Origin of the sequence: Brevundimonas sp., assembly GCF_050729455.1 — a bacterium.
In the GTDB taxonomy this organism is placed as follows: Bacteria; Pseudomonadota; Alphaproteobacteria; order Caulobacterales; family Caulobacteraceae; genus Brevundimonas.
The window spans coordinates 1-55463 of record NZ_JBOHLI010000006.1; the positions used below are offsets into that span (position 1 = coordinate 1).

At 68.3% G+C, this 55463-nt stretch carries 55 protein-coding genes and 1 pseudogene (1 of these 56 running past the window's edge); 28 read left to right on the top strand and 28 right to left on the bottom strand.

What is annotated here, in order from left to right:
* The 9 genes from ytpR to ACREEF_RS02925 all read right to left on the bottom strand — a co-directional run.
* Positions 1-437 (bottom strand): YtpR family tRNA-binding protein (gene ytpR / locus ACREEF_RS02885; protein WP_431564108.1); only part of this gene is annotated, 437 nt, incomplete at its 3' end.
* A complete protein-coding gene (locus ACREEF_RS02890) occupies positions 434-832 on the bottom strand; it encodes a hypothetical protein (protein WP_431564109.1) in 399 nt (132 codons plus the stop codon). The genes ACREEF_RS02890 and ytpR, both read right to left, overlap by 4 nt.
* Complete coding sequence (locus tag ACREEF_RS02895) at positions 829-1248, bottom strand: hypothetical protein (RefSeq protein ID WP_431564110.1); 420 nt, start codon at positions 1246-1248, stop codon at positions 829-831. Before ACREEF_RS02895 ends, ACREEF_RS02890 begins: the two co-directional genes overlap by 4 nt.
* Before the next feature lie 17 nt (positions 1249-1265).
* Positions 1266-2342 carry a phenylalanine--tRNA ligase subunit alpha gene (gene pheS, locus ACREEF_RS02900; RefSeq protein ID WP_431564111.1) on the bottom strand — a complete coding sequence of 359 codons (1077 nt, stop codon included), beginning with the start codon at positions 2340-2342 and terminating at the stop codon, positions 1266-1268.
* Between the two features lie 77 nt (positions 2343-2419).
* Positions 2420-2623: a dodecin family protein gene (locus ACREEF_RS02905; RefSeq protein ID WP_431564112.1), complete on the bottom strand. Its 204-nt coding sequence runs from the start codon at positions 2621-2623 to the stop codon at positions 2420-2422.
* Positions 2624-2766: 143 nt separating this feature from the next.
* Positions 2767-3123, bottom strand: coding sequence for a 50S ribosomal protein L20 (rplT, locus tag ACREEF_RS02910; protein ID WP_431564113.1), 357 nt, complete (start codon positions 3121-3123; stop codon positions 2767-2769).
* A 111-nt stretch (positions 3124-3234) separates the two neighbouring features.
* Positions 3235-3432 carry a 50S ribosomal protein L35 gene (gene rpmI / locus ACREEF_RS02915; RefSeq protein ID WP_003166435.1) on the bottom strand — a complete coding sequence of 66 codons (198 nt, stop codon included), beginning with the start codon at positions 3430-3432 and terminating at the stop codon, positions 3235-3237.
* Between the two features lie 276 nt (positions 3433-3708).
* On the bottom strand, positions 3709-4230 hold the full coding sequence (gene infC / locus ACREEF_RS02920; RefSeq protein ID WP_431564114.1) for a translation initiation factor IF-3: 522 nt from the start codon (positions 4228-4230) through the stop codon (positions 3709-3711).
* A 125-nt stretch (positions 4231-4355) separates the two neighbouring features.
* On the bottom strand, positions 4356-5321 hold the full coding sequence (locus tag ACREEF_RS02925; protein ID WP_431564115.1) for a glycosyltransferase family 9 protein: 966 nt from the start codon (positions 5319-5321) through the stop codon (positions 4356-4358).
* Positions 5322-5401: 80 nt separating this feature from the next.
* Between ACREEF_RS02925 and ACREEF_RS02930 the strand changes: the two genes are divergently transcribed.
* Positions 5402-6154: an alpha/beta fold hydrolase gene (locus ACREEF_RS02930; protein WP_431564116.1), complete on the top strand. Its 753-nt coding sequence runs from the start codon at positions 5402-5404 to the stop codon at positions 6152-6154.
* A 45-nt stretch (positions 6155-6199) separates the two neighbouring features.
* Here the strand turns inward: ACREEF_RS02930 and hslU are convergent, their stop codons facing one another.
* The gene (hslU, locus tag ACREEF_RS02935; RefSeq protein WP_431564117.1) at positions 6200-7504 is read right to left on the bottom strand and encodes an ATP-dependent protease ATPase subunit HslU; all 1305 of its coding nucleotides are present in this window, start codon (positions 7502-7504) and stop codon (positions 6200-6202) included.
* A gap of 71 nt (positions 7505-7575) precedes the next feature.
* Complete coding sequence (gene hslV / locus ACREEF_RS02940) at positions 7576-8133, bottom strand: ATP-dependent protease subunit HslV (protein WP_431564118.1); 558 nt, start codon at positions 8131-8133, stop codon at positions 7576-7578.
* Between the two features lie 144 nt (positions 8134-8277).
* Between hslV and ACREEF_RS02945 the strand changes: the two genes are divergently transcribed.
* Positions 8278-8688: a BLUF domain-containing protein gene (locus ACREEF_RS02945; protein ID WP_431564119.1), complete on the top strand. Its 411-nt coding sequence runs from the start codon at positions 8278-8280 to the stop codon at positions 8686-8688.
* Between the two features lie 56 nt (positions 8689-8744).
* Positions 8745-9512, top strand: a complete 768-nt coding sequence (locus tag ACREEF_RS02950) for a HesA/MoeB/ThiF family protein (protein ID WP_431564120.1) — start codon at positions 8745-8747, stop codon at positions 9510-9512.
* On the opposite strand, the gene ACREEF_RS02955 is transcribed toward ACREEF_RS02950, so the two are convergent.
* Both ACREEF_RS02955 and ACREEF_RS02960 read right to left on the bottom strand, forming a co-directional pair.
* Positions 9509-11575 (bottom strand): alpha/beta hydrolase family protein, encoded by a 2067-nt coding sequence (locus tag ACREEF_RS02955; protein WP_431564121.1) that lies wholly within the window; start codon positions 11573-11575, stop codon positions 9509-9511. The two genes, ACREEF_RS02950 and ACREEF_RS02955, sit on opposite strands and share 4 nt — an antisense overlap.
* 83 nt (positions 11576-11658) lie before the next feature.
* Positions 11659-12645 carry a 2-hydroxyacid dehydrogenase gene (locus tag ACREEF_RS02960; protein WP_431564122.1) on the bottom strand — a complete coding sequence of 329 codons (987 nt, stop codon included), beginning with the start codon at positions 12643-12645 and terminating at the stop codon, positions 11659-11661.
* 53 nt (positions 12646-12698) lie between these two features.
* Here ACREEF_RS02960 and ACREEF_RS02965 point away from each other — a divergent pair, with 53 nt between their 5' ends.
* The 3 genes from ACREEF_RS02965 (at position 12699) to fabB (ending at position 15160) form a co-directional block, all read left to right on the top strand.
* Positions 12699-13268: an SH3 domain-containing protein gene (locus ACREEF_RS02965; RefSeq protein ID WP_431564123.1), complete on the top strand. Its 570-nt coding sequence runs from the start codon at positions 12699-12701 to the stop codon at positions 13266-13268.
* A 68-nt stretch (positions 13269-13336) separates the two neighbouring features.
* Entirely contained in the window at positions 13337-13870 is a 534-nt protein-coding gene (gene fabA, locus ACREEF_RS02970) for a 3-hydroxyacyl-[acyl-carrier-protein] dehydratase FabA (protein WP_331034087.1), read from the top strand.
* Between the two features lie 60 nt (positions 13871-13930).
* Entirely contained in the window at positions 13931-15160 is a 1230-nt protein-coding gene (fabB, locus tag ACREEF_RS02975; protein WP_431564124.1) for a beta-ketoacyl-ACP synthase I, read from the top strand.
* Here fabB and ACREEF_RS02980 read toward each other — a convergent pair.
* The 6 genes from ACREEF_RS02980 to glmS form a co-directional block, all read right to left on the bottom strand.
* Entirely contained in the window at positions 15157-16035 is an 879-nt protein-coding gene (locus tag ACREEF_RS02980; RefSeq protein ID WP_431564125.1) for an SDR family NAD(P)-dependent oxidoreductase, read from the bottom strand. The two genes, fabB and ACREEF_RS02980, sit on opposite strands and share 4 nt — an antisense overlap.
* 23 nt (positions 16036-16058) lie before the next feature.
* A complete protein-coding gene (locus ACREEF_RS02985; RefSeq protein ID WP_431564126.1) occupies positions 16059-17282 on the bottom strand; it encodes an NAD-dependent epimerase/dehydratase family protein in 1224 nt (407 codons plus the stop codon).
* A 104-nt stretch (positions 17283-17386) separates the two neighbouring features.
* Positions 17387-17740, bottom strand: a complete 354-nt coding sequence (locus tag ACREEF_RS02990) for a UrcA family protein (RefSeq protein ID WP_431564127.1) — start codon at positions 17738-17740, stop codon at positions 17387-17389.
* Positions 17741-17896: 156 nt separating this feature from the next.
* Positions 17897-18250 (bottom strand): UrcA family protein, encoded by a 354-nt coding sequence (locus tag ACREEF_RS02995; RefSeq protein ID WP_431564128.1) that lies wholly within the window; start codon positions 18248-18250, stop codon positions 17897-17899.
* Positions 18251-18504: 254 nt separating this feature from the next.
* Positions 18505-19383 (bottom strand): UTP--glucose-1-phosphate uridylyltransferase GalU, encoded by an 879-nt coding sequence (galU, locus tag ACREEF_RS03000; protein ID WP_431564129.1) that lies wholly within the window; start codon positions 19381-19383, stop codon positions 18505-18507.
* Positions 19384-19465: 82 nt separating this feature from the next.
* On the bottom strand, positions 19466-21280 hold the full coding sequence (gene glmS, locus ACREEF_RS03005; RefSeq protein ID WP_431564130.1) for a glutamine--fructose-6-phosphate transaminase (isomerizing): 1815 nt from the start codon (positions 21278-21280) through the stop codon (positions 19466-19468).
* A gap of 191 nt (positions 21281-21471) precedes the next feature.
* Here glmS and glmM point away from each other — a divergent pair, with 191 nt between their 5' ends.
* Positions 21472-22821: a phosphoglucosamine mutase gene (gene glmM, locus ACREEF_RS03010; RefSeq protein ID WP_431564131.1), complete on the top strand. Its 1350-nt coding sequence runs from the start codon at positions 21472-21474 to the stop codon at positions 22819-22821.
* Here glmM and ACREEF_RS03015 read toward each other — a convergent pair.
* Positions 22818-24125 carry an FAD/NAD(P)-binding protein gene (locus ACREEF_RS03015; protein ID WP_431564132.1) on the bottom strand — a complete coding sequence of 436 codons (1308 nt, stop codon included), beginning with the start codon at positions 24123-24125 and terminating at the stop codon, positions 22818-22820. The genes glmM and ACREEF_RS03015 overlap by 4 nt on opposite strands.
* Before the next feature lie 42 nt (positions 24126-24167).
* Entirely contained in the window at positions 24168-25667 is a 1500-nt protein-coding gene (locus tag ACREEF_RS03020) for a phosphomannomutase/phosphoglucomutase (protein WP_431564133.1), read from the bottom strand.
* A gap of 193 nt (positions 25668-25860) precedes the next feature.
* Between ACREEF_RS03020 and ACREEF_RS03025 the strand changes: the two genes are divergently transcribed.
* From ACREEF_RS03025 to ACREEF_RS03035, 3 genes are all read left to right on the top strand, one after another.
* The gene (locus ACREEF_RS03025) at positions 25861-26574 is read left to right on the top strand and encodes a 2,3-bisphosphoglycerate-dependent phosphoglycerate mutase (protein WP_431564134.1); all 714 of its coding nucleotides are present in this window, start codon (positions 25861-25863) and stop codon (positions 26572-26574) included.
* Positions 26571-27203: a bifunctional diaminohydroxyphosphoribosylaminopyrimidine deaminase/5-amino-6-(5-phosphoribosylamino)uracil reductase RibD gene (locus ACREEF_RS03030; protein WP_431564135.1), complete on the top strand. Its 633-nt coding sequence runs from the start codon at positions 26571-26573 to the stop codon at positions 27201-27203. Before ACREEF_RS03025 ends, ACREEF_RS03030 begins: the two co-directional genes overlap by 4 nt.
* Before the next feature lie 68 nt (positions 27204-27271).
* Positions 27272-28549 (top strand): pentapeptide repeat-containing protein, encoded by a 1278-nt coding sequence (locus ACREEF_RS03035; RefSeq protein ID WP_431564136.1) that lies wholly within the window; start codon positions 27272-27274, stop codon positions 28547-28549.
* 62 nt (positions 28550-28611) lie between these two features.
* Here the strand turns inward: ACREEF_RS03035 and ACREEF_RS03040 are convergent, their stop codons facing one another.
* Positions 28612-29085 (bottom strand): Hsp20 family protein, encoded by a 474-nt coding sequence (locus ACREEF_RS03040; RefSeq protein ID WP_431564137.1) that lies wholly within the window; start codon positions 29083-29085, stop codon positions 28612-28614.
* Positions 29086-29372: 287 nt separating this feature from the next.
* Here ACREEF_RS03040 and ACREEF_RS03045 point away from each other — a divergent pair, with 287 nt between their 5' ends.
* The 3 genes from ACREEF_RS03045 (at position 29373) to ACREEF_RS03055 (ending at position 32182) form a co-directional block, all read left to right on the top strand.
* Positions 29373-30182 (top strand): class I SAM-dependent methyltransferase, encoded by an 810-nt coding sequence (locus tag ACREEF_RS03045; protein ID WP_431564138.1) that lies wholly within the window; start codon positions 29373-29375, stop codon positions 30180-30182.
* Positions 30183-30260: 78 nt separating this feature from the next.
* Positions 30261-31160 (top strand): class I SAM-dependent methyltransferase, encoded by a 900-nt coding sequence (locus tag ACREEF_RS03050; protein ID WP_431564139.1) that lies wholly within the window; start codon positions 30261-30263, stop codon positions 31158-31160.
* Entirely contained in the window at positions 31157-32182 is a 1026-nt protein-coding gene (locus ACREEF_RS03055) for an alpha/beta fold hydrolase (protein WP_431564140.1), read from the top strand. Before ACREEF_RS03050 ends, ACREEF_RS03055 begins: the two co-directional genes overlap by 4 nt.
* On the opposite strand, the gene hisN is transcribed toward ACREEF_RS03055, so the two are convergent.
* Both hisN and ACREEF_RS03065 read right to left on the bottom strand, forming a co-directional pair.
* Entirely contained in the window at positions 32179-32961 is a 783-nt protein-coding gene (hisN, locus tag ACREEF_RS03060) for a histidinol-phosphatase (protein WP_431564172.1), read from the bottom strand. The two genes, ACREEF_RS03055 and hisN, sit on opposite strands and share 4 nt — an antisense overlap.
* A 140-nt stretch (positions 32962-33101) precedes the next feature.
* A pseudogene (locus tag ACREEF_RS03065) lies at positions 33102-33320 on the bottom strand (helix-turn-helix domain-containing protein); the annotation flags it as partial.
* Positions 33321-33505: 185 nt separating this feature from the next.
* Between ACREEF_RS03065 and ACREEF_RS03070 the strand changes: the two are divergent.
* Positions 33506-33763, top strand: a complete 258-nt coding sequence (locus ACREEF_RS03070; RefSeq protein ID WP_292085068.1) for a GlsB/YeaQ/YmgE family stress response membrane protein — start codon at positions 33506-33508, stop codon at positions 33761-33763.
* A 74-nt stretch (positions 33764-33837) separates the two neighbouring features.
* On the opposite strand, the gene ACREEF_RS03075 is transcribed toward ACREEF_RS03070, so the two are convergent.
* On the bottom strand, positions 33838-34248 hold the full coding sequence (locus ACREEF_RS03075) for a superoxide dismutase (RefSeq protein ID WP_431564141.1): 411 nt from the start codon (positions 34246-34248) through the stop codon (positions 33838-33840).
* Positions 34249-34391: 143 nt separating this feature from the next.
* On the opposite strand from ACREEF_RS03075, the gene ACREEF_RS03080 reads away from it, so the two are divergent.
* On the top strand, positions 34392-36056 hold the full coding sequence (locus ACREEF_RS03080; protein WP_431564142.1) for a phosphatidylglycerol lysyltransferase domain-containing protein: 1665 nt from the start codon (positions 34392-34394) through the stop codon (positions 36054-36056).
* 210 nt (positions 36057-36266) lie between these two features.
* Here the strand turns inward: ACREEF_RS03080 and typA are convergent, their stop codons facing one another.
* Both typA and ACREEF_RS03090 read right to left on the bottom strand, forming a co-directional pair.
* The gene (gene typA, locus ACREEF_RS03085) at positions 36267-38099 is read right to left on the bottom strand and encodes a translational GTPase TypA (RefSeq protein ID WP_431564143.1); all 1833 of its coding nucleotides are present in this window, start codon (positions 38097-38099) and stop codon (positions 36267-36269) included.
* A 128-nt stretch (positions 38100-38227) separates the two neighbouring features.
* Positions 38228-39298, bottom strand: coding sequence for a YeiH family protein (locus ACREEF_RS03090; RefSeq protein WP_431564144.1), 1071 nt, complete (start codon positions 39296-39298; stop codon positions 38228-38230).
* Positions 39299-39381: 83 nt separating this feature from the next.
* Here ACREEF_RS03090 and ACREEF_RS03095 point away from each other — a divergent pair, with 83 nt between their 5' ends.
* Complete coding sequence (locus ACREEF_RS03095) at positions 39382-40251, top strand: LysR family transcriptional regulator (protein ID WP_431564145.1); 870 nt, start codon at positions 39382-39384, stop codon at positions 40249-40251.
* 34 nt (positions 40252-40285) lie between these two features.
* Here ACREEF_RS03095 and ACREEF_RS03100 read toward each other — a convergent pair whose 3' ends face one another.
* The gene (locus ACREEF_RS03100; RefSeq protein WP_431564146.1) at positions 40286-42334 is read right to left on the bottom strand and encodes an OPT family oligopeptide transporter; all 2049 of its coding nucleotides are present in this window, start codon (positions 42332-42334) and stop codon (positions 40286-40288) included.
* A 148-nt stretch (positions 42335-42482) separates the two neighbouring features.
* On the opposite strand from ACREEF_RS03100, the gene mutM reads away from it, so the two are divergent.
* The 12 genes from mutM to ACREEF_RS03160 form a co-directional block, all read left to right on the top strand.
* Positions 42483-43316 carry a bifunctional DNA-formamidopyrimidine glycosylase/DNA-(apurinic or apyrimidinic site) lyase gene (gene mutM, locus ACREEF_RS03105; RefSeq protein WP_431564147.1) on the top strand — a complete coding sequence of 278 codons (834 nt, stop codon included), beginning with the start codon at positions 42483-42485 and terminating at the stop codon, positions 43314-43316.
* A 93-nt stretch (positions 43317-43409) separates the two neighbouring features.
* Positions 43410-43898 (top strand): hypothetical protein, encoded by a 489-nt coding sequence (locus ACREEF_RS03110; RefSeq protein ID WP_431564148.1) that lies wholly within the window; start codon positions 43410-43412, stop codon positions 43896-43898.
* A complete protein-coding gene (locus ACREEF_RS03115; RefSeq protein ID WP_431564149.1) occupies positions 43868-44116 on the top strand; it encodes a helix-turn-helix transcriptional regulator in 249 nt (82 codons plus the stop codon). Before ACREEF_RS03110 ends, ACREEF_RS03115 begins: the two co-directional genes overlap by 31 nt.
* Before the next feature lie 42 nt (positions 44117-44158).
* On the top strand, positions 44159-44944 hold the full coding sequence (locus tag ACREEF_RS03120; RefSeq protein ID WP_431564150.1) for an enoyl-CoA hydratase: 786 nt from the start codon (positions 44159-44161) through the stop codon (positions 44942-44944).
* Positions 44945-44949: 5 nt separating this feature from the next.
* Positions 44950-45258: a hypothetical protein gene (locus tag ACREEF_RS03125; RefSeq protein WP_431564151.1), complete on the top strand. Its 309-nt coding sequence runs from the start codon at positions 44950-44952 to the stop codon at positions 45256-45258.
* Positions 45259-45351: 93 nt separating this feature from the next.
* Positions 45352-45621, top strand: a complete 270-nt coding sequence (gene rpsT, locus ACREEF_RS03130) for a 30S ribosomal protein S20 (RefSeq protein WP_114817932.1) — start codon at positions 45352-45354, stop codon at positions 45619-45621.
* 492 nt (positions 45622-46113) lie between these two features.
* On the top strand, positions 46114-47577 hold the full coding sequence (gene dnaA, locus ACREEF_RS03135; RefSeq protein ID WP_431564152.1) for a chromosomal replication initiator protein DnaA: 1464 nt from the start codon (positions 46114-46116) through the stop codon (positions 47575-47577).
* A 314-nt stretch (positions 47578-47891) separates the two neighbouring features.
* Positions 47892-49010 (top strand): DNA polymerase III subunit beta, encoded by a 1119-nt coding sequence (gene dnaN / locus ACREEF_RS03140; protein ID WP_431564153.1) that lies wholly within the window; start codon positions 47892-47894, stop codon positions 49008-49010.
* A 517-nt stretch (positions 49011-49527) separates the two neighbouring features.
* Positions 49528-50718, top strand: a complete 1191-nt coding sequence (recF, locus tag ACREEF_RS03145; protein ID WP_431564154.1) for a DNA replication/repair protein RecF — start codon at positions 49528-49530, stop codon at positions 50716-50718.
* A gap of 245 nt (positions 50719-50963) precedes the next feature.
* Complete coding sequence (gene gyrB, locus ACREEF_RS03150; RefSeq protein WP_431564155.1) at positions 50964-53393, top strand: DNA topoisomerase (ATP-hydrolyzing) subunit B; 2430 nt, start codon at positions 50964-50966, stop codon at positions 53391-53393.
* Between the two features lie 114 nt (positions 53394-53507).
* Entirely contained in the window at positions 53508-54713 is a 1206-nt protein-coding gene (locus ACREEF_RS03155) for a saccharopine dehydrogenase C-terminal domain-containing protein (protein WP_431564156.1), read from the top strand.
* A gap of 17 nt (positions 54714-54730) precedes the next feature.
* Positions 54731-55463: the 5' portion of a carboxynorspermidine decarboxylase gene (locus ACREEF_RS03160; protein WP_431564157.1), read on the top strand. 455 nt of this gene lie beyond the right edge of the window; only the first 733 of its 1188 coding nucleotides appear in the window; it begins with the start codon at positions 54731-54733; its stop codon lies off the right edge, out of view.

A 55463-nucleotide genomic window follows, 5' to 3' on the forward strand; every position in this document is an offset into this window, starting at 1 on the left:
GGCGCGCCGACCTGCAGGTCGTCGCTCAGCTCCAGAATGCCGTCGCTGTCGTCAGCCAGCTCCAGCTCGGCGCCCGAGCACAACATCCCGTGAGACACCACGCCGCGCACCGGCTTTTCGACCAGGGTCACGCCCAGGCCGGGCACATAGGCGCCGATGGGGGCGTAGATGGTGGTCAGGCCCGGCCGCGCGTTCGGCGCGCCGCAGACGATCTCCTTGCGGCCGTCCACCGTGTCGACCTGACAGACCTGCAGCCGGTCGGCGTTGGGGTGGCGCGCGGTCGAGACGATCCGGGCCACCGTAAAGGGGGCCAGCGCCGCGATGGGATCGTGGACCTCCTCGACCTCCAGGCCCGCCATGGTCATGGCGGCGGCGACCTGTTCGACCTCGGCGGTCGTGTCGAGGTGTTCCTTCAGCCAGGAAAGGGTGAACTTCATTGCGAAGCTCCTGCGAGCGCCGTCGCCATATTGTCCAGGAAGGCGGGCGCGCCGGTGAAGCCGACGCCGAGGAAGCGGCAGTTCACGAAGTGGCAGTTTCTGAGCGGGATGGGGCCGGCCACCCGCTGCGGGCTGCCGGGCTGCAGCATCAGGGTGCGGGGATCGCCATGAGCTTCGCCCATGTTGCAGCCGTCGAAGGTGCAGCCCTCCAGGGGCAGAAGGACGGCGGGCCCCTCGATCAGGCAGCCGACGAATTTGCGGTTCTCGATGACGAGGGCGCCGGTGGCGCGGCTGGTTTCGAGGAACAGCTGAGGCAGCCAGACATTGATGTCGGCGTATTCAGGCCCGGCGCCGAGAGGCTCCAGCACGATGGGGGCGAGACTGGCGTCGGTCATGCCTGAGCCGCCTGTGCGCGAGCGCCGACAAGGTCGTTTTCGATCTGCTGCAATACATCTTCGGCGCCGGTGAAGCCCACCTGGACGAAACGGCAGCGCACGAAGCGGCAGTTGGCCATGCCGACAGCCCCGGCGATCTTGTCGCCAAGGGGTTGCAGCAGCAGGGTGCGGGGATTCTCGGCCAGTCCCATGTTGCAGCTGTCGAAGCTGGTTCCGTTCATGACGGCCATCACCGCCGGGCCTTCGATCAGGCATTCGGTGAAGGTCTTGCCGTCGATGACGGTCTGACCGGCGTTCATGTGGTGGACGGCCAGGGAAGGCAGCCAGACGGCTTCCTTCTCGAAGGTCGTGCGGGCTACCAGTTCGCGGCCGAACTTCTCTTCGGCGGACATCGGCGCTTGGGCTTGGTCGGTCATGGGTAAAACTCTCGAGATCAGCTGAGGCCCGACGCCGGGTTGGGCGCGGCGAAGGCGGAGAAGCCGTAGTGCGCCAGCCAGCGCGTATCGGCGTCGAACATCGGGCGCAGGTCGGAGACGCCGTATTTCAGCATGGCCAGGCGATCGACGCCCATGCCGAAGGCGAAGCCCTGATACTCGTCCGGGTCGATGCCGCAGTTGCGCAGCACGTTCGGGTGGACCATGCCGCAGCCGAGGATCTCCAGCCAGTCGTCGCCTTCGTTCAGGGTCAGCTTGCCGCCCGAGCGGTCGCAACGGATGTCCATCTCCGCCGAGGGCTCGGTGAAGGGGAAGTGGTGCGGGCGGAAGCGGGCGTTGACGTCGTCCAGCTCGAAGAAGCGGGCGATGAAGGTCTCCAGCGTCGTCTTCAGATGCCCCATGTGGATGTCGCGATCGATCACCAGACCTTCGATCTGGTGGAACATCGGCGTGTGGGTGGCGTCGGAATCCTTACGGAAGGTGCGGCCCGGCGCGATGATGCGGATCGGCGGCTTCTGCGACATCATGGTCCGCACCTGCACCGGGCTGGTGTGGGTGCGCAGGACCTTGCGCTCGCCGGTTTCCGGGTCGGGCTTGAGGAAGAAGGTGTCGTGCATTTCCCGCGCCGGATGCTTGGGCGGGAAGTTCAGGGCGGTGAAGTTGTGGAAGTCGTCCTCGATGTCCGGGCCCTCGGCCACGGCGAAGCCCATCTCGGCGAACAGGGCGATCATCTCGTCCATCACCTGCATGGTCGGGTGCACCCCGCCCTTGCGGCGCGGGCGGCTGGGCAGGGTCAGATCAACGCGCTCGGCCAGCAGGCGGGCGTCTAGCTCGGCGGCCTCCAGCTCGGCCTTTCTGGCGACGAGCGCGGCGCTCACGCGGTCGCGTAGGCCGTTGATGAGCGGCCCCTGCTCGCGGCGCTCGTCGGGGCTGAGCGCGCCCATGCCCTTCAAGAGGGCCGAGACGGTTCCCGTCTTGCCGAGGGCGGCGACGCGCACCTCTTCGATCGCAGCGACGCTAGGCGCCGCTCCGATGGCGTTGATCAGGTCGAGTTCTAGCTGGGCGAGATCGGTCATGGTCCGCAGCGTCTAGCCCGACATGGCCGTCACGCAAAGCCTTCAGCGTCGTTCCAGGGCGTCCCGGATGGCGCGCCTCAGTCCTTGAGGATGAAGGTGATCTTCATGCCGACCCGGTATTCCGCGATCTTGCCGTCCCGGACCACGACCTTCTGGTCCTGAATCCAGGCCCCTTCGACGCCCTGAAGCGTCTTGTCGGCGCGGGCGATCCCCTGGGTGACGGCGTCTTCGAAGCTGACTGTCGAGGAGGATGTGACCTCGGTTACGCGGGCGATGGACATGAGACTGTCTCCTGAACCGGCCGGTACGCCAGTCGAACCGGCCCGGCCAACCTGCACCCATCCCCGGCGGGTGTCACCCGCAAACGAAAACGCCCGCCCCGGAGACCGGGACGGGCGCTTCAGCATCAATGATGCAAGATCGCTTAGGCGGCCAGAGCGGCGCGGACCTTGTCGGCGACGGCCTTGAAACTGGCTTCATCGGCGGCGATCGTCGACAGGACCTTGCGGTCCAGCACGATGCCGGCCTTGTCCAGGCCGTGGATGAACTGCGAGTAGGTGAAGCCTTCCAGACGGGCGGCGGCGTTGATGCGCTGGATCCACAGGGCGCGGAACGAGCGCTTCTTGTTGCGGCGGTCGCGGTAGGCGTACTGGCCGGCACGATCGACGGCGGCCTTGGCGGCGCGGATCGTGTTCTTGCGGCGGCCGTAGAAGCCCTTGGCTTGACCCAGAACCTTCTTGTGCTTGGCGTGGGACGTTACGCCCCGTTTGACGCGAGCCATTCTATTTTTCCCTTCGGGAAGCCTCTAACGTTCGCCGCGCGGCGGCTCACTGCTTCAGAGGCTTGTGTTCAAATTCAGTGTGACAGGATGATCAGGTATGCGGCGCGCCGATCAGGCGTACGGCATGTAGGACTTGATCTTCTTGGCGTCGGCGTCGGCCATGACCGAAGTGCCGCGGTTTTGGCGGATGTACTTCGAGTTGTGGCTGATCAGACGGTGGCGCTTACCGGCGACGCCGGCCTTCACCTTGCCCGTGGCCGTGAATTTGAAGCGCTTCTTGGCGCCAGACTTCGTCTTCAGTTTCGGCATTTTCACTCTCTCTTTTTTAGTGGGCTACCGCTCTTCGAGCTGCTTGAGCCCGTAGTGCGGAGCTGAAACGAACTGCCCAGGCATGCCTGTTAGCCCGGCGGTTCGGTACGCGAAGGGGCGGCTTTTACGGCGCCGCCCCCCCAAAAGCAAGACGCCCGGCGCCAGACATCTGTCCGGAACCGGGCGTCTGAACTGGATCCAGAGTCCTCGCTCAGGTCGCAAGCCGCCGCGCGGCGAGCATGGCGACCCAAAAGCCTCGCTCAGAGGCTCCGCCTCTTAGCGCGGCGCCAGGATCATGATCATCTGGCGGCCTTCCATACGCGGGGCGTATTCGACCTTGGCGACATCGTCGAAGTCGGCCTGCACCTTGTTGAGCAGCTTCATGCCCAATTCCGGGTGCGCCATTTCACGACCGCGGAAGCGCAGGGTCACCTTGACCTTGTCGCCGTCCTCGAAGAAGCGGTGCATCGACTTGGCCTTCACGTCATAGTCGTGGGTGTCGATGTTCGGTCGGAGCTTGATTTCCTTGAGCTCGACGACCTTCTGACGCTTGCGCGCCTCGGCCTTCTTTTTCTGCTCCTGGAAACGATGCTTGCCGTAATCCAGGATCTTGCAGACCGGCGTCTCGGCGTTGCCGACGATCTGGACCAGATCCAGACCGGCCTCTTCGGCGGCTTCCAGAGCGGCGGACAGCGGCATGACGCCCTGTTTTTCACCGTTCTGATCGATCAGCAGAACGCGGGTGGCGCGGATTTCCTGGTTGATGGGCGGCCCATCCTTGACGGGCGGCGCTTGCATGGGACGGCGAATGGGCGTCGTTTCCTTATGTGGTCAGAAAGGCAGTGATAGATCTCGCAGGGATCAGCGCGCGACGGAGCGGCGCGTTCCCGGCGGGCGGAATATGACGACAGAAGCCCTGTAATTCAAGGCTGGTCGGGGTTTGCGCCGCCGATGAAGGCGTCGTGCAGCGCCAGCACCCCCTCGAAGACGTGGTCGACCGTCAGGTCCTCGATCGGCGCGAACTGGCCGCGCGTCTCGTTGGAGGCGACCGTGCGCGTCTTCGCCCCCCAGGGTCCATAGAGCCACCACTCGGTCGGCCCGAACAGGCCCAGGGTCGGTCGGCCCAGCGCCGCCGAGACGTGCATCAGGCCGGAGTCATTGCCGACGAACAGGGCCGCCCGGTCGATGACGGCGGCCGAGCACAGGATGTCGCCCTTGCCCACGCAGTCGATGGCGCGGTCGCCGGCGGTTTCCAGAGCCGGGGTCGCGGGCGGCCGGTCGCCGGGGCCGCCGACGGGCATGAAGCGCCAGCCGTTGAAACGGGGTTCGGCCTTCAGCTTCTCGACCAGTTGACCCCAGCGGTCGGCGGGCCAGGACTTGCCCGGCTGATGGGCGATGGGCGCAAGCGCGATGATCGGCCCCGCGCCCGGCCCTGTCGCCAGCTGCGGATCGATGACGGCGGCGGCTTCGGCGCGGGCCTGGGCGTCGAGGAAGATCTCGGGGTCCAGCGGCGTGGCCGAGCCCATCAGGCGCGACACCATCTCGACCTTGCGCAGGCCGGTCTCCCAGCGGCGGTTGTAGACGATGCGGCGTTTCGCCGGGATCAGATAGGCCAGGGCCGAGCCGCGGATGTCCACGACCAGATCCCATTTCGTCCCGCGCACCTGCTTCCACAGATCGATCCAGTGTCCCGCGGCCTTCTTCTTGTCGAGGACAATCACGCGCTCGACATTGGGGGCCGAGCGGAAGAAGGGCGCGGGCGGACGGCCGCAGGCGACGGTGATCTGCACCCCCGGCAGCTGGCGCGCGATCTCGCGGATCACGCCCGAAGAGATGACGCAGTCGCCGATCCGGTTCGAGCTGACAAAAAGGGCTTTGGGTGCGGACAAGCGGGGGCTCTCGCGGCCTGTGAAGAAACCCGGTCTCTGCTAAAGCCATTCCGCGAGGAATGACAGTCCGAGGAGTTTTCATGTCCGACGTCCAGACCCCGACCCAGACCTTGATCCGCCCCGACGGCGAGACCCTGGCCTTCAAGACGGTCGCGGGCGACGGCCCGACCGTGGTCTGGATCGGCGGCTTCCGCTCGGACATGGAAGGGACCAAGGCCCTGGCGCTGGAGGAGGCGGCGCGTGAGCGCGGCTGGAACTATGTCCGCTACGACCACTTCGCCCACGGCCAGTCCTCGGGCGACTGGAAACAGGCCACCATCGGCCGCTGGCGCGAGGACGCCATCGCCCTGATCGACAGCCTCGAAGAGCCGGTCATTCCGGTGGGTTCGTCGATGGGCGGATGGGTCGCCCTGCTGGCGACGCTGGCGCGCCCGGAACGGATCAAGGGCCTGGTGCTGGTCAATCCGGCCCAGGACTTCACCGAAAGGCTGATGTGGCCCGGCCTGGCCGACCACGAGCGTCAGGCCATCCTGCGCGAAGGCGAGACGGTCATCACCGAGGAGGGGCTGGGCGCCTACGTCCTGACCCGGCGGATGTTCGAGGAGGCGCGCGACTGGCTGCTGCTGGACGGCGTGATCGAGATCAAAGCCCCGATCCATGTGCTGCAAGGTCGCGCCGACGACGTGGTGCCGTGGCGCCACCAGGTCGAACTGGCCGAACGCCTGAGCGGCGGCGACCTGCGTCTGGACCTGATCGCGGGCGGCGATCACCGGCTGTCGACGCCGAGCGATCTGGAGCGTCTGGTCGCAGCGGTGGAGGCGATGCGGGGCTGACTGCTGCTTTCCTCCCCATTTCATGGGGAGGCAAGGCTCAGGCCCTCACAGGATGAAGCGGCTCAGGTCGATGTTCTTGGCCAGTTCGCCGACCTTGTCGCGCACCATGTCGCCGTCGAAGGTCAGGGTCTGGCCCGACAGGTCCGAGGCCTTGAAGCTGGTCTCCTCCAGCACCCGCTCCAGCACGGTCTGCAACCGCCGCGCGCCGATGTTCTCGACAGTGTTGTTGGCGGCCACGGCGGCGTCGGCCATGGCTTCGACGGCATCATCGGTGAAGACCAGAGTGACCCCTTCGGTCTCCAGCAGGGCCTGGTTCTGGCGGATCAGGTTGGCTTCCGGTTCGGTCAGGATGCGCTTGAAGTCGTCGCGGGTCAGGGCCTTCAGCTCGACCCGGATCGGCAGGCGGCCCTGCAGTTCCGGCAGCAGGTCGCTGGGCTTGGCCACGTGGAAGGCGCCCGAGGCGATGAAAAGGACGTGGTCAGTCTTCACCGGCCCGTACTTGGTCGACACCGTGGTGCCTTCGATCAGGGGCAGCAGGTCGCGTTGCACGCCTTCACGTGAAACATCGGCCCCGGAGGCGCCCTGTCGCGCCGCCACCTTGTCGATCTCGTCGAGGAAGACGATGCCCTCGTTCTCGGCCAGCAGCAGGGCTTCCTTGGTCAGGCTTTCCTGATCCAGCAGCTTGTCGCTTTCCTCGGTGACGAGCGGGGGGACGGCCTCGGCGACGGTCAGCTTGACCGTCTTGGTGCGTCCGCCGCCCATCTTGCCCAGCAGGTCCGACAGGTTCAGCAGGCCGACGTTGCCGCCGCCGCCCGGCATGTCCAGCCCCTGCAGCGGCGAGGCCGTGTCGGCCAGGGCGATCTCGATCTCCTTGTCGTCCAGTTCCCCGGCGCGCAGCTTCTTCCTGAACGCATCGCGCGTGGCGGGTTGCGAGCCCGGTCCGACCAGGGCGTCCAGAATCCGCTCCTCGGCCTGGCCTTCGGCGCGCGCCTTGACGCCCGAGCGGCGCTTCTCACGCACCATGACCAGAGCGCTTTCGACCAGATCGCGCATGATCTGATCGACGTCGCGGCCGACGTAGCCGACCTCGGTGAACTTGGTCGCCTCGACCTTGAGGAAGGGCGAGCCGGCCAGCTTGGCCAGGCGCCGGGCGATCTCGGTCTTGCCCACGCCCGTCGGGCCGATCATCAGGATGTTCTTGGGCGTGACCTCGTCGCGCAGATCCTCGGGCACGCGCTTGCGGCGCCAGCGGTTCCTCAGGGCCACGGCCACGGCGCGCTTGGCGTCGTCCTGGCCGACGATGAAGCGATCCAGTTCGGAGACGATTTCGCGGGGGGAAAGGTCAGTCATGGGGCAGACGGTCCAGAAATACTCAGATAGGCGCTCAAGCAGCGAGCCGCCGCGCGGCGAGCGATAGCGCCCTACAAACTCTCGATGGTCAGATTGCCATTGGTGTAGACGCAGATGTCGGCGGCGATCTTCATGGCCTTGCGGGCGATCTGCTCGGCGTCCAGCTCGGAGTTCTCGTCGATCAGGGCGCGAGCGGCGGCCAGCGCATAATTGCCGCCCGAGCCGACGGCGGCCACGCCGTATTCCGGCTCCAGCACGTCGCCGACGCCCGTCACCGTCAGAATGGTGTCCTTGTCGGCGACCAGCAGCATGGCCTCCAGCCGCCGCAGATAGCGGTCGGTGCGCCAGTCCTTGGCCAGTTCGACGCAGGCGCGGGCCAGCTGGTCAGGATACTGCTCCAGCTTGGCTTCCAGCCGCTCGATCAGGGTCAGGGCGTCGGCCGTGGCCCCGGCGAAGCCCGCCAGCACCTTGCCGCCCGCCAAGGTGCGCACCTTGCGCGCCGCGCCCTTGACGATGGTCGGCCCCATCGAGACCTGGCCGTCGCCGGCGATGACGGTGCGGCCGTTCTTGCGCACCGCCAGAATGGTGGTGCCGTGCCAGTCGGGGAAGTTGCTGGGTGTCTGAGTCATGGAGTTGAGATGGAGGATCGCGCTGCGCGCCGCAAGATGACCGACACGCGCACCGTGGGCTGCGCGGTTTCCCTTTGTTAACCTCGCCCGTGACAGGGAGGCTTCCCCCGTCGCGTCGTGTCCGCGTTCAGTTCGAGTATCGCCTTGCTGCTTCATCGCGCCATCTATGTCAGCGACGCCGTCGGCGACGCTGCGACAAGCCTGCTGGTTCTGGTCGAGATCCTCGGCGGGGCGGAGCGCAACAATCGTCGCGACGGGCTGACCGGGGTGCTGATGCGTCATGACGGCCGCTTCCTTCAGGCCATCGAGGGGCGCCGCGACGACGTGGACCGGTTGATGGGCCGGCTTCGGGCTGATCCGCGTCACGAGAACCTTCGTCTGCTTTCGGATACGGACGTCTCCTGCCGCCTCTTCGGCGACTGGCCGATGACCCTGGCCGAGCTGACGCCGGCCGCCGGTCGCCTGCTGAACGGCGGCGGTCTGGACCAGCTGGGACCGGATCGCGCCGAGGCGGTTCTGATCGCGGCCGCTGAGGCCCTGCCCGTCCCCGCCTGACAGACCGCCTGACAGGCGGACTGACGGGCCCGCCCGACTGCGCTAGACAGTCACACGTGACCCAGTTCTTCGCCCCCGCCGCGCCCGTTCGTTTCTCCGACGAGGAGGTCGACCGCTACGCCCGCCAGCTGGTGCTGTCCGAGATCGGCGGCCCCGGCCAGCAGGCGTTGAAGCGCGCGCGGGTCCTGATCGTCGGTCTGGGCGGGGTCGGCGCGCCCGCCGCCCTCTATCTGGCCGCCGCAGGGGTCGGAACCCTGGGCCTGATCGACCATGACGCGGTGGCCCTGTCGAACCTGCAGCGCCAGATCATCTTCACCACCAACGACGCCGAACGCCCCAAGGTCGCGGCGGGCGCGGCGCATCTGGCCGCGCTCAATCCTCATGTCGCGGTAGAGCCCTTGGTCGAGCGGCTGGCGCCTGACAACGCCCGCGCCCTGATCGAACGGTTCGACCTGGTGCTGGACGGCACCGACGACTTCGAGACCCGCTTCGCCGTCAACGCCGCCTGCGTCGCGGCGGGCAAGCCTCTGGTGTCCGGCGCCCTGGGCCGCTGGAACGGTCAGGTCGGCGTCTTCGCCGGCAAGCCCTGCTATCAATGCCTGGTGCCGGAAACCCCGCCCGAGGCCGAGACCTGCGCCCGCGTCGGCGTGGTTGGCGCCCTGGCCGGCGTCATCGGCGCCATGGCGGCGCTGGAGGCGATCAAGCTGATCACCGGCGCGGGCCGACCGCTGAGCGGCCGCCTCATGCTCTACGACGGCCTGGCCGGAACCAGCCGGACGGCCCGGATCACGGCCGATCCCGACTGTCCGGTCTGCGGCGGCTAGGCGAAGGCCTGGCGCAGCAGGGCCGTATAGCGCCGCATCAGGCTGCGGTCGATTTCGTCCTCCCAGTCGGCGTGTCCGGCGCCGGTCACCTCGACATAGTCGACCGTCTTTCCGGCGGCGCGCAGGGCGTCGTGCATCCGCCGGGATTGATGCACAGGCACCACGGCGTCGTCCTCGCCGTGCACCAGCAGGACCGGGCAGGCGATCTCGTCAGCCCTTCGACGCGGCGAGGCGGCCTCGATCATGGCGGCGTCCGACTGAGGGTCGCCGATCCGATCGGCCCACAGGCGATAGACGTAGCCGTCCGGACTGTCGTCGTCGCGCCGTTCGTGGTCCAGCATATCGCCCAGGTCGCCGACGCCGCAGATGGAGATCGCCGTCTTGTAGAGGTCGGGGCGACGAACGGCCCCCATCAGGGCGGCGTAACCGCCGTAGCTGGTCCCCATGATGGCGACGCGGTCGGCGTCCAGGCCGCGAGTCCGCACGGCGTGGGCGACGGCGTCCTCGACGTCCTCCTGCATCCGCTCGCCCCAGCGGCGGTATCCCTCGCGGGCGAAGGCCTTGCCGAACCCGCCCGAGCCACGGAAATTCGGCTGGACCACCCACCAGCCCTGGGCCGCCAGGGCTTGGGCCTCGCGATCCCAGTCGTAGGTGTCGCGAACCTCCGGGCCGCCGTGGACCAGGGCGATCAGGGGGCCGGGCTTGCGCGACGGCGGCGCCGTCAGGAAGGCCTCGATGGTCGCACCGTCCCGGGTCGGCACGGCCAGGGTCTCGGTCGGCCCCAGCCGGTCGGTCTCCATCTGCGTCCGTGAACCGAGATATTCGAAATTCCGCGCCGCCTTGTCATAGAGATACCAGGCGCCCGGCTCGCGCGGGCCTGTGGCGTAAACCACGAAACGGTTGCGTGCGGCGTCGGCGGTTCCCAGCACTACATTGCATTCGTCGTCGAAGAACCGATTCATCGCCAGGTGGTGGGGGGCCATGTCGGCGTCGACGAAATCGTACTGGGCGCGCGGGGCGAAGAAGAGCGCGCCCATGAAGTCGCCCTTGGCGTCCAGCATATAGTCGCTGATGTCGAGGCCGGGGCGCGACGCCTTGGGCGGTCCGAACTCGAGCGTCTCCAGATCGAGATCGCGGATGGACATGACGTCCTCGCCGTCCAGCCGGGCGGCCACCAGGGCGACGCCGGGCCGGTCCGTCGCGGCGATCCAGAAGAAGCTTCGCGCCTGTTCGATCGACTGGCGCCACACCCGCTTCCACGAGCCCTGCGCCCCGGCGCGCACGAAGATGTTGAACATCGAACCGCGCGCGTTCGTGTCGATGCGCATCACCGGCACGCCGTCGCGGGTCGCCCAGGTCAGGGTGTTGGTGTTGCCGGCGTCAACCAGGCTGGCCCGCCCCGTGTAGACGCTGACCCGATGCAGAGCCAACCGCCCGCTGTATTCCCGCGCCGCCATCAGCACATGATCGGGATCATTCGGCAGATAGTCGACGACCGCGCCAAGGTTGAGGGATTCACGCTGCCGGTTCCGCTCGTTGCCGAACAGGACAACGGCCCCGCCGGTGTCGAGATCGACCGAGATCATCCGGCGGCTGTGCAGATCGACCGTTCGCGACGCCAGCTTGCTGCCGATGGACACGGTTCCGCCCGCGGTCACGGGAATGGCCAGGCGCATCAGGACGCGTCGGTCATTGGCCCAGGCCAGGGTCTCGACCTCCTGATCGCCGATCGGCACGACCCGGCGCGGCCCCGTCGGATCGGCGGCGTCGACCACCTCGACCGCCAGTCGGCGCGCGCCGTTCTCGCCGATGTTACGCAGAACGGCCACCCGGTCACCGGCCGGAGACAGGGCCGCCGCCACCACCACGTCGGGGGTGAAGAAGGCGTCGAGGGAATGGGGTTTGGCTTCCTCCCGCGCATGGGATACGCCGACGCCGAAGGCGCCGCTCGCCGCCAGTCCGGCGCCGAAGCCCAGCAGGCCTCGACGGCTCAGGGTCGCCAGCAGGCGGTCATGGCGCGCCTGCGCGCTTCGCCAACGTTGGGCTGAAGAAGTGGATGTCATGGGCCCCCCGGCTCTGGCGACCTCTCGTCGCCGGGCGATTGAGCCGATAACGGTGTTCGTCGTCAATCCGGGAAAGACATTCCCTAGAGCATCGCCGGGATCACCCGGTCGGGCGGGCGGTGGCCGTTCTGGTAGGTCATGATGTTGGCGATGACCCGGTCGCCCATGTCCTGCCGGGCCTCGATCGTGGCCGAGCCGAGGTGGGGCAACAGCACCACGTTCGGACGCCCCACTAGACCAGGATGCACCGCCGGTTCGTGCTCGAACACGTCCAGGCCGACGCCGAACAGGGCGCGACGGTCCAGGGCCTCGACCAGGGCGGCCTCGTCGATCAGTTCGCCGCGCGCGGTGTTGACCACGATAGCGTGGGGCTGCAGCCGGGCGATGCGCTCGGCCGACAGCAGGTGGTGGGTGTCCTTGGTCGCCGGGCAGTTCAGCGAGACGACGTCCATCCGCGCCAGCATCTGGTCCAGGTCGTCCCACCAGGTCGCGCCCAGCTCCTCGGCGATCATGTCCGAGACGGGTTTGCGGTTGTGATAGTGGACCTGCATGCCGAAGGCCCTGGCCCGGCGCGCCAGGGCCTGGCCGATGCGGCCCATGCCGACGATGCCGAGGCGCTTGCCCCACAGCTTGCGGCCGCACATCCAGGTCGGGCTCCAGCCCTCGAACTGGCCCGCCGCCACGACATTGGCGCCTTCGACGATGCGGCGGCTGACGCCCAGGATCAGGCTCATGGCCAGGTCGGCGGTGTCTTCGGTCAGGACGCCGGGGGTGTTGGTGACGATGATCCCGCGCCCCACGGCGGCGTCGATGTCGATATGGTCCACGCCCGCGCCGAAGTTGGCGATCATCTTCAACTGCTCGCCCGCGCCCTTGATGAGGTCCGCGTCCAGATGATCGGTGATGGTCGGGACCAGGACCTCGGCGCGCTGCAAGACGGCGGCCAGATCGTCGCGCGACATCGGCCGGTCGGTCAGGTTCAGCTCGGCGTCGAAAAGCTCGCGCAGGCGCGTTTCCACCGCGTCCGGCAGGCGTCTGGTTAATACGACCTTAAGCTTGCGAGCGGACATAGGGAGCCTGGGTTTCGACGGGCGGAAGCGCCCGTGCGGGACGGGTCGATCCGGTGTCTAGCAAAGCTGTGGTCAGGTTCAAAAGTTTCCGGCGTATCGCCGTCATCGCCGCCGTTCTGGGATCGGGCGTCTTCGCGGGCGCCGGCGCCCTCATGCCTGACGGTCGGCCGACGCCGACCGGGCTGGAAGTGCCGCGCTGGGTCACGCTGAAATCCTCTCAGGTGCGCGCCCGCCAGGGACCGGGCCTCGATTACGAGATCCTGTGGGAGTATCGCGCCGCCGGCCTGCCGGTCCAAGTGATCGCCGAGACCAGGGAATGGCGCAAGATCTGCGATCCCGACGGCTCGGTCGCCTGGATCCACCGCACCGTCGCCTCGGGCCGCCGCAGCGTGTTCAACCGCTCGGCCGAAGAGATCTTGATCCACTCGGGCCGGTCCGCCACTTCTTCGGTGCGCGCCCGCCTGTCGCCGCGCTCCATCGTCTCGCTGGACGAGTGCGAAGACGGCTGGTGCCGGGTGCGCGCCCGCAAGATCAGGGGCTGGTTGCCCGAGCGCGCCGTGTTCGGAACCCAGGACCGCGCCCTGTGCAGCGCCGCCCGGCCTGCCGGCGCTGGAAGAAGCTAGACTTCACAACAGTTGAGCGGGCGCGCAGGGTCGTGTAACCCGCCCGCAACACTTCCGGAGCGTCAGCCTTGAGCCAGTCCCAATATCCGTCGTCGTTCGATCACGAAGGCCTGCTGGCCTCGGGCCGCGGCGAGCTGTTCGGTCCGGGCAACGCCCAGCTGCCGGCCCCGCCGATGCTGATGTTCGACCGCATCAAGACCATCACCGCCGACGGCGGCGACTACGGCAAGGGCTATGTCGAGGCGGAACTCGACATCAACCCCGACCTCTGGTTCTTCCAGTGCCACTTCATCGGCGATCCGGTCATGCCGGGCTGCCTGGGCCTGGACGCCATGTGGCAGCTGGTCGGCTTCTACCTCGGCTGGATCGGCGGCCCCGGCAAGGGCCGTGCGCTCGGCGTCGGCGAGGTCAAGTTCACCGGCCAGGTGACCCCGGACGTCAAGAAGGTGGTCTACAAGGTCCACCTGAAGCGCGTCATCAACCGCAAGCTGGTCATGGGCATCGCCGACGGCGTGCTCGAGGCCGACGGCGAGGTCATCTACACCTGCGCCGACATGCGCGTCGGCCTGTTCGGCGGCGTGGTGGCGCCGACCGAAGCCTGACCCCATTTAACGCAGACCGCGGTCAACGCGGCGCCTGAAGACTGAACGTTAGGAAACACCATGCGGCGTGTCGTCGTCACCGGATTGGGCATCGTCTCCTCCATCGGCACCGGCCAGGACGAGGTCGCGGCCTCCCTGCGCGAAGCCAAGTCGGGCGTCCAGCACGCCGCCGACCACGCCAAATACGGCTTCCGCTCGCAGGTCTGGGCCCCGCCCGCCCTGGGCGTGACGGCCGAGGACTGGGCGCCGCTGGTGGACCGTCGCGCCGCCCGCTTCCTGGCCAATGGCACGGCCTGGGGTCACATCGCCTTTGAAGAGGCGCTGAAGGACAGCGGCCTGAGCGCCGAAGAAATCCAGGACGAGCGCATCGGCCTGATCGTCGGCGAGGGCGGCCCCTCCACCCAGGTCATCCTGCAGGCGGCCCAGACCACGATCGAAAAAGGCTCGCCCAAGCGCGTGGGCCCCTTCGCCGTGCCCAAGGCCATGGCGTCCGGCCCCTCGGCGGTCCTGGCCACCTGGTTCCAGCTGAAGGGCATCAACTATTCGATCTCCTCGGCCTGCGCGACCTCGGCCCACTGCATCGGCGCGGCCGCCGAGCAGATCGCCTGGGGCAAGCAGGACGTGGTCTTCGCCGGCGGCTGCGAGGACATCGACTGGTCCATGTCGAACATGTTCGACGCCATGGGCGCCATGTCCTCCAACTTCAACGAGACGCCCTCGGTCGCCAGCCGCGCCTATGACAAGGACCGCGACGGCTTCGTCATCGCCGGCGGCGCCGGCATCGTGGTGCTGGAAGAATACGAGCGCGCCGTGGCGCGCGGCGCGACCATCTACGCCGAAGTCACCGGCTACGCCGCCAACTCGGACGGCTACGACATGGTGGCCCCCTCGGGCGAGGGCGCCGAGCGCTGCATGAAGCTGGCCCTCAAGATGGCCGGCGACCCGAAGATCGACTACCTCAACCCCCACGGCACCTCGACCCCGGTCGGCGACGCCAAGGAGATGGGCGCGGTGCGCAACGTCTTCGGCGACGACCTGCCGATGATCTCCTCGACCAAGTCGCTGACGGGCCACTCGCTCGGCGCGGCGGGCGCTCAGGAAGCCATCTACTGCCTGCTGATGATGAAGCACGGCTTCGCCGCCGAAAGCGCCCACATCGAGAACCTGGACCCCGAGTTCGAGGGCATGCCGATCCTGCGCGAGCGCCACGACGGTGAACTGAAGCACGTCATGTCCAACAGCTTCGGCTTCGGCGGCACCAACGGCACCCTGATCCTGTCGAAGATCTAGGACGCGAGAATGGCCTCTACGCCCTCGCGCCAACTGGGGTAGCGGGGGCGCCAGCCCAGTTCGGCCTTGGCGCGGGCGTTCGAGAGGCGTTTGGAGTCGTTGTAGAAGCGCCGCATGGCGTCCGACACCGACGGGTCGTCCAGGCTGACTTCGGGCGGCAGAGGCATGCCCAGCCGCGCCGCCGTCCATTCCATCACCATGTCCGCCGGGGCCGGTTCATCGTCGGCCAGAGTATAGGCCCGACCAGGGTGCGGTCGCGCCATCGAGGCGAAGAAGGCCGAGACCGCGTCCTCGACATGGATGCGGTTGAACACCTGGCCGGGCTTCTTCACCAGCCGGGCGGTTCCGTTACGCAGGCGATCGACCGGCGAGCGGTCGGGGCCGTAGATGGCGGGCAGGCGGAAGATCTGCACCGTCAGACCCATGCCGCGTCCGGCGTCCAGCCAATCCTGCTCGGCCCGCACGCGGCGGGCCCCTTCGACGCTGGCGGCGTTCAACTCGTCGTCTTCAAAGGCCCAGCCGCCGGCTCGATCGCCATAGACGGCGGTCAGGGAGACGTAGCCGATCCAGTCGGGATAGGCGCCTGAGGCGGAGATCGCCGGGATCAGGGCCTTCAGTCCGGGGCAGCCGCCGCCGTCGGGTTGGGCGGTGATCAGGATGGCCGAGGCCTGGGCCACGGCGCTCTGCAAGGCGCCGGCGTCCGTGGGGTCGATGGCGACCACGCCAGCCGCCGTCAACACGGCTCGCCGGTCAGGGTCGCGCGAGGTGGCGAAGGCCCGCCCGCCGCGCCGGACGGCCTCGCGCGCCGCCTTAAGCCCCAGATAGCCGCCGCCGAAGACCAGCAAGGAAAGGGCGGCGGGGGCAGGCTGGGTCATGGCGGTCCGGTCAGGCGATGCCGTCAGGCGATTTTGGCGGCGGCGGGCGCAGCGACCGCCTCCTGAGACTGCAGCGCTTGGGCGCGCTTGCCGTTCCAACTGGAGACGCAAGGAATCTTGGCCCGGTCGGCGCGGTCGGCGTAGCGGCGGGCGATGTCGGTCACGTCGGCCATCAGCCCCTCGGCCAGGGTGATCGGCTTCAGCCCCAGGTCGTGGAACTGGTCGTTGGCGACGACCAGTTCGTTCTCGTCGGCCTCCTGACGCGGGTTGGCGACGTAGTGAACCTCGGCGCCGGTCATCTCGGCCACCATCTGCGCCAGGTCGCGGACGCGACGGCTCTCGGTCATCTGGTTGAGGATCTTGACCCGGTCGCCCGACGTCGGCGGGTTCTTCAGCGCCAGTTCGACGCAGCGCACCGTGTCCTGGATATGGATGAAGGCCCGCGTCTGGCCGCCCGAGCCGTGGACCGTCAGCGGGTAGCCGACCGCCGCCTGCATCAGGAAGCGGTTCAGCACCGTGCCGTAGTCGCCGTCATAGTCGAAGCGGTTGATCAGGCGCTCGTCCTGCTTCGTCTCCTCGGTCTGGGCGCCCCAGACGATGCCCTGATGCAGATCGGTGATCCTCAGGCCGTCGTTCCGGGCGTAGAATTGGAACAGCAGGGCGTCCTGCGTCTTGGTCATGTGATAGATGCTGCCCGGGTTCGGCGGGAACAGGATTTCCTGCTCGGTCGGGCCGTGGTCGGTGTCGACCGTGACCTTCAGATAACCCTCGGGGATGCGCAGGCCCGCGGTGGTGTAACCATAGACCCCCATGGTCCCGAGGTGGGCCAGATGCACGTCCAGCCCGCTTTCGACGATGGCCGCCAGCAGATGGTGGGTGGCGTTCAGGTTGTTGTCGACGGTGTAGAGCTTGTGCCGCGCCGACTTCATCGAATAGGGGGCGGCGCGCTGTTCGGCGAAGTGGACGACGCTGTCGGGCTTCCAGTCGCGGATCAGGGCGACCAGGCGGTCGAACTCCTTGCCGACCGTCATGTTGACGAAGTCGATGGTGCGGCCCGACACCTCTTTCCACGCAGCGATGCGTTCGCCCATGGTGCGGATGGGGGTCAGGGACTGGACCTCCAGCTCGTTGTCGATGTTGCGGCGACTGAGGTTGTCGACAATCAGCACGTCCCAGCCGCGCGCCGACAGATGCAGGGCCGTGGGCCAGCCGCAGAAGCCGTCGCCGCCCAAGATCATCACGCGCATCGGTCGACCCTTGTGTCGTCTCTCTCTCCTTTCTGCCTAGCCGATGGCGAAGGCGGACGGCAAGGCGCGCCGCGCTCCACGGCTGTAGGAGCGCGCGGCCGTTCCTAGGGCTGGGCCTGCGCGCGGAGGGCCGCCAGCGTGACCGTGCGGCTCTCGACGGATCGAGCCGAGCGGTGGGCGGCGACCTGCGCCCAGCCGTCCTCCAAGGTCGCCTTGATGCAGGCGTGGCGGACCAGATAGTGGCTCATCGGCAGATTGGCGTCGCTGCAGGTGCGGCGGGCCGCCACTCTGAGCCGGTGCTCAAGAATTCTTGATCCCGCCGGTTGGTTGAGGTCGAGGTCGGCATAGGAAACGATGACGGTTTCCGCCTCTTCCACAGGCCGCGTGGCTTGCGACTGGGCGCCGTCCGGCGCCGCAATGGCGAGCAGCAAGGCTGCTCCTATGATCGTCGATTGCATCTTGCGATCTCCTGATCGCCCTTCCGCTGCGCTTGTCCCTCTTCAAGAAGACCAGCGACCGACTGATGCCTGACAACCGGCCAGCGCGGTCTTTGTTCTGGATGAGATGCGTCGTCCCGCCGTTGGAACTTCACAAAGGCGTTCCTTGAGGCAGCTCTAGGGCTGCGGTCGGGTTCGCAGCGCGCCGAGCACGATGGAGCGGTTCTCGGCCAGGCGGGTCGAGCGGCTGGCCGAGACCTGACCCCAGCCGTCCGCCACGGCGTCCTTGACGCACCAGTGACGGGCTCGAGGTGCGCTCGTGACCAGATTGGTGTCGCCGCACACGCGCTGCGCCGCCGCTCTCAGGCGATTGTTCAGAATCCGAGATCCCGCCGGTTGGGTCAGGTCGAGATCGGCATACGAAACGGCGATGACTTCGGCGGGCGCCGGCGCGTCGGCGGTTTGCGCCTGTGCGCTGCAAGGCAGGGCGATGGCGAGCAGCAGGGCTGCGCCTGTAACCAAGGCTTTCATGGTGCATCTCCAGGTCGCCCTTTCTTCTTGCGGCTTCAACGCAGAAGAACAGGGCTCGACTGGAGGTCGACGTTAGGTGAAAAGCGCCTGAGTTGTCGCGGCAAAAACGCAGCGTTTAATCGGCAAAATTACACAAAATTGTTCATGCAAACTTGCGGTATGCATGGAAACCATTCTGTTTTTCGCGCGATCGTGAGATTTTGTCTCACTCGGCCATGTCTATGGCGCGTTTCGTCTCATCATTGCTGTAGTGCTCAAAGCAGAGCGGTGATCGCCGCCCGCGTGGCCTCGCCCAGGTCGGGGCGTTTCAGGGCCAGGGCGACGTTGGCGCGCAGCAGGCCGATCTTGTCGCCGCAGTCGTGGGTCACGCCCTCGTATTCGTAGGCGGTGAAGGTCTGGCTCTTCATCAGCCGGTCCATGGCGTCGGTCAGCTGGATCTCGCCGCCGGCGCCGCGCTCCTGGGTCTCCAGCAGGTCGAAGATTTCCGGCTGCAGGATGTAGCGGCCCGAGATCGACATATTGGACGGGGCCGTGCCCTTGGCGGGCTTTTCGACCATGCCCTTCATCGCCAGGCGGCGGCCGTCGCGGCTGGAGGGATCGACGATGCCGTACTTGTGGGTCTCGGATTCCGGCACGGCTTCGACGCCGATGACGTTGCCGCCGACCTCGGCGTAGAGGTCCGCCAGCTGCTTCAGGGCGCCGGGCTGCGAGTCCACGATCACGTCGGGCAGGATGACGGCGAAGGGCTCGTGACCGATGATGTCGCGCGCGCACCAGACCGCGTGGCCCAGGCCCTTGGGCTGCATCTGGCGGGTGAAGCTCATCTCGCCGGCCCGGGCCAGCTCGGCGTTCATGGCCGCCAGGATCTCGGTCTTGCCCTTGGCCGCCAGCTGGGCCTCCAGCTCGATCTGGTGATCGAAATAGTCCTCGATCGCCTGCTTGGCGCGGCCGGTGACGAAGACGATGTGATCTATCCCCGCCTCGCGCGCCTCTTCGACGATGTAGGACAGGATCGGCCGGTCGACGACGTTCAGCAGCTCCTTCGGCGTGGTCTTGGTGCCGGGCAGGACGCGGGTGCCCAGGCCGGCCACGGGAAGGACCGCCTTGCGAAGGCGCGCGGGGGAAGTCGTCATCAGTCGTCCTGAAAGCCGTTGGCCGGCTTTCATAGGCGTAAATCGTGACGGTTCCAAACGCGCGTCCCCCGCGCGGGTTGGCTCACTCCACCGTCACCGACTTGGCCAGGTTGCGCGGCTGATCGACGTCGGTGCCCTTCTGGACCGCGGTGTAATAGGCCAGCAGCTGCACGGGCACGGCATAGACCAGGGGGGCGATCAGCGGGTGGCAGTCGGGGGCGTCGACGCGACGGATGCCGGCGCCGTGCGGGGCGGGGGCGTTGGCCGGGGCGATCATGACCACCGGGCCGCCGCGCGCGGCGACCTCCTGCAGATTGGAGGCGGTCTTTTCATAGACCTCGTCCAGCGGGGCCAGGGCGATGATCGGGGTCTTTTCGTCCACCAGGGCGATGGGGCCGTGCTTCAGCTCGCCGGCGGCGTAGCCCTCGGCGTGAATGTAGCTGATCTCCTTCAGCTTCAGCGCGCCCTCCATGGCCAGGGGGAACATGGCGCCCCGGCCGAGGAAGAGGACGTCGGTCGCCTTGGCCAGATCGTGGGCGACGGCGCGGATCTGGCCGTCCATCTGCAGGGCCTCGGCGATCAGGCGCGGGGCCTCGAACAGGGCCTTGACCAGTTCGGCCTCGCGGGCGGCGTCGATGCGGCCGCGCGCCACGCCCGCGGCGACGGCGAGGGCCAGCAGGGCCGAGACCTGGGCGGTGAAGGCCTTGGTCGAGGCGACGCCGATTTCCGGCCCGGCGTGGGTCGGCCACAGGACCTCGGCCTCGCGCGCCATGGACGAGGTGTGGACGTTGACGACGGCGGCGGTCTTCAGCCCCTGCGCCTTGCACCAGGTCAGGCCGGCCAGGGTGTCGGCGGTCTCGCCCGACTGGCTGACGGCCACGGCCACCGTGCCCGGGGTCAGGGCCGGCGAGCGGTAGCGGAACTCCGAGGCGATCTCGACATCGCAGGGCAGGCCCGCATATTTCTCGAAGGCGTACTTGCCGATCTGGCCGGCGTAGAAGGCGGTGCCGCAGGCGATGATCTGGATGCGGTCGACGGCGGCGAAGTCCACGGCCTGCGTCTTGGCCGTGCCGGTCACTAGGTCGAGGTATTCCGACAGGGTGTGCTGGACGCTGTCGGGCTGTTCGTGGACTTCCTTCTCCATGAAGTGGCGATAGGCGCCCTTTTCGACCATGGCCGAGGAGGCCGAGACCTGGACCACGGCGCGGTCGGCAGGGTGGCCCGAGGCGTCGAACATACGCGCGCCCGAGCGGGTCATGGCGACGTAGTCGCCTTCCTCCAGATAGGAGATCTTCTGGGTGAAGGGGCCGACGGCCAGGGCGTCCGAGCCGAGATACATTTCGCCCTCGCCCCAGCCGACCACCAGGGGGCTGCCGCGACGGGCGCCGAGGATCAGCTCGTCCTCGCCCTCGATCAGGACCGCCAGGGCATAGGCGCCGGTCAGCCGGTCCAGCGTGGCCTTGAAGGCGTCCAGCGGGGCCAGGCCCGCCGCCAGCTTGTGGTCCAGCAGGTGGGCGACGACCTCGGTGTCGGTCTGGCTCTCGAAGACGCGGCCCTCGGCCTCCAGCTCAGCCTTCAGCTCGGCGAAGTTCTCGATGATGCCGTTGTGGACCAGGCAGACGCGGCCGGCCTTGTGCGGGTGGGCGTTGGCGGTGGTCGGCGCGCCGTGGGTGGCCCAGCGGGTGTGGCCGATGCCGATGGTCCCCGTCAGAGGCTCGGCGGCCAGCACGGCCTCCAGTTCGCGGATCTTGCCCTTGGCGCGGCGGCGCTCGATGCGGCCATCGACGACGGCGGCAATGCCGGCGGAATCATAGCCGCGGTATTCCAGCCGCTTCAGGCTGTCGATCAGGCGAGGAACGACGGCGCCTGCGCCCGTGATGCCGATGATGCCGCACATGAGGTCTGCTCCGGTGAAGGGGCCGGGCGGTCACGCTTTGCGCGACGCCGCCGTAAGAGGTAAGCGAGAGGGTTCCGCCCGTCTCGCCCTTTGATTTTCGTCTAGGGGAAGCGCAGGCCGGCGACATCAAAAAATGGGTTTCGGAAGGTTTCTTTGCAAACCGTCCGGCCCGCCAGCGAAGGACGACGCCCTTGGGCGAGAGAAAATACTTCGGCACCGACGGCATCCGTGGTCGCGCCAACACCCATCCGATGACGGCCGAGGTCGCGCTGCGGGTTGGGCTGGCGGCGGGCAAGCTGTTCCGCACCGACGACGACCGCCGCCATCTGGTGGTGATCGGCAAGGACACGCGCCTGTCCGGCTACATGATCGAGCCGGCCCTCGTCGCCGGTCTGGCCAGCGTCGGCATGGACGTGCGCACCTTCGGCCCCTTGCCGACGCCGGGCGTGGCCATGATGACGCGCTCGATGCGCGCCGATTTGGGCATCATGATCTCGGCCTCGCACAACGACTACGCCGACAACGGGATCAAATTGTTCGGCCCCGACGGCTACAAGCTGTCGGACGAGATCGAGCTGAAGATCGAGGCCATGATGGACGGGGCGCTGGATCAGGATCTGGCCTCCGCCAACAAGCTGGGCCGGGTCAAGCGCATCGACGACGCCCCGCCGCGCTATATCGAGATCGCCAAGCAGTCCTTCCCCAAGCGGCTCAGCCTCAAGGGCCTGCGCATCGCCATCGACTGCGCCAATGGCGCCGGCTACCGCGTGGCGCCGACCACCCTCTATGAACTGGGGGCCGAGGTCTTCCCCGTCGGCGTCGAGCCGAACGGCCTGAACATCAACGCCGAGTGCGGCTCGACCCATCCCGAGGCCGTGTCCGAGGCGGTGAAGCGCTATCGCTGCGACATCGGCATCGCCCTGGACGGCGACGCCGACCGGGTCATCATCTGCGACGAGAAGGGCCAAGTGGTCGACGGCGACCAGATCATGGCCCTGATCGGCCTGGACTGGGCCAGGCGCGGGCGCCTGAACGGCAAGGGGGTGGTCGCCACCGTCATGTCCAACCTGGGTCTGGAGCGCCGGCTGAAGGCCGAGGGGCTGACGCTGGAGCGCACCAAGGTCGGCGACCGCTACGTCATGGAGCGGATGCGCGCCGGCGGCTTCAACATCGGCGGCGAGCAGTCGGGCCACATCATCCTGAAAGACCACGCCACGACCGGCGACGGCCTGATGGCGGCGCTTCAGGTGCTGGCGGTTCTGGTCGAGACGGGCGTGCCGATGAGCGAACTGGCGCGCCAGTTCGAGCCGGTGCCGCAACTGCTGCAGAACGTGCGCTACACCGCCGGCAAGCCGCTGGAGGACGCCAGGGTCAAGGCCGCCATCGTGGAGGCGGAAGCTGCGCTGAACGGTTCGGGCCGCCTGCTGGTGCGTCCGTCCGGCACGGAGAAGCTGATCCGCGTCATGGCCGAGGGCGACGACGAGGCCCTGGTCAAACGGGTCGTCGCCGACGTGGCGGCGGCGGTGAAGGCGGCGGGCTAGCGCGCCAGCAGATCCGTCAGCGCCTCGATGCGCTGGCGGATGTCGGGGACGGCGACGGTCTCCCAGAAAGCCGCGCGGGCGGGCGGGCCGAGGACGTAGAGGTCCGGGTCGGCGGCGCCGTCGGCGTGGAGGACGCGCCCCGCCTCGTCGAGGTCGAGGCCCAGGCGTGAGGCGGCCAGGCGGGCGCGACCCTCGGCGATCAGGCCGGCGGTCAGGGGCGCTGTGGTCACGTCGTGGCCGGGGCCGGTGCAGTCGATCAGCCAGGACGCGGACAGGGTCTGTTCGGCCTTGTCGCGCGTCGTCAGGCGCAGGGCGACGCTTGCGGCGGAGGTTTTGACCGCACGGATGCGACCGGCGCGGACGGCGAGGCGGTCCTCGCCGAGGATCTGGTCCAGCTCTGCGGCGATCTGGGGGGCGATGCGGTGACGGTGCACGTCCCACCAGGGGCGCAGGTGACGCAGGAAGCGGGCGCGCTCGGCGTCGGTGGCGGCGCGCCACAGGTCCAGGGTGATCGGGCGATAGCTCTCCATGACCCTCCGCCAGCCGTGCGCCTTCGCCAGGCGTCGCGCCGCCGACAGTCGGGCGGACAGGGGGCCGGCCAAAGCTTCGGGCGGCAGGTCGATGGGCGCGTCGTGCTTCACGCCATGGGCGTGGGGCAGGAGGCCGCGACGCGACACCGCTGTGGCCCGACCGCGCCAGCCCTGAGCCGTCAGAGACAGCAGGACATCGACCATGGTCAGGCCCGCGCCGAGGATCAGGACGTCGTCGCCCGGCTGGATCGGCGTAAGGGCGTCGGGCGCCCAGGGATCGGAAATGACGCGGCCGCCTTGATCGGCGCCGGTGGTGCGCGGGGCCGGGTTGCCGGTGGCCAGGACGACGGCCCGGCCCTCGATCCGCTCGCCGCTGGACAGGATCACGGTTTGACTCTCGACCGTGATGGCTTGCCCTTTCACACGCCTGATCGCACCGGGGCGGTCCGCTTCGACCGCCGCAAGCCGGTCGCGAACATAGAGGCCGTAGAGGCGGCGCGGAGCGAAGCTGTTAGGGTCGGCCTGCGCAGGATGATGCGTCTTCAGCCAGTCGATGAAGCCGCCGGGGCGGTCGGCTACAGCGCCCATCCGTCCGGCGCGGACGTTCAGGCGATGGGCGTCCAGCGGGGTGGAATAGGCGACGCCGAGACCGACGCCGTCGCCGCGTTCGATCAGAACCGAGGCCCGTCCCCGCTCGGCCAGCCGGGCGGCCAGCATGGCGCCGGAGAATCCGCCGCCGACGATGACCACGGGCAGGGGCGAGGCGTTGTTCATCGCTTCACTTCGCCCCCGCCCGTTGTTTGCGTCAAATCCAGATCAGATTTCCTGATTGAAGGCGCCGATTTCGGGATGGGCGGCCAGACGCGGTTTGACCTCCTTGCGGAACAGGTCGCGCATGTCGTCCGCGGACCTCATGCTCTCGACCACCACCACCAGCTCCGGCTTGTTGGACGAGGCGCGCACCAGGACCCACGATCCGTCTTCCAGATGGACGCGCACGCCGTTGACGGTGATGGCCTCGACGATCTTGCGACCCAGGATCGAGCCGCCCGCGGCCGCCAGATCCTCGTATTCCTTCACGATCTTCGCCAGCACATCGTACTTCAGCTCGTCGTCGCAGTGCGGCGACATGGTTAGCGAGGTCCAGGCGTCGGGCAGGGCGGACTTCAGCTCCGACAGCGACTTGCCCGGATTGCGGTCCAGCATGGCCAGGACGGCGCCGGCCGCCACCAGACCGTCGTCATAGCCATGGCCCAGATCACCCGACAGGAAGAAGTGGCCCGACTTCTCGAACCCGGCCAGAGCGCCCAGTTCGGCGGTCTTGCGCTTGATGTAGGAGTGGCCGGTCTTCCAGTAGACGGTGGTGGCGCCATTGTCCTTGAGCACCGCGTCGGTCTTGTAGAGGCCGGTCGATTTCACATCGACGACGAAGGTGGCGTTGGGGTGCAGGGCCGACAGGTCGCGGGCCAGCATCAGGCCGATCTTGTCGGCGAAGATTTCCTCGCCCGTGTCGTCCACCACGCCGCAGCGATCGCCGTCGCCGTCGAAGCCCAGAGCCAGGTCGGCGCCGGTTTCCTTCACCTTTTCCGCCATCTGCACCAGCATGGCGTGATCTTCCGGGTTCGGATTGTATTTGGGGAAGGTCCAGTCGAGGTGGGTGTCCATCTCGATCACCTCGGCCCCCATCAGGCGCAGGGCCTCGGGGGCGAAGGCGCCGGCCGTGCCGTTGCCGCAGGCGGCCACGACCTTGAGCGGGCGGGTCAGCTTCACCTTGGAGGCGACATCCTTGATGTACTGGTCGCGGAAGCCCTCGACGCGCTCGACGCGGCCGCCGGGGCGGGCGACGCCCTCGCCGTTCAGCACGATGGCCTTGAGGCGGCCGATCTCGTCGGGACCGAAGGTCAGGGGCGCCTGGGCCCCCATCTTCACGCCGGTCCAGCCGTTCTCGTTATGGCTGGCCGTGACCATGGCCACGCAGGGGCAGTCCAGCGCGAACTGGGCGTAGTAGGCCATCGGCGAGAGGGCCAGGCCGATATCGACGACCTCCATGCCGCCTTCCAGCAGGCCGAGGATCAGGGCCTGCTTCACCGACAGGGAATAGGAGCGGAAGTCGTGACCGACGGCGATGCGCGGGCGCACGCCGATCTCGTGGACATAGGTGGCCAGGCCCAGGCCCAGGGCCTGAATGCCCAGCAGGTTGATTTCTTTTTCCAGGATCCAGCGGGCGTCGTATTCGCGGAAGCCGGTCGGCTTCACCAGAGGGATGGTTTCGTACTCCGCCGTATTGGGGCGGATGTCCTGGCGCGGTTTCGACATGAGGATTCCTGATCGTGCGCGGATGGGCGGGCGAGGCTGCGCGACCCGCACCTTAGCGTCGCGGTATAGCGGGCGTCCCCCAAGAGGCCAACAACGCGCGGCGTCCGTTCCGGCTTCATCCTTTCCCGCATCGTGAAACCTTGACCGCCCCCGCGTCCCCGGCCTAGGCGAGGAGGACCTTACGGAGACGCCCATGCCCCGCCTGATCCTGCTGCGCCACGGCCAGAGCCAGTGGAACCTGGAAAACCGCTTCACCGGCTGGGTCGACGTCGATCTGACCGCCGAGGGCGAGGCCCAGGCGCGTCGCGGCGGCGAACTGATCGCCGAGGCCGGGTTCAAGCCGGCGGTGATGTTCACCTCGGTGCTGACGCGGGCCAAGCGCACCGGCGCCCTGGCCCTGGATTCGGCGGGTCTGAAGGACGTGCCGGTTCTCGAGGACTGGCGCCTGAACGAGCGCCACTACGGCGGCCTGACCGGGCTGGACAAGGCCGAGACGGCGGCCAAGCACGGCGAGGACCAGGTCAAGGTCTGGCGCCGCAGCTATGACGTGCCGCCCCCGCCCCTGGCCCCGGGCGGCGAGTTCGATTTCGACGCGGACCCCCGCTACGCCGGAAAGCCCATCCCCGACACCGAGAGCCTGAAGACCACCCTGGACCGGGTGCAGCCCTATTGGGACGCCGAGATCGCGCCGCGCCTGAAGGCGGGCGAGGACGTGCTGATCGCCGCCCACGGCAACTCGCTGCGCGCCATCGTCAAGCTGCTGTTCGCCGTGCCGGACGACCAGATCGTCGGCGTGGAGATCCCGACGGGCAATCCGCTGGAGATCGACCTGGACGGCGACCTGAAGCCGGTCGCCGCCCGCTATCTGGACGAGGGCCGGGCGCAAGCCCTGCCGCCGATCGCATGAGTTCGACCAGCGGGGACGACGCCGTCCATATGCGCCGCGCCATCGATCTGGCGCTGGCGAGCATGGGCGAGACCTGGCCTAATCCGGCGGTCGGCTGCGTCCTGGTCAAGGACGGAGTGGTGTTGGCCGAAGCCGCCACCGCGCCGGGCGGCCGTCCCCACGCCGAGGAACAGGCTGTGCCCGCGGCCGGCGAGGCCGTGAAGGGCGCGACCGCCTATGTCACGCTGGAGCCCTGCGGCGCGCGCTCGTCGGGCCGCAAGTCCTGCGCCCACTTCCTGGCCGAGGCCGGGGTCGAGCGGGTGGTGATCGCCGCCCTGGACCCCTCGCCCTTCGCCTCGGGCCGGGGCACCGAGCGGTTGCGCCAATCGGGCCTGACGGTCGAGACGGGCCTCTTGGCCGAGGCCGCCGCCGTCCTGTGCGAAGGCTTCCTGCACCGGGTCGAGACCGGTCGGCCCATGGTCCGCGTCAGCGAGGACGGCCAGGGCTTCGACGGCCGTTTCGTCGCCGCGCCGCGCGCCGATCTGACCACCGAACTGAACCGGCTGGGCGAGGCGGGCTATACGCGGCTGTGGACCAATGAAGGCGAACTGGCCGAGGCCCTGCGCGAACAGGGCCTGCTGGCCGAATAGGGTGACGGCGTGGTGAAACCTTTGTTTCTGCAAAGCTTCCTTAATGGCCCGTCAGCCATGTTGGCGCGATGAGTGACGCCGCCGATCCTGTTCGTAAAAAGCTGACCCAGGCCGAGGTCGACGCCATCTGCGTCAAGCACGACCGGCTGTGGCAGGCGCGGCCCGGCGGGGCGCGCGCCGTCTTCGCCTGGATGGACCTGTCGGGCCTGACTCTGCGGGGCCGCAATCTGGCCGACGCCGATTTCGCCGCCGCTCGTCTGCACAACTGCGACCTGACCGGGGCCAAGCTGGACAACGCCAACTTCTTCGGCGCGGACATGCAGGACATCGTCCTGACCGACGCCAGCCTGCGCCGGGCCGACCTGCGCGGCGCCTGCCTGCGCGGCGCGGACCTGTCGGGGGCGGACCTGTTCGAGGCCGACCTGCGCGAAGGCACCATCGCGGCGGCGGACTCCAAGCTGGGCTTCCGCGTGGTCGAGGCCCAGAAGCGCGCCGACACCCAGGCCCAGGGGGCCAGCCTGGTCGGGGCCAATCTGCAGCGCTCGCGCATGACGGGGGTCGTGGCCGTGGCCGCCGACTTCACCGACGCCATCATGAAGGACTGCAAGCTGGTCCGGGCCAATCTGAAGCAGGCCAGCTTCCGCGGCGCCGACCTGGCCGGAGCGGACCTGTCGGGGGCCGATCTGTCGGGCGCCGACCTGTCCGGGGCCATCCTCGTCGGCGTGAAGGCCGCCATGTGGCGCACCGACGGGGCCAATATGGAGGGCGCCCTGACCGACAACCGCCCGGCGGGCGAGCCGGTCAGCCGGATGCCCGCCGCCGAGATGCTGCGCGATCACGCCCAGTGGTGCGAGACGGGCGGGGCCGAGGGCCAGCCCTCGGTGTTCGACGGGGTCGATCTGCGCCCGCTGGAGTCCATTCGCGGCCTGAACCTGACGGCCTTGTCGGCCAAGGGGGCGGTCTTTTACGGCCTGGATATGGAAGGCGTGCAGCTTCAGGGGGCGCAGCTGGAGGGCGCCGACCTGCGCTCGGCCAATCTGCGCCGGGCCGACCTGCGCGGGGCGCGGCTGGGACGGGCCAAGCTGAACGGGTCGGATCTGCGCGAGGCCCAGCTGGGACCGCTGATGCTGGGGCCTGAGCGGCTCTTGCCCGCCGACCTGTCGGGCGCGGTCCTGCGCGGGGCGGACCTGTCGGGCGCGGACCTGCGCCGGGCGGTTCTGGCGGGGGCGGACCTCAGCCGCGCCGTTTTGCACGGGGCCCAGACCAAACAGGCCGACTTCACCGGCGCCCAGACGGGCGGCGCGCGCGGCCTGGACCCGGCCGATCTCAAGGCCGCGGCCGCCTAGGGACGCGCACGAAAAAGGGGCGACGCGAACGCCGCCCCCTCCTCGGTTCAGACGACAGCCGCTCAGGCGGCCTTCTTCGCCTTGTCAGCCTTGCCTTCGATCAGCTTGCCGGTCGCAATCTCGATGCGGCGCGGCTTCAGCGCCTCGGGCAGTTCGCGTTGCAGGTCGATGGTCAGCAGGCCGTTCGACAGGTCGGCGCCCTTGACCACCACATAGTCGGCCAGCTGGAAGCGGCGCTCGAAGTCGCGCTCGGCCAGGCCGCGATGCAGATAGGTCTTCTGGGGAGCCGTATCGTCGTTGGCGGCCTTCTTGCCGGTGACGGTCAGCTGGTTTTCCTTGGCCTCGATATTCAGCTCGTCGGGCGAGAAGCCGGCGACGGCGATTTCGATGCGATAGGCGTTCTCGCCGGTCGTCTCGATGTTGTAGGGCGGCCAGCCGCTCTCCTGGCTGGAGCGCGCGGCGCTTTCCAGTTGGCGGGCCAGACGGTCGAAGCCGACGGCGGAACGGTACAACGGCGAGAAATCATAGGTACGCATGGATCATCCTTCTGACATTCAGCAAGGTTGAGCCGCCCGGCGATTTGGCCCCGGACGGCGGAGGATTCAGTTCCAACAGTCCGAGATCGGCCCCGTCAGATCTGGAGAGCCCGGGATCGGCGCTCTCGGATGAAGAGGTAGGCGGCGTTTTTTACGGCGCAAGAGGGGCGCCTCGACGAGCGAAGGGGCGTGTGAAATCGTCGCTCAGCCCAATCCGCGCCTTGCCGAGGCCGCGAAGCGCCGTATGGATTGGCGTGATCCCTTTTTCAGGAACGACCGGAGCCTTCATGCGACCTCTCGTCCTCGCCGCCATTCTGGCGTCCGCCCTCGCCTCGCCGGCCCTTGCTCAAGCCGCGCCACAGGGCGCCCCGCCCGCAACCGCCCTGCCGCATCGTCAGGGCCTATCGATGGAGATGCCGACCATCGCCGAGGACGCCGCGCTTCAGGCCGCCGTCGCCTCGACCACCCGGCCCGAGGCCGACCGCGTCCGCGACAGCCAGCGTCACCCGTTCGAGACCCTGACCTTCTGGGGCCTGCAGCCCGGTTTGACGGTGGTGGAGATCGAGCCCGGCCGCGCCGGCTGGTGGCGCAACATCCTGGAGCCCTATGCGGCGGCGACCGGCGGCCGCTACGTCGCCGCCAGCCGGCCGACCGAGAGCATGGGCGTCGACGACGGCACGGCCGACATGGTGGTGGTGGCGCGGGCCTTCCATAACTGGTCCAGAGACGGGCGCACCGATCCCTATCTGGCCGCCTTCTTCAAGGCGCTGAAGCCCGGCGGCGTCCTGGCCGTCGAACAGCATCGCAGCCAGGACGGGCTGAACGTCGCCGACACGGCTTCGACGGGCTATGTCCCCGAAAGCTACGTCATCCACGCCGCCCGCCGGGCCGGGTTCGAGCTGGAGGCCCGCAGCGAGCTGAACGCCAACGCCAGGGACGACCACGATCATCCGTTCGGCGTCTGGACCCTGCCCCCGACCCGCACGTCCGAACGCGCGGGCCGGGTCCTGACGGCCGAGGAGCGCGCCGCCTTCGACGCCATCGGCGAGAGCGACCGCATGACCCTGCGCTTCCGCAAGCCTGACACCGCCAACTGATGCCGTCTGCGGTTTTGACCCTGGTGAAGAACCGCCTTAAGTCCAAGGCCATGATGGTCCTGATCCAAGGTGGCGCGCATGGCTGAGCGATCGACGCGACGCGCGGTCCTGGCGGGGGCGTGCATGGCCGCCTTCGCCGGCCTGGCCGCCTGCGGCAAGAAGGAAGAAAAATCGGCGACGCCTGCGCCGACGACGCCGGCCGGCCCGCCGGAAGGCTCGCTGGAGTGGGCCGTGACGGGGCCCTGGCGTTCGGCGGCGGACAAGGCGCGCGACCCCTGGCGTCACCCGATCGAAACCCTGCGCTTCTTTGGTCTGCAGCCGAAGATGACGGTGGTCGACTTCTGGCCCGGCAGCGGCTGGTACACCGAGATCCTGGCCCCCTATCTGAAACAGGGTGGCGGGACGCTCTATCTGGCGGGCTTCGCCGAGGGGCCGACCGCCGATCCGGCCCAGACCGCTCTGAACGCCGCCCTCAAGGCGCGGCTGGAGGGCGACAAGAAGCTCTACGGTGAGGTCCAGTTCACCGCTTTCGGCGCCGCGACCGGGCCGGTGGCGCCCGTCGGGACCGCCGATCTGGTCCTCTTCATGCGTTATATCCAGGCCTGGATGGCGGCGGGGATCGCCGAGAAGGCCTTCGCCGACGCCTATGCCGCCCTGCGCCCCGGCGGCGTCCTGGGGATCGAGCAGCACCGGCTGCAACCCGACGAGGACCAGGACCCGGCGGCGGCCAACGGCTATGTGCAGGAAGCCTTCGTCAAGCAGCTGGCCGCCGAGGCCGGCTTCGTCTTCGTCGAGGCGTCCGAGATCAACGCCAACCCGGCCGACACCAAGGATCATCCCTTCGGGGTCGAGACCCTGGCGCCGCGCCGCCTGACGGCGCCTCTGGGCCAGCCCGCCGATCCGACCTTCGACCGCACCAAATACGACGCGATCGGCGAGAGCGACCGCATGACCTTGAAGTTCAGGAAGCCCGAGTGAACCGCGCCAACGCCTTCGCCGCCCATGCGCCCCTGATGGGGGTTCCCGGCGCCGCCTCGCCCCCCGGCGGAGAGGGCGACTGGTTCCGCGGCGCGGGAGGGCTGCGCCTGCGCGCCGCCCTGTGGACGCCCTCGACCATGGTGGCCAGGACGCCGCGCGGCACGGTGGTGCTGAGCCCGGGCCGCACCGAGCCGATCGAGAAGTATTTCGAGGTCATCGGCAACTTCCTGGCGCGCGGTTTCTGCGTCCTGGCCCACGACTGGCGCGGCCAGGGCCTGTCGGCGCGGTTGCTGCCTGACCGGCTGCGCGGCCACGCCCGCGCCGTCGAGGAGTTCCTGGACGACTACGCCCGTCTGCTGGACGCCTATGAGGCTCGCGCCCCCAAGCCCTGGATCATGGTCGGCCATTCCATGGGCGGGGCCCTGAACCTCTTGTCGCTGGAGGCCGGCGAGAACCGTTTCGCCGGCGTCGTCCTGTCCAGCCCCATGCTGCGCATCAAGACCGGCAAGCGGTCGATGTGGTCGGTCAAGCTGGCGGTGCGGTGGAACCTGCGTCACGGCAAGGCGGGCGACTATGTGCTGGATAATCCCGACGATCCCTTCGACCACACCTTCGAGAAGGACGGCCTGACGTCGGATCAGAACCGCTATGACCTGTGGCGTCAGCAGCTCTACGCCTGCCCGCATCTGGCCATCGGCGGCCCGACCTGGGGCTGGCTGGCCTTTGCGCTGGACGCCGGCGAGCGCGCCCTGAAGCCGCGCGCGCTGAAGTCGGTCAAGATCCCGGTCTGCGTGGTTCAGGCCGGCGAGGACGACAAGGTCTGGAAACAGACCAACCGCTGGGCGGCGCGCCGCCTGGGCCGGGGCCGCTATGTCGAGGTTCCGGGCTCCCTGCATGAAGTCATCATGGAGGCGGACCCGCTGCGCGGCGCCTTCCTCGACGAGTTCGACGCCCTGGCCGGCTATGTCGCCCCGGCCGAGGGCCAGCCGGCTTCGGTCGCGCCGGAGCGAGGCGCGGCCTAACTCGCCGCGTTCAGCACCGCCAGCGCCTGATCGGTCAGGGCGGCGTCGCCGACGGCCAGGATGCGGCCGTCGCCGTCGGGCGCCTGGCCGGTCCAGCCTGTGACGCGCCCTCCGGCGGCCTCGATCACGGGGACCAGGGCCGACCAGTCCCAGACCTTCAGCTCGGTCTCGGCCACCAGGTCGATCCGGCCAGCCGCCACCATGGCGTAGGCGTAGGCGTCGCAGCCCAGACGGGCCAGCCGGGCCGAGGCGCGCAGCCGGGTCCAGGCCTCGCGGTCGGCGCCGACGAAGATGTCGGGATCGGTGGTGGCGACCAGGGCGTCGGACAGCTGCGGACAGGCGCGGCTCTTCAGCGCGGTGTCGGTTCCGTCGCGCAGCAGACGCGCGCCGGAGGGGCCGCCGAGGAAGACTTCGCCGAGGTAGGGCTGGCCGATGGCGCCGATCACCGACGCGCCTTCATGGCGCAGCGCGATCAGGGTGGTCCACAAAGGCAGGCCGGCGATAAAGGCGCGCGTGCCGTCGATGGGATCCAGCACCCAGACGTGTTCGGCCTCGGGCCGATCCTCGCCGTATTCCTCGCCGATGACGCCGTGATCGGGATAGCGGGCGCCGATCAGGCGGCGGATGGCGGCCTCGGCGGCGCGGTCGGCCTCGGTGACGGGGTCGAAGGCGCCGGGGCCAGCCTTGTTTTCCTCGGCGTTGTCGCCCCGGAAATAGGGCAGGGCCGTGCGCGCGGCCTCTTGCGACAGTTCGACGGCGAAGGCTTCCAGTTCGGTCATGACGGCGAGATACACCGCCCGCCGCCGGGGAGCGAGGGGGCAGTCATCGCGGGACGTCAGGCGGCCTTGCTGTCCGTGTGCAGGCTTTCGTCGGAGGGGAAGGACGCGACGCCGGCTGTAGCGGCGGGGCGCTCGATCGCCTCGCCCAGGCCGTCGTAGAAGTAGCTGATCGGCGTCTCCAGCGCCTCGGCCAGTTCCCACAGGCGGGCGGCCGAGATGCGGTTGGCGCCGCACTCGTATTTCTGGACCTGCTGGAAGCGCACGCCGACCTGAACGGCCAGTTGCTGCTGGGTCAGGCCCAGCAGGCGACGGCGACGACGCAGGCGGCGACCCAGGTGAAGATCGATTTCGGCGGCCATGACGGCCCCTCCTCTGACGTTCCTGTGCTGTGCCGGATCGGCACGGCTCAGCGAACACGCCGCAAGGGCCGTGCCGGGTTCGCCTGAAGCACGAACGGCGACGCTTCTGTCAGGGCTGTGGCAACCTGCGCGGGCGCAGCGCATTATGGTCAAGGCATCAAGCCTGACTTTAAGGGAGGGTAAGAGTGAGCGGATTTGGATTCATCGCCTGGATCATCATCGGCATCGTGGCCGGGTGGCTGGCGGAAAAGATCATGAAGCGGAGCCATGGCCTGCTGACCAATCTGATCGTCGGCGTCATCGGCGCCCTGATCGGCGGCTTCCTGGCCAACAACCTCCTGGGGATCGACGCCTCGGGCAATTGGATCGTCGGCATCATCGTCGCCACCCTCGGCGCCGTGGTGTTGCTGTTCCTTCTCGGCCTGGTCAAGAAGCGGGCCTGAGCCGCTTCCCGAAAGCCGAACAACAGAAGGGGCGGCCCGCGATGGTCCGCCCCTTCTTTAATTCTCGCCGGCGATCAGACGGCGGGTTCGGTCGCCGCGGCAGGCTCGGCAGGCTCCGCCGGGGCGTCGCCGCCGATCGGGGCGGCCGACTGGAAGTCGGACAGGCTGGCGTTGACGATGATGTCGGCGCCGTCCTGACGGATGCCGGCCACCGGCACCGGACGGACCGCGCCGTCAGCGCCGCGCACGGTCAGTTCCTGACCCGAGGCGCCGTTCTGGGCGCCGACCAGCTTGCCGAGCTCCGAACCGTCGGTGCTCTTGACCGCGGCGCCGGGCGTCAGGGTCAGGCTCTGGGGTTGAGCCGCGGCCGCCTCAGCGGGAGCCGGTTCGGGCGTCTGCGGCGTCGTGGCGTCCTGGGCGAGCACAGGGGCGGCGAAGAGGAAGGCGCCGGCGATGCCGGTCAGCAGGGCGGTCTTGCGGATCATGGGGTTACTCCGATTGAGCGAGTCTGGCGCTCGCGAAAAGGTGAACTCGCCCTGTTTCGAATTGTTTCCCACGCCTAGAAATGACCTTTTCCGCGCCCCAAACGGCCGATTCTCGCTCTATGAAGAGCGTCCAGAGGACGTGCATGACGACAAAGACGAAACGCGGAGGCGCAGGCCGTATCCTGCGGCGACTGGGCGGCCTGGCCTATGAGCTGACGCCCCAGGTCTTCGCCGTGGCCTCCTTCGCCCTGGGCGCGGTCATGCTGCTGTCGGCGGTGACCCCGGCCTTCAGCGGGCGGCTGCAGGCGCTGGACCGGTTCTCGGCGCCCATCCTGATCGACCTGTCCCATTTCGCCGCCAGCGTGACCGGCTTCCTGCTGCTGCTGGTTTCTGCGGGGCTGTGGCGGCGGCGGCGCGGCGCCTATTACGCCGCCCTTTTCGGCCTGATGCTGGGGGCGGTCTTTTCGCTGATGAAGGGGCTGGACTGGGAAGAGGCGGCCGAGCTGACCCTGGCGGCGGCCCTGCTCCTGCCGTGTCGTGACGCTTTCAACCGGCGCTCACGGCTGGGCGAGCCGCTGCGGCCGGGCTGGCTGCTGATGCTGGCCGCGGCGGTCGCGGCCATGTTGTGGCTCGGCTTCTTCACCTATCGCGACACGGCCTATGCCGACGAGCTGTGGTGGACCTTCCTGACCGACACGCAGGCCTCAGGCTTCCTGCGGGCGGGCGCCGTGCTGGCGATCCTGACCCTGGCGGTGGCGGTGCGATCCCTGCTGACGGCGCCGGGCGCGCGCAGTCACGGTCCCGCCGGACCGGCCGAGATCGAATGCGCCCGCGCCGCCCTGGCCGAGGCCGACACGGCCTCGCCCGAGGCGGGTCTGGCCCTGCTGGGCGACAAGGCCCTGTTGTTCAGTCCGTCCGGCCGCAGCTTCATCGCCTATCGCGTGCGGGGCCGGCGCTGGATCGCCATGGGCGAGGTCGCGGGCCTGAAGGAAGAGCGACTGGAGCTTCTGTGGGCCTTCGCCGAACTGGCCGACAGCTACGGCGGGACGCCGGTCTTCTATTCGGTCGGCGAGGGGATGCTGGCCGATCTGGCGACCCTGGGTCTGGCCGTGCGCAAGGTGGGCGAGGCGGCGGTGATCGACGCCGAACATTTCTCCACCGAAGGCAAGGGCAAGCAGAACCTGCGCACCGCCGTGAACCGGGCCGAGCGCGAGGGCACGAGCTTCGAGGTGCTGCCGCCCGGCGGCGCGCGGCCGCTGGAAGCCGAACTTCGCGCGGTTTCGGACGCCTGGCTGGATCACCATAACGGATCGGAGAAGGCCTTTTCCCTGGGCCGCTTCGACATCGCCTACCTGGATCGCTCGCCGGTCGCCGTGGCCCGCGAGAACGGTCGGATCGTCGCCTTCGCCAACCTGCTGGTCGGGGCGCGCGGCGAGGAGGCGATGATCGACCTGATGCGCCACGCGCCGGATGGGCCGCACGGGGTGATGGACTATCTGTTCACCCGCACCGCCCAGTGGGCGCGGGCCGAGGGCTTCAAGCGCCTCGACCTGGGCATGGCGCCCCTGTCGGGTCTGGAGGACCGCCGCCTGGCCCCGGTCTTCGCCCGCGTCGGCGCCCTGGTGTTCGAGGAGGGCGGGGCCGTCTACGGCTTCCAGGGGCTGCGCGCCTACAAGGGCAAGTTCGGCCCGGTCTGGCGGCCCAAATTCATCGCCGCCTCGACCACGACCCCGCTGGCGCTGGCGCTGCTGGACGTGGCCCTGCTGACCAGCGGCGGCTGGCTGGGACTGCTGGGGTTGAAGAAGTAGCTTTGCAGTCATCCCGGACGACCTGAAAGGTCGATCCGGGACCGCAAGAGGCGCTGACCGTCGAGTGTGGGGCAGTCCCGGCTCTCCGCTGCGCTGCGGCCGGGATGACGGCAGGGCGATGCGCGGGCCTCAAGCAGCCCGAAGGGCGATAGGCCAAAAAAGAAGGCGACCCTTTCGGATCGCCTTCTTCATTTCGTCTGGTCGAAACCCTTAGTCCGGCTTGACGCGCTTCTTGCGGAACGAGGGGTTCAGCGTGGCCTTGCGAAGGCGGATCGACTTGGGCGTCACTTCGACCAATTCGTCTTCTTCGATGTAGGCGATGGCCTGTTCCAGCGACATCTGGCGCGGCGGGGTCAGGCGCACCGACTCGTCCTTGCCCGAAGCGCGGACGTTGGTCAGCTGCTTGCCCTTGATCGGGTTGACGTCCAGGTCGTCCCAACGGCTGTTCTCGCCGATGATCATGCCCTGATAGGTCTTCTCGCCGGCGCCGACGAACATGACGCCGCGGTCTTCCAGGTTCCACAGGGCGAAGGCCGCCGTGTCGCCGTCAGAGTTCGAGATCAGCACGCCCTTCAGACGGCCCTCGATGGCGCCCTTGTGGCCCTCGTAGTGCGAGAAGACGCGGTTCAGCACGCCCGAACCGCGCGTGTCGGTCAGGAACTCGCCCTGATAGCCGATCAGCGAGCGCGACGGGCACTTCAGGCTGATGCGGGTCTTGCCGGCGCCCGACGGGCCCATGTCGGTCATTTCGGCCTTACGGGCCGACAGCTTCTCGATAACGATGCCCGAGAACTCGTCGTCGACGTCGACCATGACGTCTTCGATCGGCTCCAGCTTCTCGCCGTTCTCGCCGGTCTGGAAGACCACGCGAGGACGCGAGATCGAGACCTCGAAGCCTTCGCGGCGCATATTCTCGATCAGAACGCCCAGTTGCAGTTCGCCGCGGCCGGCGACTTCGTAGGCGTCGCCGCCTTCGGTCGTGGTGACGCGGATGGCGACGTTGGCCTCGGCTTCTTTCAGCAGGCGGTCGCGGATGACGCGCGACTGGACCTTGTCGCCTTCGCGACCGGCCAGCGGGCTGTCGTTGACCGAGACGGTCATCGAGATGGTCGGCGGGTCGATCGGCTGGGCCGGCAGAGCCGTGGTGACTTCCATGGCGCACAGGGTGTCGGCCACAGTGGCCTTGGACATGCCGGCGATGGCGACGATGTCGCCGGCCTCGGCGCCCTCTTCGACCGGCTGGCGCTTCAGGCCACGGAAGGCCAGGACCTTGGTGATGCGGCCGCGCTCGATTTCCTTGCCGTCACGGTCCAGGGCGTGGATGGCCATGCCGGGAACGGCCTTGCCGCTCTCGATGCGGCCCGTCAGCAGACGGCCCAGGAAGGGATCGGATTCGATCAGGACGTTCAGGATCTGGAACGGCTCGTCCTTCTTGGCGACCTGCTTGGGTTCCGGCACGTGGCGGACGATCAGGTCGAACAGGGGGGCGAGGTTGTCGTTGGGGACGTTCAGGTCCAGCGTCGCCCAGCCGGCGCGGCCCGAGGCGTAGATGTGCGGGAAGTCCAGCTGCTCGTCCGTGGCGCCGATGGCGGCGAACAGGTCGAAGGCGGCGTTGTGGACGCGATCCGGGTCGGCGTGGGCGCGGTCGACCTTGTTGATGCAGAGGATGGGCTTCAGGCCCATCTTCAGCGCCTTGGTCAGCACGAACTTGGTCTGCGGCATGACGCCTTCTTCGGCGTCGACCAGCAGGACGCAGCCGTCCACCATGCCCAGGATGCGCTCGACTTCGCCGCCGAAGTCGGCGTGGCCGGGGGTGTCGATGATGTTGATGCGGGTCTCGCCCGCTTCACCGTTCCACAGGACCGAGGTGCACTTGGCCAGGATGGTGATGCCGCGCTCGCGCTCCTGGTCGTTGGAGTCCATGGCGCGCTCGGTCGTCGCCTCATTGGCTCGGAAGACGCCGGACTGGGCCAGAAGCTGGTCGACCAGGGTCGTCTTGCCGTGGTCAACGTGGGCGATGATAGCGACGTTACGAAGGTTCATTTCGGGCTCGGGCGGACTGTGTTCGGCCACGGAAGTCCGGGCCGCTGCAAGATGCGGAAAGCGGGAAGGAAGCGGCGCCTCTTACAGCCCTATCGAGGGAAAGGCCAGCGGGGCGGTTCGATTGTGCGTCAGCCGGGCAAAATGAGCACGATCGTCGCCAGCGCCAGGGTGCCGATCAGCAGGGCCGACAGGGCGGCCACGGCCGCCACGCGCGGCCCGGCGCGGACCACGGCGCGCGGATCGACCATCAGGCCCAGACCGGCCATGGCGACCAGGGTCATGGCGGTGACCCCGGCCTGCAGCGGGGGCAGGACGACCTCGGGGATCAGACCGGCCGAGCGCAGCCCCATCAGGATCAGGAAGACGATGATGAACCAGGGGGCCATGTGGTGCAGCCTGGGTCGCCGGGCGCCTTCCACCCGGCCTGAACGCATCAGGCCCAGCACCAGACAGACCGGGCCCAGCATCAGGACGCGGACCAGCTTGACCACGGCGCCGGTCTGGACGGCCAACAGCCCGGCGGGGGCGGCGGCGGCCAGGACCTGCGGCACGGCATAGACGGTCAGGCCGGCCAGGACGCCGACGCGGGCAGCGTCAAAGCCCATCAGCGCCCCGACGACGGGGACCAGCAGGACCACGAGGATGCCCAGGACGGCGGTGAAGCCGATGGCGGCGGCCACGTCCTCGCCCTCGGCCTCGATCACCGGAGCGACGGCGGCGATGGCCGAGTTGCCGCAGATGGCGTTGCCGCAGGCGACCAGCAGGGCCATGGCGGGCGGCAGGCCGAAGGCGCGGCCCAGGGCGTAGCCGCCGCCGATGGCCAGGGCGACGACGCCGACGATGGCCAGCAGCATGAGGGGGCCGAGCGCCATGACGGCGGCGCCGGACACCGTTGCGCCCAGCAGGGCGACGGCGACCTCCAGCAAGGTCTTGGCGCTGAACTGGATGCCCGGCGTCCAGACGCTGGACGGCGCCCAGAACAGCCGCAAACCCGCGCCCATCAGGATGGCCAGCACCAGCCCTTCGATCCACGGATGGCCGAACAGGGCGGTCTCGATGATCTGAAGGCCGAAGGCGACCACGCCGATGCTTGCGCTCAGCAGGACGCCGGGCAGCAGGCGGGCCAATCCGCGCAGGGGGGCGTGCAGCGCGCCGGTCAGGCTGGGGTGGGCGTGGGCGGAATGGTGGGCCGTCGACATGACGCCGCATCATCTGCTCCGTCATCTGATCGTTCCAACGGATAGTTCTGGACTTAACAATCGAGAAAAACGATTGATTGGCCATGACCCTGGAACAACTCCGCATCTTCGTCGCCGTGGCCGAGCGTCTGCACATGACGCGGGCGGCCGAGGCGCTGAACCTGACCCAGTCGGCGGTCAGCGCGGCGGTCGCGGCTCTGGAGGCGCGACACGGGACCCAGCTGTTCGACCGTGTCGGCCGGGGGCTGGCCCTGAACGCGGCGGGCGCCGCCTTCCTGCCCGAGGCCCGCGCCGTTCTGGCCCAGGCCGAGGCGGCGGAACAGGCGCTGGACGATCTGGCGGGGCTGAGGCGCGGCTCGGTGCGGCTGTTCGCCAGCCAGACCATCGCCGCCTACTGGCTGCCGCCGAGGATGGCGGCCTTCGCCCGGGCCCATCCCGAGATCCAGTTGCATCTGGACATCGGCAATACGCACCGGGTGGTCGAGGCGGTGCTGGCGGGCGAGGCGGAGCTGGGCCTGATCGAGGGGGCGTTCGAGGCGTCGAGGGTCGAGAAGGTGCGGATCGACGCCGACCGGCTGGTGGTGGTGGCGGCGCCGGGGCATCCGCTGGCGGGGCGGGACGAGCCCTTGTCGGCGGCGGAGCTGAAGGCGCTGGACTGGGCCTTGCGCGAGGAGGGGTCGGGCACCCGCAGCGAGTTCGAGGCCGCCTTGCCGCGCGGCGTCGCGGCGGGATTGCGGGCCGTTCTGACCCTGCCGTCCAACGAGGCCATCCTGTCGGCGGTGGCGGCGGGGGGGCTGGTCACGGCGATTTCGGAACTGGCCGCCCAGCCCCTGATCGAGGCGGGGCGGCTGGTTCGTTTGCCGCTCGATCTGCCCGAGCGGCCGTTTCATCTGCTGCGCCACCGCGAGCGGCGGCCCAGTAGAGCGGCGGAAGCTTTTGCTTCCGCGCTCTAGGGGAAGCACGGAGGCTTTCGCCTCCGTGCTTTAGTCAGACCTTGGCCGAGCGGCTGCGGATCCAGGAATAGAGGGCGAAGGTAAGGACGGCGAAGGCCGCCAGACCCGCCCACATGGCCGGCCAGGCGCTGCCCTCGGGCAGCAGGGCGAAGGGGGCTTCGTCGCGGGTGCTGACGATGACGGCGGCGGTGAAGACGCCGAACAGGCTTTCGCCGACGATAAGCCCCGAGGCCAGCAGCACGCCCATGCGACGGCCGACGTCGGCGAAGCGGGTCGTGGCGATCCACCTGTCATAGGCCCAGCCGCAGACGGCGCCGACGACCAGCATGGTGGTGACGGCGGCCGGCAGATAGACGCCGATGCCGGCGGCCAGCGGCGGCAGCTTGACCTTGTCCTTGGTGGCGCCGCGCAGGACGACGTCGAGGATGATGACGCCGACGCCGACCAGGGCGCCGAGGCCGATCAGGTCCCAGCGCAGTTCGCCGCTGATGACGCCCTTGGCCAGGGCCGAGATCAGGGTGGCCTGGGGCGCGGCCAGGGTCTGCGAGCCCTCGACGATGGCGGGCGGGCCGCCTTCGAAGCCGAAGGCCTGGTTCATCATGTCCAGGACGAAGGGGATGACCAGGGCGCCGGCGACGACGCCGACCAGAAGCGCCGTCTGCTGACGCCAGGGCGTGGCCTCGACCAGTTGGCCGGTCTTGAGGTCCTGCAGGTTGTCGTTGGAGATGACGGCCACGGCGAAGACCACGGCGGTGACGATCAGGGCGAAGGCGATGATCGACGGATCGGCGGGCACGCCGGCGATGGCCATGACGCCCAGCATCAGCAGGGAGGCGATGATGATGGCCAGGATGCCGACGCCCGAGACCGGGCTGTTCGACGAACCGATCAGGCCGGCCATGTAGCCGCAGATGGCGGCCACGGCGAAGCCGATGACCACGACGTAGATCAGGCCGCCGACGACCAGCAGCGGGGTCGAACCGGCCAGGGCCGTGCCCTGGGCGAAGACGGCCAGCAGGACGGCGATGCCGACCAGGGCGGCGACGGACAGCAGGCCGACGATCTTGATCGGGATGTCCTGCTCGGTGCGGTCCAGAACCTCGCCCTGGGCGCGCTTGGCCTGGGCGGCGACAGCCGAGGCCAGGCCGGCGACCAGGGGCTGGGCCAGCTTGGCCAGGGTCCACAGGGCGGCCACGCCGATGACGCCGGCGCCGATGAAGCGGACTTCCCTGGCCCAGACGGTCATGGCCAGTTCCTCGGCGGGCGCGCCGGCCGGCAGGCTGGCGGCGATGGACGGCACGCCGTGGGCCGTGGCCCAGGCCACGAACTCGGGCGAGGTCAGGATGGGCACGAAGATCAGCCAGGCCAGGATCAGGCCGAACAGCTGGGTCAGGCCGACGGCCAGACCGATCAGATGGCCGGCGCCCAGAAGGGCGAACTGCATGGAGAAGCCGACGCCGGTGGCGCCGCCGCCGAGCGCGGCGGGCAGGCGCAGGAAGGCGACGGTTTCGGCGGCGAAGACGCGCGCGGCGGCCAGGAAGGCGAAGAAGGCCGAGGCGACGGCGCTGCCGATGACCACGAACAGGCCAGAGCGGTTCTCGCGCACGGCTTCGGCGGATTCATCGGCACCGGGCGATCCGACCTTGAGCACCTCGGCGGCGGCGACGCCTTCGGGGTAGGGCAGGCCGCCCTGCACCACCAGGGTCCGGCGCAGCGGAATGGAGAAGGTCACGCCCAGCACGCCGCCGAGCACGCAGATGGCCACCGACTCCCAGAAGGGGAAGTTCATCCACCAGCCGATCATGACCAGACCGGGCAGGACGAAGATGATCGAGCTCATGGCGCCGCCGACCGAGGCGACGGTCTGGACCGTCATGTTCTCCCAGATGGTCGAGCCCTTGAAGGCGCGCAGCAGGGCCATCGAAATGACCGCCGCCGGGATGGCCGAGGCGAAGGTCAGCCCGACCTTCAGGCCCAGATAGGTGTTGGCCGCTGTAAACACCGCCGCCAGCAAGCAGCCCAGGATCAGGGCGCGGAGGGTCAGTTCGATGCGTTCGCCGGCGCCGGCGGGTTTGTCTGTCATGCAGGGTTCTTTCCGTTGTCGCGCCGGAGGTAAGCCGGAAAGCGCAGCCGTGACAACGGGTCGCGTTTCCCACGTTGCGCCCAAGCGGGTCAGATTGGGCGAACCCCGCCCCTTCTCTCGCGCCGTATCAGGCTCTACCTCTTTCCTCATGCCCGAATTGCCCGAAGTCGAAACCGTGCGGCGTGGTCTGGAGCCGGTGCTGGAGGGGGCGCGGCTGACGGCAGCGCGTCAGAACCGGCCGGATCTGCGCTTTCCCTTTCCCGAGCGGTTCACTGAGCGGCTGGACGGGGCGACGGTGCTGCGGCTGGACCGGCGGGCCAAGTATTTGCTGTTTCCGCTGTCGACGGGCGAGACCTGGGTGACGCATCTGGGCATGACCGGGCGGTTCACCCTGGAGGACGCGGCGCCGGGCAAGCACGAGCACATGAGCCTGACGGCCGAGCGAGGCGGGGTGCTGACCCGGTTGGGCTACGCCGACGCGCGGCGCTTCGGCTTCATGGGGCTGATTTCGACCGAGGCGGTCGAGGGGCACGCCTGGTTCGCGGGGCTGGGGCCGGAGCCCTTGGGCAACGCCTTCTCCGCCACCCATCTGGCCGAGGCCTTCGCGGGCAAGGCGCAGAACATCAAGGTCAGTCTGCTGGACCAGAGGATCGTGGCCGGGCTGGGCAATATCTATGTGTGCGAGGCGCTCTATCGCGCCCGCATCTCGCCGCTGACCCCGGCGGGCAAGGTCAGCCGGCCCCGGCTGGAGCGGCTGGCGACCGAGGTGAGGAACGTCCTGGCCGACGCCATCGCGGCGGGCGGCTCGACCCTGAAGGACTTCGCCAACGTCGAGGGCGGGCAGGGCTATTTCCAGCACCGCTTCGACGTCTATGGCCGCGAGGGCGCGCCGTGTCGGACCGAGGGCTGTTCCGGCGTGATCCGGCGCGTGGTTCAGGGCGGACGCTCGACCTTCTTCTGTCCGGTCTGCCAGAAGACGTGACGTGTCTGGTAAATTGGACGTGATGTAAAAAATAATAGACATTATGTCTGCGTGATGTGACATTCGCTCCGCGACAGCAGCGAGGAGCGCGTCATGAGCTTTCGCGAGAAGCATCTGTGGGTGGCCATCGTCGCCGGGCTGGCGGTCTGGGGCGTCTATGGCTGGAAGTTTCTTGAGCGGGTGCTGGCCAGGGGGCTGAAACAGGCCGACTTCGCCGCCGACATGGGCGGGCTCTTCGTCCTGGGGCTCGTGGCGGTGGTGGTGCTGGAAACGGGGCTGACGGCCCTGGCCATGCTGACGACGTCCAAGGCCGAGCGCCGGGCGCGGGACGAGCGCGAGGGGCTGGCGACGCTGCAGGCCAGCCATGTCTCGCTGATGTTGCTGATCGGTCTGCTGGTGACGGTGGCCAGCGTCGCCTACGGCGTCGGCTTCTGGGGCGGCGTGAGGCCCGAGGGGCTGGCGCGGTGGATGATCCCCGGCAATGGTCTGGTGGTGCTGGCCAATGCGGTGCTGGGCTGCATCATGCTGTCGGAACTGGCGCGCTGGGCCCTGTGTCTGACCCTGCTGAAGCGGGGGCGGTGATGGGCAAGGCGCCGCCCCCCATCAGGAACCGCATCCGTGAACTGCGCTTCCACGCCGGGGAAATGACCCAGGCCGATCTGGCCGCGCGCATCGGCATGACGCGCCAGACCATCGTGGCCATGGAGCAGGGCAAGTACTCGCCCAGCCTGGAGGCCGCCTTCCGCATCGCCCAGGTCTTCGGCGTCGAGATCGGCGAGGTGTTCCAGTGGGAGGGCTGAGGCGCTAGACCTCCTGCGAACAGATATAGTGAGGAGCGCCTGATGGCCGACGCCTATTCCACCCTGCTGATTGAACGCCATGCCGAGGGCTATGCGGTCGTCACCCTGAACCGGCCCGAGGCGCTGAATGCGCTGAACACCACCCTGACGGGCGAGCTGGGCGACTTCCTCGAGAGCGTGGCCGACGACGACAGCGTGCGCTGCATCGTCCTGACCGGCTCGGTGAAGGCCTTCGCGGCCGGGGCCGACATCAAGGAGATGGCGGATCAGGCCTATGCCGACATGTATCGCGGCAACTTCTTCGCCCGCGCCCATGACCGGGTGGCGAGCTTCCGCAAGCCGATCATCGCCGCGGTGTCGGGCTATGCCCTCGGCGGCGGCTGCGAGCTGGCCATGCTGTGCGACTTCATCATCGCCTCGGAGACGGCCAAGTTCGGCCAGCCCGAGATCAACCTGGGCGTGGCGCCCGGCATCGGCGGTTCGCAGCGCCTGACCCGCGCCGTGGGCAAGGCCAAGGCGATGGACATGTGCCTGACCGGCCGGATGATGGACGCCGCCGAGGCCGAGCGCGCCGGTCTGGTTTCGCGCGTGGTGGCGGCCGACGTCCTGCTGGACGAGGCGCGGGCGACGGCGGCCAAGATCGCCGGGCAGTCGATCCTGGCGGTCATGGCCAACAAGGAGCTGGTCAACGCCGCCTTCGAGACGACCCTGGCGCAAGGGGTGGTGTTCGAGCGCCGCCTGTTCCACTCCCTGTTCGCCTTCGAGGACCAGAAGGAGGGGATGGCCGCCTTCGTCGAGAAGCGCAAACCCGCCTTCACGGGGCGCTAGGAGCCTTGTCCGTCGCGGGCGTGATGTTGGTGCTGACCGCGGTCGCGGCGGCTCTGACTCACGCCTTGGGATATGGGCGCTGGGCGAAATGGGCGGCCGTCGGCGGGCTGGGGGCGATCCTGGTCGGCTGGGTGGTCGTCTTTGTCCTGTGGGGCGGGGTGAAGGAGGGTTTCGGCTCGCGTGAGCATCAGTGGGGTATGGCGATGGGGTTGCTGGTTGTCGGCGGAACCTTCGCGGCGTGCTGGCTCGCCGGCGGTTTTCTGGGCGCCCTTGCGGGTTGGGGCTGGCGCAAACTTGAGTCGGAGTCGCGTTGACCGCTCAGAGCCTTTCCGCTATAGCCGCGCGCTCTTGAGATTTCCTCGCCGTGGACGTGGGTTCGCGGCGTTTTCGTTCGAAGGTTTTACCCGATGGCCAACAATGCAGGCGCCCGCAAGGCGATCCGCAAGATCGAAGCGCGGACCGAAGTAAACAAGGCCCGCCGTACCCGCGTCCGTACTTACCTGCGTAAGTTCCAGGAAGCCCTGACGGGTGGCGACGCCGCCGCCGCCAAGGCCGCCTTCATCACGGCCCAGTCGGAACTGATGCGCGCCGTGTCGAAGGGCGTGGTTCACAAGAACACCGGCTCGCGCAAGGTTTCGCGCCTGGCCGCCCAGCTGAAGAAGCTGTCGGCCGCCTGATCGGGGGCGTCGGGACGGGCTTTCACGCCTTTGTCAAACGACGTCATTTGATGGGTTCGGACTACCCGTAACAGGGTTGTCGCAAGAAAATCTAACGATTTCAACGGCGAGGAAGCGCAAGCTCCCTCGCCGTCTTGCTGTCCGGCGCTAAGTGCCCGACGGAATCCGGCGTTCGGAAATGGGGCGAAATCGCCATTTTCCTAAGCGTGGCCGAGGTTTGCCGGAGTCAAACAATTTAAGTGCGAATCTCGACTCGAATCAGCGTTGATCTCCGCCGCGCTGTGCGTAAGTTCGAGGGGTAACGCACTTCCATCCGGTCTGGATGAAGGCGAGGGAAATCAAAGGTTTCCCTCGGCGGGAGATGTCTGTCTGTGAGTACGACCCCACTCGCGAAGCCTGGCTTCGCGGGGCAGGAGAAGTCGTCCCGGATTTGACGGCTTCGAAGGGCGTTCGTTCGGTGGACCAAAACTTAACTCTGGCGGGTGTCTGAGAATGATCGGGGGCGCAGTAATGACGGGCATGACGGATCCTGACCGTATCTGGAGCGAGGCGGCGGGCCGCCTGAAGACCGAGATCGGCGACGGGCCCTTCAGCAGCTATATCGCGCCCTCGGCCGTGCGTCTGGATGCGAACGGCAACCTGATCCTGGTGACGCCGACCGCCTATGCGCGGGACTGGGTGCGCAAGAACGCCCTGCGTCGCATGAACGAGCTGTGGCTGGGCCTGGACGGCCTGTCGCGTCGTCTGGACGTGCGTTGCCGCGCCGAGGTGGGCTCGATCCCGCCGGCGACCGCCTTCCCCGCCGGCGAGGCCCCGCGCCTGGCCTCGGTGGGCGGCGTGGCGGCTCCGCAGCCGGTCTCGGCCATGCCTGCGTCTTCCTTCGCGCCCTCGACCGACGGCGCCCGCGCCGTCCGCGCCGCCGGCCTGCAAGAGCGCCTGACCTTCGACAGCTTCGTCGAGGGCCAGGGCAACGCCTTCGCCCTGGCGATCGCCAGGCAGGTGGCCAGCTGGGCCGACGGCCACTTCAACCCGGTCTTCTTCTGCGGCCCCTACGGCTACGGCAAGACCCACCTGCTGAACGCCATCGCCTGGGAGGCGCAGCGCCTGCGCCCCGACGCCAAGGTGGTCTATCTGACCGCCGAGCGCTTCCTCTCGACCTTCGTGCGCGCCATGCAGGACCGCTCGACCGCGGCCTTCAAGGAAAGCCTGCGCTCGGCCGACATGCTGCTGCTGGACGACGTCCAGTTCGTCGGCGGCAAGACCTCGACCCAGGAAGAACTGCTCAACACCCTGACGTCCCTGATCGAGGACGGCAAACGCATCGTCCTGTCGGCCGACCGCGCCCCGACCGCCCTGACCGACGTCGAGCCGCGCCTGCGCAGCCACCTGGCCGCCGGCCTGACCTGCCCGGTCGAAGCCGCCGACCGCACGCTGAAGATCGCCGTGGCCCAGTCACGTCTGAACGCCCTGGCCAAGCTGGGCGTCGTTTCGGGCGAGGCCCGCGCCGACGTTCTGGAACATCTGGTGGACCGCACCCCCGGCTCGATGCGCGAGCTGGAAGGCGCGGTGAACACCCTGGCCGCCGTCGCCGGCGCCCGCCTGTCGGCCCTGACGGTCGACGAGGCCCAGAGCCTGCTGGGCGTCGCCCTGCGCGGCGGGCCCGAGCGCCGCATCACGGTGGACGAGATCCAGAAGACGGTCGCCGACCACTTCAACCTGAAGCAGGCCGATCTGCTGAGCGAGCGTCGCACCCGCGCCATCGCCCGCCCGCGCCAGATCGCCATGTATCTGTGCAAGCAGCACACGACCCGCTCCTATCCCGACATCGGCCGTCGCTTCGGTGGGCGCGATCACACGACCGTCCTGCACGGCGTGCGCAAGATCGAAGAGCTGATGCCGAAGGAAGAGCAGATCGCTCGCGACGTGGAAGCCCTGACGCGCAAGCTGCGCGGATAAAAAGGGAAGTGACGCGCAAGCGGCGCGGCTAGACCCTCGTTTCGCTCACCCCGGCGAAGGCCGGGGCCCAGATTGTAAGGCGCGCCGTTTTGCGGGGGGAGGCTGCTGTTTGGCCCTCATAGCCAGCCGCGGCGTCTGCATCTGGATCCCGGCCTTCGCCGGGATGAGCGGGTTCAGGGGTTTTGGCCTGTGGATAGCGGGGGCAGACGTCGTCGGATGTCGGCCCCCCGTTGCCCCGGCCGCTCAATGCGCTAGTGTTCCAGCCCATCCTTACGGCGACGCTGATAAAGGCGTCGCGGCCCGGGCGAGACCACATGCAGCTGACCATCGAACGTTCCGCGCTCCTGAAGGCCCTCGGGCACGTTCAGAGCGTGGTCGAGCGCCGCAACACCATTCCGATCCTGTCGAACGTGCTGCTGAGCGCCGGGCGCGACCGCCTGTCCTTCGCCGCCACCGACCTCGACATGGAGATGGTCGACGAGGCCGAGGCCCAGGTGAACGTCGAGGGCCAGATCACGGCCCCGGCCCACACCCTGTATGAAATCGTCAAGAAGCTGCCGGACGGCGCCGAGGTCTCGCTGACCTATTCGGGCGATGATCCGCGTCTGCTGATCTCGGCCGGGCGTTCGCGCTTCAACCTGCCGGTGCTGCCGGCGGGCGACTTCCCGGTCATGTCCACGGAGACCTCGGGCGCGCGCTACACCCTGCCCAAGGAAGATCTGGCCCGTCTGATCGACAAGACCCGCTTCGCCGTCTCGACCGAGGAGACGCGCTATTATCTGAACGGCCTCTATCTGCACACGGTGGCCGAGGGCGGGATTCCCCTGCTGCGCGCGGTGGCCACCGACGGCCACCGCCTGGCCCTGGCCGAGACCCCGGCGCCGGAAGGCGCGGCGGGCGGCCCCGGCGTCATCGTGCCGCGCAAGACTGTGGATCAGGTCCGTCGTCTGCTGGACGACGGCGCCGGTCCGGTCGAGGTCCAGGTCTCGGCCCAGAAGATCCGCTTCGAGTTCGGCGAGGCCAGCCTGACCTCCAAGGTCATCGACGGCGCCTTCCCCGACTATCTGCGCGTCATTCCCAAGGGCAATGACAAGCAGGCCGACATCGACAACGCCCTGTTCGCCAAGGCCGTCGACCGCGTGGCCACCATCTCGGCCGAGAAGAGCCGCTCGGTGAAGCTGGCCTTCGACAACGACCGGGTGAAGCTGACCGTGCGCAACATGGAAGCCGGTCAGGCCGAGGAGGAGGTCGAGATCGGCTATTCCGAGGAGCCGTTCGAAATCGGCTTCAACGCCCGCTACCTGCTGGACGTCGCCGGCCAGATCACCGGCGAAACCGCCCACTTCAAGTTCGCCGACCCGGCGTCGCCGACCCTGGTGCTCGACCCCGCCGATGTGGGCGTGCAGTACGTGCTGATGCCGCTGCGGGTGTAGGTGTGCGCTTTGCGGCTCTTCTCTTGGCCTCCGCCAGCTTGTCAGCAGGCGTGGCGGTGGCTCAGGACGAAGCGCCGCAGTCGTCTATCAATCTGCGCGGCGTCTGTGCGGCGCTCAGCTTTGCGGAAGCGGACTTCAGCGCTGACTGTCAGGGTTCGGTGCTCGTCAGGAGTTACGTCGATGGTCGAGCCAGCGTCGCTTTCGCCATTACGCCGGAATGCTGCGCCCTAAGTTTTGAGGGCGACGGGAGGGCGCGAATCTCGGACGGCGCTGTCATTATGCAACCGATTGATCGGGTCTTACTTTTCAGGGCGGGAGGTCCTCCTGTCCAGGTGGAGGGGACTGGCGGGTGCCGCTGGAGCAGCTTCGCTGCGGGTGTCACGACGGTGGACTGCTCGTTGGTCGATCGCGATGGAAAGTCGACGAGAGGTCTTTTCCAGACAGACGGCTCCGAACTGGACGTGCAACGCTTCTAGGTCTCGGCTTTCGCCGGGATGAGCGGATTTATGTAACCTCCTTGATCACCTCCCTCGCCCTCACCGACTTCCGTTCCTATGCGAGCGCCAGCCTGCCGGTTTCCGGCGGGGCCGTGGTGCTGCATGGGCCGAACGGGGCGGGCAAGACCAATCTGCTGGAGGCGATCAGCCTGCTGACCCCCGGCAAGGGGCTGCGCGGGGCGACGGCGCAGGAGATGGGGCGGCGCGAGCCGGGCGAGGCCACAGGCCGGGCCTGGGCCGTCATGGTGACGCTGGATGAAGACGGCGAAGAGGTGCGTCTGGGCACGGGCGTGCAGACGCCGGGCGCGGCGCGGCGGATCGTCCGCATCGACGGCGAGACGGCCCCGCCGGGACGGCTGCTGGATCACCTGCGCCCGGTCTGGGCCACGCCTGAGCAGGACCGGCTGTTTTCCGACGCGCGGGCGGGGCGGTTGCGGTTCTTTGACCGCCTGGTGTTCGCAGCCGATCCCGACCATGCGGCCACGGTCTCGACCTATGAAAAGGCCCTGCGCGAGCGGCTGAAGCTGCTGACCGACGGGGCGGAGGGAAGACCCGCCGATCCCCTGTGGCTGGACGCGCTGGAGGCGCGGCTGTCCGAGGCCGGGGCGCGGGCGGCGACGGCGCGGACGCGGGCGCTGGCGGCGCTGCAGGCGGGCATCGACGCGCGCGACGACCGGCCCTTTCCCCAGGCTGATCTGGGTCTGACCGGTCCGGCCGAGGAGATGGCGGCGACGGGGGTGGACGAGGCGGACATCCTGTCCATGCTGGGCGAGGGCTTCATGCGGGCGCGGGGGCGCGACGCGGCGGCGGGGCGCAGCCTGTTCGGGCCGCATCGCTCGGACCTGACGGCTATCCATCGCGAGAAGAACCGGCCCGCCGCCGAGGGCTCGTCGGGCGAGCAGAAGGCCCTGGTGCTGAACCTGATCCTGGCCCAGGTCGGGCGGTTGGCGGGTCAGGACGGGGGAGTGAAGGCGCAGCCCGTCCTGCTGCTGGACGAGGCTCCGGCCCATCTGGACGAGGCCCGCCGCGCCGCCCTGTTCGACGAGATCGAGGCCCTGGGCTTGCAGGCCTTCATGACCGGCACCGAGCGCAGTCTGTTCGCGGCGCTGGAAGGCCGGGCGCAGTTCGTTTCGGTGGAAGGCGGGGCGTTGCTTTCTCCTTCTCCCCTTGAGGGAGAAGGTGGCTCGCGCAGCGAGACGGATGAGGGGTGACGGCGGCGCCTTTTGGCGGTTTTGCTGGCCTGTTCTGCTGCTCCTGAAACCTCGCGCCGACACCCCTCATCCGAGCGCCTCCGGCGCCCACCTTCTCCCTCAAGGGGAGAAGGGGAAAGAGTGGCTTTTCCCGTCAAATTTCCTATATGTTATCGGCGTCGGGGCGCGGTGATTTGCGACCTGATGCGGACGGCTGAGAGGCCGTCTTTTCCCTGTCCGTCCGCGGACCCTGAGCCGACGTTTTCATGACCGACCAGACTGACGCCTCGCCGGAATACGGCGCTGATTCCATCAAGGTTCTCAAAGGCCTGGACGCGGTGCGCAAGCGCCCCGGCATGTATATCGGCGACACCGACGACGGCTCGGGCCTGCACCACATGGTCTATGAGGTGGTGGACAACGCCATCGACGAGGCCCTGGCCGGTCACGCCGACCTGGTGACGGTCACCCTGAACGAGGACGGTTCGGTCACCGTGACCGACAACGGGCGGGGCATCCCGACCGCCATCCACGCCGAGGAAGGCATTTCCGCCGCCGAGGTCATCATGACCCAGCTGCACGCCGGCGGTAAGTTCGACCAGAACTCCTACAAGGTGTCCGGCGGCCTGCACGGCGTGGGCGTGTCCGTGGTCAACGCCCTGTCCGACTGGCTGGAGCTGGTCGTCTATCGCGAAGGCAAGAAGCACACCGTCCGTTTCGAGCGCGGCGAGACGGTGCGTTCGCTGGCGGTCGTCGGCGACGCGCCGATGCGCGAGGACAAGGGCCGTCTGCTGACCGGCACCGAGGTCACCTTCTTCCCCTCGGTCACCACCTTCAGCCACATCGACTTCGACCTGAAGACGCTGGAGCATCGCCTGCGCGAGCTGGCCTTCCTGAACTCGGGCGTGGTCATCAAGCTGTCGGATCATCGCGGCGCCGAGCCGGTCGAGATCATGCTGCACTACGAGGGCGGCGTCGAAGCCTTCGTGCGCCACCTCGACAAGTCCAAGACGCCGATCCTGAAGGACGTCATCGTCATTCGCGGCCAGAAGGACGGCATCGAGCTGGACCTGGCCCTGTGGTGGAACGACAGCTACCACGAGACCATGCTGTGCTTCACCAACAACATCCCGCAGCGGGATGGGGGCACCCACCTGTCGGCCTTCCGCGCCAGCCTGACCCGCGTCATGGGCAGCTATATCGAGAGCTCGGGCCTGGCCAAGAAGGAGAAGGTCGCGCCGACCGGCGAGGACGCCCGCGAGGGCCTGACCTGCGTCCTGTCGGTCAAGGTGCCGGATCCCAAGTTCAGCTCGCAGACCAAGGACAAGCTGGTCTCGTCCGAGGTGCGCCCGGCGGTCGAGAACCTGTGCTCGGAAGGCCTGTCCACCTGGTTCGAGGAGCACCCGGTCGAGGCCAAGATGATCGTGTCCAAGATCATCGAAGCCGCCTCGGCCCGTGAAGCCGCCCGCAAGGCGCGCGACCTGACGCGGCGCAAGTCGGCGCTGGAAATCAGCAGCCTGCCCGGCAAGCTGGCCGACTGTCAGGAACGCGATCCGGCCAAGTCCGAACTGTTCATCGTCGAGGGCGATTCCGCCGGCGGCTCGGCCAAGCAGGCCCGCAACCGCGAGAACCAGGCCGTCCTGCCCCTGCGCGGCAAGATCCTCAACGTCGAGCGCGCGCGCTTTGACCGGATGCTGTCGTCGGAGCTGATCGGCACGCTGATCCTGGCCCTGGGCACCGGCATCGGCCGCGACGACTTCAACGCCGACAAGCTGCGCTATCACAAGATCATCCTGATGGCCGACGCCGACGTCGACGGCGCCCACATCCGCACCCTGCTGCTGACCTTCTTCTATCGTCAGATGCCGGAGCTGATCGAACGCGGCCACGTCTATATCGCCCAGCCGCCGCTCTATAAGGTGTCGAAGGGCAAGCAGCACCGCTACGTCAAGGACCAGGCGGAGATGGACGCCTACCTGATCGAGGAGGGCTGCGCCGACGCCGAACTGGACCTGTCGACCGGCGAGCGCCGCATGGGTCTGGACCTGCAGGCCCTGGTGCGCGAGGCCAAGGCCTTCAAGGCCCTGGTCGACCGTCTGGCCGCCCGCGCTCCGGCCTTCGCCATCGAGCAGGGGGCTCTGGCCGGCCTGTTCACCGAGGGCGGCGTCGAACTGGAAGCCCGCGCCGCCAGCGCCGCCGAACGCCTGAACCTCTACGCCGAAGAAGGCGACGGCCCCTGGTCGGGCGGTCGCGCCGAGCAGGGCGGGGTCATGTTCAGCCGCGTCCGTCGCGCCGTCACCGAAACCATCGTGCTGGACGAACAGCTGGGCCGCTCGCTGGACGCCCGCCGCCTGGCCGAACGCGCCGCTGTCTTCGAGGGCCTGTTCGACAAGCCCGCCGTCTATCGCCGCAAGGACAAGTCCACGACGATCCGCGGGCCTCTGGACCTGCTGAACGCCGTGCTGGACGCCGGCAAGAAGGGCATGGCCATCCAGCGCTACAAGGGTCTGGGCGAGATGAACCCCGAGCAGCTGTGGGAGACGACGCTGGACGTCAACGCCCGCACCCTGCTGCAGGTCAAGGTCGAGCACGGCGACGACGCCGACGACCTGTTCGCCAAGCTGATGGGCGACGTGGTCGAACCCCGCCGCGAGTTCATCCAGGACAACGCCCTGGACGCCGCCGTCGACGTCTGACGTTCAGTGTCCGCAAGGGGTGATTAGCGGTCCTGTCATCATCGTGTTAAGAGCCCCGCCCTTTATAGCGGCGGCGATGCCGCCAGAGTTTTTCAGACTTCAGGAGAAGCACACATGAGCAGGGTGCTGGTTATCGGGGCTGGCGGCGTCAGCTCGGTCGCCGTCCACAAGATGGCGATGAATGCGGACATCTTCTCGCACATCACGCTGGCGAGCCGGACGAAGTCGAAATGCGACGCCATCGCCGAGTCCGTGAAGTCGCGCTTTGGCGTGACCATCGACACGGCGGCGATCGACGCCGACGACGTCGCCGCGACCACGGCTCTGATTCAGGCCGTCAAGCCGGCCCTGGTGGTCAACCTGGCCCTGCCCTATCAGGACCTGGCCATCATGGACGCCTGTCTGGCCGCCGGCGTGAACTATCTCGACACGGCCAACTATGAGCCGCGCGACGAAGCCAAGTTCGAATACAAGTGGCAGTGGGCCTATCAGGAGCGCTTCAAGGAAGCCGGCCTGATGGCGCTGCTCGGCTCGGGCTTCGACCCGGGCGTGACCTCGGTCTTCGCCACCTACACCAAGAAGCACCTGCTGGACCGGATCGACACGCTCGACATCCTGGACTGCAACGGCGGCGACACGGGTCTGCCCTTCGCCACCAACTTCAACCCGGAAATCAACCTGCGCGAAGTGACCGCCAACTCGCGTCACTGGGAAAACGGCCAGTGGGTCGAGGGCCCGGCCCTGAGCCACAAGCAGGCCTTCGACTTCGAGGGCGTCGGTCAGAAGAACATGTACCTCATGTACCATGAGGAACTGGAGTCGCTGGCCAAGTTCTACCCGGAGATTAAGCGCATCCGCTTCTGGATGACCTTCGGCGACTCCTACCTGAAGCACCTGGAAGTGCTGGAAAACATCGGCATGACCTCGATCGAGCCGATGATGTTCCAGGGCCGCGAGATCATCCCGATCGAGTTCCTGAAGGCCCTGCTGCCGGAACCCGCCTCGCTGGGGCCGATCACCAAGGGCAAGACGAACATCGGCACCATCGCCACCGGCGAGAAGGACGGCGTCGCCAAGACCTTCTACGTCAAGAACATCTGCGACCACGAAGCCGCCTATGCCGAAACCGGCAACCAGGCCGTCAGCTACACCACGGGCGTTCCGGCCATGATCGGCGCGGCCATGATGCTGACCGGCAAGTGGTCGGGCGCCGGCGTCTTCAACATGGAGCAGCTGGACCCCGATCCCTTCATGGACATGCTGAACCAGCATGGCCTGCCGTGGACCGTCGAGGAGCTGGACGCTCCGCTGGCCTTCTAAGACCCGAGTAAGACCACATGGAAACCCAGCCCATGGAGACAAAGGCCGGTGATCCGGGCGCCTTCGCGCACTTCGACCTGAACCGTGTCGCCTCGCCCGCCTTCGTGGTGGACGAGGTCGCGGTGCGGCGCAATCTGGCCGTGCTGAAGGACGTGCGCGACCGGGGCAACGCGCGAGTGCTGCTGGCGCTCAAGGCCTTTTCCATGTGGTCGCTGGCGGACGTCGTCGGGGAATACCTCGACGGCGTCTGCGCCTCCGGTCTGTGGGAGGCGCGGCTGGCGCGCGAATTCTACAAGGGCGAACTGACCACCTATTCGCCCGCCTACAAGGCCGAGGATCTGCCCGAGATCCTGCGCCTGTCCGACCACGTCATCTTCAACTCGCCGGATCAGGTGGCGCGCTTCGCCGACCTGATCGCCGCCGCGCGTGCTGCGGGCGAGACCTTCGAGATCGGCCTGCGGCTGAACCCCGAACATTCCGAGGGCGAGGTCGCCAAATACGACCCGGCCCAGCCCTGCTCGCGCCTGGGCTTCCCGGTGTCGCAGCTGAAGCCCGAGCACATGCAGGGCGTCGACGGCCTGCACATCCACGCCCTGTGCGAACAGGATTTCGAGCCCCTGGCCCGCATCTGGGCGGCGGTGGAGCCCAGGCTCGCCCCCCTGCTGGACGGGGTGAAGTGGCTGAACCTCGGCGGCGGCCACCACGTGACCCGCGCCGACTATCAGACCGACCGTCTGGTCGCCTTCCTGA

What these genes read in the sequence shown, in the direction of transcription:
- ACREEF_RS02890 (WP_431564109.1), bottom strand. Translation starts at nt 832, where the DNA reads ATGACCGACGCCAGTCTCGCCCCCATCGTGCTGGAGCCTCTCGGCGCC.
- ACREEF_RS02895 (WP_431564110.1), bottom strand. Translation starts at nt 1,248, where the DNA reads ATGACCGACCAAGCCCAAGCGCCGATGTCCGCCGAAGAGAAGTTCGGC.
- pheS (WP_431564111.1), bottom strand. Translation starts at nt 2,342, where the DNA reads ATGACCGATCTCGCCCAGCTAGAACTCGACCTGATCAACGCCATCGGA.
- ACREEF_RS02905 (WP_431564112.1), bottom strand. Translation starts at nt 2,623, where the DNA reads ATGTCCATCGCCCGCGTAACCGAGGTCACATCCTCCTCGACAGTCAGC.
- rplT (WP_431564113.1), bottom strand. Translation starts at nt 3,123, where the DNA reads ATGGCTCGCGTCAAACGGGGCGTAACGTCCCACGCCAAGCACAAGAAG.
- rpmI (WP_003166435.1), bottom strand. Translation starts at nt 3,432, where the DNA reads ATGCCGAAACTGAAGACGAAGTCTGGCGCCAAGAAGCGCTTCAAATTC.
- infC (WP_431564114.1), bottom strand. Translation starts at nt 4,230, where the DNA reads ATGCAAGCGCCGCCCGTCAAGGATGGGCCGCCCATCAACCAGGAAATC.
- ACREEF_RS02930 (WP_431564116.1), top strand. Translation starts at nt 5,402, where the DNA reads ATGTCCGACGTCCAGACCCCGACCCAGACCTTGATCCGCCCCGACGGC.
- hslU (WP_431564117.1), bottom strand. Translation starts at nt 7,504, where the DNA reads ATGACTGACCTTTCCCCCCGCGAAATCGTCTCCGAACTGGATCGCTTC.
- hslV (WP_431564118.1), bottom strand. Translation starts at nt 8,133, where the DNA reads ATGACTCAGACACCCAGCAACTTCCCCGACTGGCACGGCACCACCATT.
- ACREEF_RS02955 (WP_431564121.1), bottom strand. Translation starts at nt 11,575, where the DNA reads ATGACATCCACTTCTTCAGCCCAACGTTGGCGAAGCGCGCAGGCGCGC.
- ACREEF_RS02960 (WP_431564122.1), bottom strand. Translation starts at nt 12,645, where the DNA reads ATGTCCGCTCGCAAGCTTAAGGTCGTATTAACCAGACGCCTGCCGGAC.
- fabB (WP_431564124.1), top strand. Translation starts at nt 13,931, where the DNA reads ATGCGGCGTGTCGTCGTCACCGGATTGGGCATCGTCTCCTCCATCGGC.
- ACREEF_RS02980 (WP_431564125.1), bottom strand. Translation starts at nt 16,035, where the DNA reads ATGACCCAGCCTGCCCCCGCCGCCCTTTCCTTGCTGGTCTTCGGCGGC.
- ACREEF_RS02985 (WP_431564126.1), bottom strand. Translation starts at nt 17,282, where the DNA reads ATGCGCGTGATGATCTTGGGCGGCGACGGCTTCTGCGGCTGGCCCACG.
- ACREEF_RS02990 (WP_431564127.1), bottom strand. Translation starts at nt 17,740, where the DNA reads ATGCAATCGACGATCATAGGAGCAGCCTTGCTGCTCGCCATTGCGGCG.
- ACREEF_RS02995 (WP_431564128.1), bottom strand. Translation starts at nt 18,250, where the DNA reads ATGAAAGCCTTGGTTACAGGCGCAGCCCTGCTGCTCGCCATCGCCCTG.
- galU (WP_431564129.1), bottom strand. Translation starts at nt 19,383, where the DNA reads ATGACGACTTCCCCCGCGCGCCTTCGCAAGGCGGTCCTTCCCGTGGCC.
- glmS (WP_431564130.1), bottom strand. Translation starts at nt 21,280, where the DNA reads ATGTGCGGCATCATCGGCATCACGGGCGCAGGCGCCGTCGTTCCTCGC.
- ACREEF_RS03015 (WP_431564132.1), bottom strand. Translation starts at nt 24,125, where the DNA reads ATGAACAACGCCTCGCCCCTGCCCGTGGTCATCGTCGGCGGCGGATTC.
- ACREEF_RS03020 (WP_431564133.1), bottom strand. Translation starts at nt 25,667, where the DNA reads ATGTCGAAACCGCGCCAGGACATCCGCCCCAATACGGCGGAGTACGAA.
- ACREEF_RS03025 (WP_431564134.1), top strand. Translation starts at nt 25,861, where the DNA reads ATGCCCCGCCTGATCCTGCTGCGCCACGGCCAGAGCCAGTGGAACCTG.
- ACREEF_RS03030 (WP_431564135.1), top strand. Translation starts at nt 26,571, where the DNA reads ATGAGTTCGACCAGCGGGGACGACGCCGTCCATATGCGCCGCGCCATC.
- ACREEF_RS03035 (WP_431564136.1), top strand. Translation starts at nt 27,272, where the DNA reads ATGAGTGACGCCGCCGATCCTGTTCGTAAAAAGCTGACCCAGGCCGAG.
- ACREEF_RS03040 (WP_431564137.1), bottom strand. Translation starts at nt 29,085, where the DNA reads ATGCGTACCTATGATTTCTCGCCGTTGTACCGTTCCGCCGTCGGCTTC.
- ACREEF_RS03045 (WP_431564138.1), top strand. Translation starts at nt 29,373, where the DNA reads ATGCGACCTCTCGTCCTCGCCGCCATTCTGGCGTCCGCCCTCGCCTCG.
- ACREEF_RS03050 (WP_431564139.1), top strand. Translation starts at nt 30,261, where the DNA reads ATGGCTGAGCGATCGACGCGACGCGCGGTCCTGGCGGGGGCGTGCATG.
- hisN (WP_431564172.1), bottom strand. Translation starts at nt 32,961, where the DNA reads ATGACCGAACTGGAAGCCTTCGCCGTCGAACTGTCGCAAGAGGCCGCG.
- ACREEF_RS03075 (WP_431564141.1), bottom strand. Translation starts at nt 34,248, where the DNA reads ATGATCCGCAAGACCGCCCTGCTGACCGGCATCGCCGGCGCCTTCCTC.
- ACREEF_RS03080 (WP_431564142.1), top strand. Translation starts at nt 34,392, where the DNA reads ATGACGACAAAGACGAAACGCGGAGGCGCAGGCCGTATCCTGCGGCGA.
- typA (WP_431564143.1), bottom strand. Translation starts at nt 38,099, where the DNA reads ATGAACCTTCGTAACGTCGCTATCATCGCCCACGTTGACCACGGCAAG.
- ACREEF_RS03090 (WP_431564144.1), bottom strand. Translation starts at nt 39,298, where the DNA reads ATGTCGACGGCCCACCATTCCGCCCACGCCCACCCCAGCCTGACCGGC.
- ACREEF_RS03095 (WP_431564145.1), top strand. Translation starts at nt 39,382, where the DNA reads ATGACCCTGGAACAACTCCGCATCTTCGTCGCCGTGGCCGAGCGTCTG.
- ACREEF_RS03100 (WP_431564146.1), bottom strand. Translation starts at nt 42,334, where the DNA reads ATGACAGACAAACCCGCCGGCGCCGGCGAACGCATCGAACTGACCCTC.
- mutM (WP_431564147.1), top strand. Translation starts at nt 42,483, where the DNA reads ATGCCCGAATTGCCCGAAGTCGAAACCGTGCGGCGTGGTCTGGAGCCG.
- ACREEF_RS03110 (WP_431564148.1), top strand. Translation starts at nt 43,410, where the DNA reads ATGAGCTTTCGCGAGAAGCATCTGTGGGTGGCCATCGTCGCCGGGCTG.
- ACREEF_RS03120 (WP_431564150.1), top strand. Translation starts at nt 44,159, where the DNA reads ATGGCCGACGCCTATTCCACCCTGCTGATTGAACGCCATGCCGAGGGC.
- rpsT (WP_114817932.1), top strand. Translation starts at nt 45,352, where the DNA reads ATGGCCAACAATGCAGGCGCCCGCAAGGCGATCCGCAAGATCGAAGCG.
- dnaA (WP_431564152.1), top strand. Translation starts at nt 46,114, where the DNA reads ATGATCGGGGGCGCAGTAATGACGGGCATGACGGATCCTGACCGTATC.
- dnaN (WP_431564153.1), top strand. Translation starts at nt 47,892, where the DNA reads ATGCAGCTGACCATCGAACGTTCCGCGCTCCTGAAGGCCCTCGGGCAC.
- gyrB (WP_431564155.1), top strand. Translation starts at nt 50,964, where the DNA reads ATGACCGACCAGACTGACGCCTCGCCGGAATACGGCGCTGATTCCATC.
- ACREEF_RS03155 (WP_431564156.1), top strand. Translation starts at nt 53,508, where the DNA reads ATGAGCAGGGTGCTGGTTATCGGGGCTGGCGGCGTCAGCTCGGTCGCC.